Genomic DNA, 50,059 nt, shown 5'->3' with positions numbered 1-50,059 from the left:
TTATAGGTGAACCGTTTGTGCCGTAAAGCGATTAAAATCAACCGCACACCGAATTTCTGATGCATTTACAGAAACCAAACGTTTAGTAGCGCCCGTCTTACAACCAGTTTGGCCTTTGGATATGTGATGGGGCGATCGGTCTGCGGGCGCGCGGTGTGGCGTTTCGGTGGGGTCGAGTTGGCCGAGGGGAGGCAGGACGTGAGCGTACGCTTTGGCGACCTCTATGAGAAGCTTCGGAGCGAGCAGATTGGGCTCGTTGCGGGCGCCGGTGGCCTGGACCGACCGGTAAGTTGGATCCATATGGTCGAGAGTGCCGAGATTGCCACCTTCCTGGAGGGCGGCGAGGTGGCTATCATCACCGGCGTGGGGCTTGCAGACCCCAGCGGGTTGCTCGACCTCGTGCAGCTTGTCGACCGCTACGGGGCGAGCGCCGTCGTGGTAAACGTGGGCCCCTACATTGCCGACATCGGCCCCGAGGTCATTGCGTACTGCGATGCGAACGACCTGCCGCTGCTCAAAGCGCCGTGGTCGGTCCACATGGCGCGCATCATGCGCATCATCGAGAGCGAGATTGCCCGGTCGGACCGCGCCGGCATGGAGCTTGCGGCCGCGCTCGAGAACGCCATCCGGTCGCCAGAACAGCCCGGCATCTATCTGCCTTACTTGGAGCGAAACGGCTTCTCGCGCACCTGGCGCTACTGCGTGGCCGTCATCGAGCCGGCGCCGCTGTCCCAAGAGGCGGCGGAGACGCGCCGGACAGCCGACGAGGCGCTGCTGCAGGCGGCCCGCGGCTTTGTCACGTTTCGCGGGTGGGCCTGCGCCACGCTGCTGCTGGACGGCCGCCTGGTCGCGGTGTTTGCCGAGGTCGACGACGCTGCCGCCGAGCAGCGCACCACCGAGCTCGTGGAGCATCTGCGCACGTCGGGCCGCGGGCACGCGCTCTGGGCCGGCCTGGGAGGCGTGACCAAGAACGCGCGCTGCATCGGGTCGAGCTATGTGCAGGCCCTTCGCCTGGAGCAGCTTGAGCGTGCGGCAGACCGGACCGATACGCTACCCGTATACGCGCGCCTGGGCGTGTTCAAGGTCTTGCTCGCCGTCGACGATCAACGTGTGCTTCGCGAGTATGTGGAGGGCACCATCGGTCGGCTGGTAGCCTATGACGCCGCAAACGACACGGACCTCTTGCTTACCCTCAAGCTCTATCTCGAGCTCAACGGCCGGGTGAAAGATGTCGCCGAGCGCCTGTTTGTGCACCGCAACACGGTGAACTACAAGGTGGCGAAGGCGGCCGAGATCCTGGGTGCAGACCTGTCGAGCGGCCGCGTGCGCGAGGAGCTGCTGCTGGCCATCCAGGCAAAGCCGCTTGTCGACGCCTCGTAAGGGCCGCTCGTGCGGCGCGGCCCAATCCGTCATATTTCGGGGCGGTTTCCCGTTGTTTGCCAAACGCCATCGAGCGTGTTGCCAGCAGTTCGAAGGTTCGTTTCAACCCGTTGACATCGCCGCTGCCGCATAGGCCGATACCTGCGGATTGTGCTCCAGCCTAAAAATGTCGGTGCTTCCTGAGGAACCGTTGAGGCGCTTGCGGTTCCTACCATGTTCGCCATCGCGTCGCCGGCGACGGGCGTCTGCCTCTCAGAAGGGGTCGGGCCCGTGCGGGCGAGACGCATCGGACTCGAACAGGGAGGGTCGAACATGGGAAGGCTGAAATTCATCGGCAAGCGCATCGTTCTCATGGTGCCCGTGTTTCTCATCATCACGTTCGTGGTGTATGCGCTGATCAACGCTGCCCCGGGCTCCGTGGTGGACAATATCATCGCTCAGCAGCCCGATATCACGCAGGAGCAGATCGATCAGATCTACCACGAGTACGGACTCGACCAGCCCATGGTCGTGCGCTACGTCTCGTGGCTCGGCGGGCTGCTCCACGGTGACCTGGGCACGTCGTACCGCACGAACGAAGGCGTGGCCGGCATGGTGATCGAGCGCTTGGGCCCCACGCTGATCCTAACAGGAACAGCGCTGGTCATCGCCGTGCTCATCGGCGTGACGCTTGGCATCTTGGCGGCGCTCAAGCCGGGCGGCGTGTGGGACAAGGTCTCGTCGGTCTACACCTTTGCCGGCACCTCGTTTCCCAACTTCTTTATGGCGCTCGTGCTCATCTCGCTTTTGTCGGTCCAGCTGCGCCTGCTCCCGTCGATGGGCATGTTTACGAGCGGCGAGCCCCAGACGCCCGCTGCCCTCGCGTGGCACCTCGTGCTGCCGGCGTTCGTGCTGAGCTTCAGCATCACGGGCAACTTCATCAAGCAGACGCGCAGCGCCATGCTCGAGGTGCTCGGGTCGGACTTCATCAAGGTAGCGCGTTCGAAGGGCATCTCTAAGACGGCGGTCTATCTGCGCCACGCCTTCCGCAACGCACTGCTGCCCATCGTGACGCAGATCGGGCTCATGGTGCCCTTCCTGGTGGGCGGCGCGGTGGTTATGGAGCAGATCTTCAGCTGGCCCGGGCTGGGGTCGTTGATGAACACCTCCATCTCGGCGCGCGACTATCCGGCGGTCATGGGCATCACGGTCGTCATCGCGCTTGTGGTGCTCGTCGCAAACGTGGTCATGGACATCGTCTACACGCTCATCGACCACCGCATCGAGCTGAACTAGCAGCCGAGCGAGCGCCAGCACATCCCAGAAAACCCTTAAGACATCCCCGTTGGAAACGTGAGGTGAACCGTCATGCCGAACCACACCGCATCCGCCGGCCAGACGACCTTCCTAAAACGCCTGCTCAAGCGGCGCAAGGCCGTCGTGGGCCTGGTGATTTTGGCCGTCGAGGTTGCGCTTGTCATCGTGCTGCCCATCGTCATGAACCTGGACCCCTACACCTCGGATACCGCGGCATTCAATGCCGCGCCGAGCGCCGCGCATCTGCTTGGCACCGATGACGTGGGCCGCGACATCTTCGCACGCCTGCTCTACGGCGGCCGCGTGTCGCTTATCGTGGGCGTCTCGTCCATGTGCATCAGCATTGCGGTCGGCGTGCCGCTGGGGCTGATCGCGGGCTACTTCCGCGGGGCGTGGGAAGCGGTCATCATGCGCGCGGCGGACATCTTCATGTCGTTCCCGTCGCTCGTGCTCATTCTGGTGATCGTGGCCGTGTTTGGAAGCTCGCTTCCCATCATCGTGTGCGTCATCGGCCTTTTGGGCTGGACGCAGCCGGCAAAGCTCGTCTACAGCAACGTGTTGTCGGTCACGCGGCAGGAATACGTGGAGAGCGCGCTCGGGTTGGGCTTGGGCGACGCGCAGATCATCTTCAAGTACGTGCTGCCCAACGTCATTTCGCCGGTGTGGGCAAGCATGGCCTTCAACATCTCGTCCGCCATCACCACCGAAGCATCGCTGAGCTTTCTGGGCATGGGCATTCAGGCGCCCGAGGCCTCGTGGGGCAACATGGTCAACAGCGCTCAGCAGTACGTGACCATGATTGCCCGGCAGTGGATGTGGCTTCCCGCAGGCATCTGCCTGGTGGTGACGATTATCGCCGTCAACCTCGTGGGCGAGAGCATCCGCGATGTGTACGACCCTCGTTCGATGTAGCGAATAAGGAGGAACACCATGTCTTACATGCTCACGCGCCGGTCGCTTCTCGCTGCGGCCGCGGCAGGCCTGGGTGCGCTCGCGCTGTCCGGATGCGAGGCCGCCAAGGGCGAGCAGCGGATCGCCCTTACCTTCGCGTTGGCGTCGCCCTGGGATACGCTCAACCCCTATACGAGCAACGCCGGCAGCTTCGCCGCGCTCGTGCAGGACAAGATCTTCGACAAGATCGGCTATATCAACGAGGACTTCAAGGTGGAGCCCCGCGCGGCTTCCTCGTGGGAGCTTTCGGACGACGGCATGTCGATCACCTTCCACCTGGATCGCGACGCGACCTTCCACGACGGCGTGCCCGTGACGGCCGACGACTGGCTCTTCACCATGGGCTATGTCACCTCTGCCGACGTCACCCTTACCTCGCACTCCTTCGCGCGCTACCTCGAGGGCACCACCGACGCGGGCATCGAGACCTCGGCGGGCTCTGCCGCCATCGAGAAGCTGGATGACTATACGGTGGTCTGCCATCTCAAGCGCCCCTATGCGCTGCAGTCGCTCATGGAGTCTGCGGCCAAGACGTTTCATATCCTGCCGGCGCACTGCTTCGAGGGCATGACGTATCCCGAGGTCACCGACGCGCCGTATTGGTCGGCGCCTGTGGGGTCGGGTCCCTGCAGCTTCTCGTCCATGGTGAGCGGCACATCTATCACCCTGGACGCATACGCGGACTACCACCTGGGTCCGCTCGCCTTCGACGAGTTCACCTTCCAGGTCATGGCGCAGTCCAACTTCGTGAACTCCATCATGGCGGGCGACGCGGACCTCACCTACACGGCCATTCCCACCGAGGACGCGCTCGTGCTGAAAGACGAGCCGGCCATCTCCATCACGCGGCAGGAGCATCCCACGTTTTTGCAGGTGCTTGCCTGGAACAACGAGGCGACCTCGGCCAACATTCGGCGCGCCGTCAACTTTGGCATCGACAAGCAGCTCATCTTGGACGAGTACTACGAGGGCGAGGGAAAGCTCACCGAGAGCGTGATTCTGCCCGACTCGCCCTACTTCAAGGGCAACGAGGCACCGCGCGACGTCGACCAGGCGCGATCCTACTTCGAGGCTGCCATCGCGGCGGGCGAGTGGCAGGAGGGCGCGCCCATCATCATCGGCGTCAACACCACGAGCCGCCAGAGCCAGGGAGCGGTGATCCAGCAGAACCTCGCCGAAATCGGCCTGGACTGCCAGATCCAGATGTACGACTCGGCCACCATGTGGGCCTATCTGCGCGACGGCACCATCCATGGATGCCTCATGGGCCTCATGCCCACGAACGACCCCATGAGCCTGTACAGCTACTTCGATTCCTCGTATGCGCAGTCCACGTGGTTCCACGTGAACGACGAGCGCTTCGACGACATCATCAACAAGCTGGAGGTGGAAAACGACGAGGACGCCAAGCGCGAGCTGTGCTACCAGTTCCAGGACGTCGAATCCGACATCGTGCCCTTCAGCTGGATTTGTGCGCAGTATTCCTTCGCGGCCACCTCGCCGCGTCTGGGCAACGCGGACCCGTTCGCGTCGGATCAGTTCAACAACGCGGTGTGGAAATGGACGGTTGCGGCGTGACCGCGTGAAAGGAGGGGATGACCATGGCACAGACCGTATTGGACGTGCAAGACCTGGCGGTCGAGTTCACCATCGCGGGCACTCCCACGACGGTGGTGCGCGACATCTCGTTTTCGATCGAGGCAGGCAAGGTCCTCGGCGTGGTGGGCGAGTCGGGCTGCGGCAAGAGCGTCACGGCAACCGCCATCATGGGGCTGCTGCCCGAAGGGCTGGGGCGCGTGTCGCGGGGAAGCATCAAGCTCATGAGCGAAGAGCTCGTGGGCAAGAGCGACCGCGAGATGCGCGCGATTCGCGGCAACCAGGTGGCGATGATCTTCCAGGACCCCATGACGTCGCTCGACCCCATGTATACCATCGGCGCCCAGATGGTCGAGCAGATTCGCGCCCACGAGAAGCGCTCGCGCTCCGACGCGTGGGAGTACGCGCGCCACATGCTCGAACAGGTGGGAATCCCCTCGCCGGGACAGCGCCTGCGCGAATACCCCCACCAGCTTTCCGGCGGCATGCGCCAGCGCGTGATGATCGCTATGGCGCTGTCGTGCAAGCCGGCGCTGCTCATTGCCGATGAGCCCACGACGGCGCTCGACGTGACCATCCAGGCCGAGATCCTGGACCTCATCAAGAGCTTGCAGCGCGACTTCGACACCGCGGTGCTCATGATCACCCACGATATGGGCGTGGTGGCGCAGACGGCCGACGACGTCATGGTGATGTACGCCGGCGACGTGGTGGAGAAGAGTTCGGCGGCCGAGCTGTTCCACCATCCCAAGCATCCCTACACGCGCGGCCTCATCGCGTCGATACCGCCCCTGCGCCAAAACGTCGACCGGCTGCACACCATTCCCGGCACGGTGCCAGCGCTATCCGAGATGCCCGACGGGTGCCGTTTCTGCGACCGATGCGCGCGGCGCGCCCCTTCCTGCGAGCAGGCACATCCGCGCCTGCGCGGCGTGGGCAGCGCCCTGGTGCGCTGCGACCAGTATGAGCGGATCGAGAGGGAGGTGGCCTCATGCCGGTAAACGATTATGCCGCCCTCCTGCGGGCGGAAGACATCCATAAGACCTTTCCCGTCTCCCACGGGCGGCAGCTCAAGGCGGTCGATGGGGTAGACGTGACGATCTTCGAGGACGAGGTCGTGGGCCTTGTCGGCGAGTCGGGCTGCGGCAAGTCGACGCTCGGGCGCACGCTCCTCAAGCTCCATGAGCCCACGAGCGGGAAGATCATCTTCGACGGCGAGGACATCACCGACTATTCGCGCAAGCAGATGCGCCCGGTCCGGCAGAAGATGCAGATGGTCTTTCAGGATCCGTTTGCATCGCTCAATCCGCGCATGCGCATCCGCGATTCGGTGCGCGCGCCGCTTGACGCCTTTGGCATCGGCACGCGCGAGGAGCGCGACGAGCGCGTGCGAGCCCTGCTGGAATACGTGGGGCTGGGCGCCAACCATATCGACAAGTACCCGCACGAGCTTTCGGGCGGCCAGCGCCAGCGCGTGGTGATTGCCCGGGCGGTCATTCTGGGACCCAAGCTCGTGGTGTGCGACGAGGCGGTCTCGGCGCTCGACGTGTCCATTCGCGCCCAGGTGCTCAACCTCATGAAGGACCTGCAGTATCAGCAGCACCTCTCGTACCTGTTCATCTCGCACGACATGAGCGTCATCCGCTTTATCTGCGACCGCATCATGGTGATGTATCTGGGCCAGGTGGTAGAGGTCGCGGGGCGCGACGAGCTGTTCGAGAACCCGGCCCACCCCTATACGCAGGCCCTTATGTCGGCCATCCCCGTGCCCGACGTCGACCATCACACCATGAAGATCGAGCTGTCAGGCGACGTTCCGAGTCCTTTGGACCCGCCGCAGGGTTGCCGGTTCCATACCCGGTGCCCCTATGCCAAGCCGGAGTGCTCAAAGACCCAGCCGATTCCCGTGGAGATCGAACCGGGGCATGCGGTCTCCTGCCTGAAATACGCCTAGCCGTGCAGACGACCGCGCGGACTCGTGCTGTTCGCGGTCGCGCGGCGTGTCGTTTGACAGCTGGGGCGCGCCGCCTGTGCCGGGGCTCCCCGCACGGCGCTGCTGCAGGTGCGAGCGACCTGCGCCTGCAACAGCCCCTTGTCTTGCCAAAAGAAAGGAACCAACCGATGGAAAAGCTGTACCTAAACGGGCCCGTCGTCACCATGGAGGCGCCGGACGCCGTGGCCGAGGCCCTGCTTGTGCGCGACGGAAAGATCGCCTTCGTGGGGCGCGCGTCCGAGGCTCGTGTCATCGCGCACGACGCGCAGGTGGTCGACCTTATGGGCCACACCCTCATGCCCGGGTTCATCGACGGGCATAGTCATATCACCGAGGCCATGGAGATGAGTGACTTCGTCGACCTGGGCGAGTGCACCACCTTTGACCAGATCGTCGAGACCATGCGCCGCGGGCTTGCGGAGCGCAACCTGGCGCCCGGGCAGCCCCTTGTGGGCCATAACTACGACCACAACCTGTTGGGCGGCGAGCATCCGGACCGCACGGTGCTCGACCGTGTTGCGACGGACCGGCCGGTGGTGGCCATTCAGGTCTCTGCCCACATGGGCACCATGAACAGCGCCGCCCTTGCCGCAGCCGGCCTTACGCGCGACACCCCCGACCCCGACGGCGGCCGTTTGGGCCGCGACCCCAAGACGGGTGAGCTTACCGGCTACGTCGAGGAGACGGCCATGAACGCCGTCTATGCCCTGCGCACTCAGGCGGCCATCTCCACGCCCGAGGAGAAGCTGGCGCGCGCCCAGGAGCTCTATATGAAAAACGGCATCACGACCGCACAGGACGGCGCCTCGTCGCGCACGGGACTCGAGATGCTCTCCCGCCTGGGGGCGGAAGGCAAGCTCAAGCTCGACGTGGTTGCCTACCCTGTAGCGGGCGACGACGTCGAGGAGACCTTTGCCATGTTCGGTGAGCGCGACGGGGTCTACAAGGACCATCTCAAGCTCGGCGGATATAAGACCTTCCTCGACGGCTCGCCGCAGGGGCGGTCGGCGTGGCTCACGAAGCCCTATGTGGGCATGGGTGGCTACTGCGGGTACCCGCGCTTCACCGACGAGGTCGTCGACCACGTCATGGAGATGGCGGTGCGCAACAACAGACAGATTCTTGTTCACTGCAACGGCGATGCCGCGAGCGACCAGTTCTTGCGTTCCTACGAGAAGGCGCTCGCCGCATCCGACAACCCCAAGAAGGGGGAGCTTCGCCCGGTGATGATTCACTGCCAGACGGTGCGCGACGACCAGCTGGACCGCATGGCTGCCATCGACATGATCGCGTCGATCTTCGTGGGACACGTGTGGTATTGGGGCGACGTACACATGGCCAACCTGGGCGAAGAGCGCGGACGCCGCGTGAGCCCCGTGGCCTCTGCGCTCGAGCGCGGGCTGCATGTGGACTTTCATCAGGACACCCCGGTCACCCCGCCGCGCCCGCTTTTCAGCGCCTGGTGCGCGACGCAGCGCGTGACGCGCAGCGGTCGCGTGATCGGCCCCGAGCAGCGCTGCTCGGTCTTCGACGCGCTGCGCGCCATCACCATCGAGGGGGCCTACGCCTACTTCGAGGAGAACGAGAAAGGCACGCTCACCGCAGGCAAACGCGCCGACATGGTCGTGCTCGACCACAACCCGCTGGCTGCCGGCGCCGACACGCTGCGCGACATCAAGGTGCTCGAGACGATCAAGGACGGCGAGACGATCTATACGGCCTAGGCGGGCGGTCTAGGGAGGCGGCCTGGGGAGATTGGGCCGCTGGAGCCTGCGCGGTGCTGGCTGCCGCGCGGGGCAGACGAGGGGAGGTGCCAGGGGTGGACGCATTTGCATACGCGCTCTATATCGCGGTGCTCTTTGTGGCGAACGCGCTGCAGGCGATCACCGGGTTCGCGGGAACCGCGCTCGCTATGCCCGCCGTGGCGCTTCTGGTGGGTGCGGACACCGCCCGGGTGGTGCTGAACGTCGTCATGCTCGTCTCGTCCGCATGGATCGCCTGGACGTCGCGGGAGCACCTGAACCGCCCCGCCTTCTGCCGCATCGTCGTCTTCATGCTGGTCGGCATGGCAGCAGGCATGGCGCTCTACCGCTTCGTGTCCTCCGATGCCCTGCTGCGCGTCTATGGCGCTGCGATCGTGGTCATTGCGCTGTGGGGTCTTGTCCGAGGTATTGCGACCGAGGGGGAGCTCTCCCGGGCGGCGCAGGCGGCGATTCTGTTTGTAGCGGGCGTGATTCAGGGGGCATTCGTCTCGGGTGGGGCGCTGCTCGTGCTCTTCGCGGTGCGCGTGCTGCCTTCCAAGGAGGAGTTTCGCGCCACGCTCGCTCCGGTTTGGGTGGTGCTCGGCGTCATCATGTGCGCGGAGCAGGCCTGGGAGGGCGCCTATACGCCCCAGGCGCTTGGCCTGCTGGCGCTTGCCGTGGTGCCCGTCGCCGTGGCGGTTGTCGTGGGGTCGCGGCTTCAGCGGCGGATCAGCCAGGCTCATTTCACTACGTTGACCTTTGCATTGCTTGCGGTCTCGGGACTCGTGGCAATGCTGTAGGGCATCCGGGCTGCATGCCCGGGGTCGGTTGGATACGAGGTGGGGCGCTGCGCCCCCAAGAAAGGATGTCATCATGGCACTTACAGACCAGCTTTCTGGCGAGGATGTCAAGCAGCTGCACGAGCAGTACGTCTTTCAGTCCTGGGGGCTTGCTGGCTCATCGGCGATTCCCGTCCAGCGCGCCGAGGGCATCTACTTCTGGGATTACGACGGCAAGCGCTACGCGGACATGTCTTCGCTGCTTGTGTGCTCCAACCTTGGCCACAACAACCCCGAGCTCGTCGCCGCTCTGAAGGAGCAGGCCGACAAGATGTGCTTCATGGCTCCCGCCTACGCGAGCGCTCCTAAGAGCCTGCTTGCCAAGATGCTCGTCGAGGTGGCCGGTGCGGACTTCTATCAGCGTGTGTTCTTCACCAACGCCGGCGCCGACGCGAACGAGAACGCCATCAAGATGGCGCGCATGGTAACCGGCCGCTCCAAGATCTTGAGCTGCTACCGCAGCTACCATGGCGCGACCTTGGGCGCATCGTTCGCTTCGGGCGACTGGCGCCGCTTCGCCTCCGAGATGGGCGGCGAGGCCCCGAGCTTCGTGCACTTCATGAACCCCAACATGTACGAGGACGGCTACACGCGCGGCGTCGACGACGAGGCCGTGACCGCGATGTGCCTGCATCGCCTGGAAGAGCAGATCTGCTACGAGAACCCCGACAACATCGCTGCGATCCTCATGGAGAGCATCGTCGGCGCCAACGGCGTGATCCTGCCGCCCGCCGGCTACATGGAGGGCGTCCGCGCTCTGTGCGACAAGTACGGCATCCTTATGATCTGCGACGAGGTCATGGCGGGGTTCGGGCGCACGGGCAAGATGTTCGCGTGGCAAAACTTCGACATCAAGCCCGACCTCATCACCTTCGCCAAGGGCGTTACCTGCGGCTATGTTCCGCTGGGCGGCGTGATTGCCTCCAAGGCCGTGTCCGCCTACTTCGAGGACCACGTCCTGCAGTGCGGCCTTACCTACTCCGGCCACACGCTTGCCTGCGCGGTGGGTGTGGCGGCGCTCACCTATTACCGCGAGCACAAGGTGTGCGAGCACGTGAAGGAGATGGAGGGAATCCTGAAGCCCTTCCTCGAGAAGATGGTCGAGAAGCACGACTGCGTGGGTGAGGCCCGCTGCATCGGACTGTTCGCGGCGCTCACAATCGTGAAGGACAAGAAGACTCGCGAGCTCATGGCGCCTTATCATGCCCGCGAGAGCGTCATGCCCCAGATCATCGGTGAGCTCAAGCGCCGCGGCTTCTCCACGTTTGGACGCGAGACGAACATCAACGTCTGCCCGCCGCTCACCATCACCGCCGACGAGCTCAATGAGTGGCTTCCTGTGCTCGACGACGTTCTGGGCTGGGCCGACGAGAAGTTCTGCCACTAGACAGGAGGGGAGACGCCATGCGCTGGGACTACACGCAGCCGGTCGAGATTCGCTTTGGAGAGGGCCGTGTCGACGAGCTCCCCGCTCTCGCATCTGAGCGGGGCTGGAAGCGCGGCCTGCTGGTCGCCGCTCCCCATGTGGTGAAAAGCGGCCTTGCGGCCAAGCTCGAGGCGTCGGGATGTGTCGCCGGCACATATGCGAACATCTCGCCCAATCCCGATGTGTCCGAGGTCGATGCCTGTGCGAACCAGCTCGCACAGGGGGATTTCAACTTTGTGGTCGCAATCGGCGGCGGCAGCGCGATCGACCTTGCCAAGGCCGCCTCGGCCACCTGTGGCGTCGAGGGCTCGGTGCGGGATTACCTGGGCACGGGACGCCCGCTGCCCGATACCCGCCTGTCGCTCGTCGCCGTGCCCACCACGGCGGGGACCGGCAGCGAGGTCACCAGCGTCGCGGTGATCTCTGACCGCGAGCGGGGCACCAAGGCGCCCATCGTCGCCGACTCGCTCTTTCCCGAGGTGGCTGTCGTCGACCCACAGCTTACCTGGTCGGTCCCGCCGCAGGTGACGGCCTCCACAGGCATCGACGTCCTGTGCCATGCAATCGAGGGGTACTGGAGCCTGGGGCACCAGCCTATCTGCGACGCCCTGGCCGTGCACGCCGCGCGGATCGTCTTTACCTATCTGCCGCGCGCCGTGCGCGACGGGACCGACCACGAGGCGCGCGAGCGTCTCTGTGAGGCGTCGGTGATTGCCGGCCTCGCCTTTGCGCTCCCCAAGACGACCTCGTCGCATGCCTGTTCGTTTCCGCTCACCCGGAGGTACGGCATCCCTCACGGCGAGGCGTGCGGCCTCACCCTCGACTATTTCTGCCGCCTTAATGCAAGCGCCGACGACGGTCGCGTGAAGGACCTGGCCCACGCGCTCGGCTTCACCTCGCCCAAGGTGCTCGCGGACGGCATCGCGTGGCTTCGGACGGCGGTGGGGCTGCGAGGTGACCTCACGTCGCTCAACCTCACCTCGGAGGACATCGACTGGCTCGTCCAGGAGAGCCATCATCCCAACCTACTCAACAATCCCGTGCCGGTGACCGACGAGGCGCTCTACCGCCTGTATCGGGGCCTGGCTTCGGGGTCGACCTGTTCGGATTTATAACGGGCCTGCGGCCCTCGACGGAAAAGGTGGTGCATCATGAAGATGATCGAGGCGATCGTGCGTCCCGAGCGGACCGATGCCGTGCTGCGCGCCCTGCGTGAAAAGGGCTTTGCGGCGGTGACGCGCATGGATGTCTATGGACGTGGCAAGCAGCAGGGTCTGCGGATAGGCGAGTCGTTCTATGACGAGCTGCCAAAGAACATGCTGCTCATGGTAATCGATGATGCGAGTGAGGAGGCCGTGGTCTCGACCATTATGGAGACGGCGCGCACGGGCGAGGCGGGCGTGTTCGGCGATGGCCGCATCTTCGTCACGCCGGTGCTTGACGCCTATACCATCTCGTCCAAGACGAGAGGGCTCTAGGAGGGGTCGCTATGAAGAAGATCCTGCTCTTTGTGCGACCGACCAAGGTCGATACGGTCAAACAGACGCTCTCGGAGGTGGGGCACCCCGGCTTCACCTGCCGGCGCGTCATGGGGCGCGGCAAGCGCGTGGCGGGAAACGGCAACGAGCGCATGGACCTGCTGCCCAAGCGCATGTTTGTGATCGTGGTGCCCGATGAGGCGGTCGATGACGTGGTGAAGCGGCTCATGGATGCCGTGAGCGAGGGGCATCCAGGCGATGGCCGTGTCTTTGTAATTCCGGTCGAGCGCTCGTACAACATCCATCTGGCTCGCGAGCTGTGAGTTCCGGGGAGTGCGGCGGGCAACGGCCCTCGCCCGTGGCAGACGTCTGGCAGCTGCCGGACGGTAGGCCGCGACGGTGGCCTTCGCCCGTGGCTTTCCGCCCTCGGCGGGAGCTGGCGGCTGGCAACGGCCTCCGCCTGAGTCGACTGTCTGTCAGCGGCTCACGTCCGTAACAGCCGGCCGGCCGCGCCCGCAGCCTCTAGCAGCGGCCCTCATCCGGGGCCACCGGTCGGCCTCACCCGTAACCGCCTACAGCCACTTATATATATGGGGTATATTGTGGCAATCCACACGCACGGCTCGTATATTGGGGCAATTCACACGCTCGGGGTAGGTTTTTAGGCCCTTGAGCGTGTGGATTGCGTAAGGATAGACACAACGCGTGTGGATTGCCACAGAACTGAACAAGATTGTCGTACGTTGCCTACAGGGTCACAAAACACCGCCGTACGTTCGGCACAAAGCCGCGCCGCACGTTACCTGCAGAACCGCAAAAGCCGCGCCGCACGTTACAGATTTCGTCTACGGCCTGTGGCGCGGACGGTTTCCGGATTGGTTTCCGTGCGCGAGATATGGGAGATACGCCCCGCGTCCTGCATGAACCGGGCGAGATGGGGTATCATGGTTTGCTATTGTCAGCTGCCTCTCGGCATGGCAGCCTTGACGAGCCCTTGCCCCGACCCCTGGGGAATTATGATCGGGCGTCAATCTGCCGAGCGGCTTGATGCAACCCAGGAGGGGTCTTACACATGGCAAAGGAATACCTGGCTTCGGCCGAGGACGTGCTCCAAAAGGAGTCCTCGAGCGCCGAGACCGGCCTGACTGCGGCCGAGGCGTCGTCGCGTCTCGCCAAGTTCGGGCCAAACAAGCTCAAGGAAGAGGCGAAGACTCCGCTATGGATTCGCTTCTTCCAGCAGATGGCCGACCCGATGGTCATCATGCTCATCGTGGCGGCCGTGATCTCGGCCGTGACCGGCATGATCCAGGGCGAGTCCGAGTGGGCCGACGTCGTCATCATCATGGCGGTCGTCATCATCAACTCGGCCCTCGGCGTCATCCAGGAAGCCAAGAGCGAGGAGGCGCTCGCCGCGCTGCAGGAGATGAGCGCCGCGCAGTCCAAGGTCATCCGTGACGGCAAGCTCACCTCGCTGCATTCCAGCGAGCTCGTGCCCGGCGACGTGGTGCTGCTCGAGGCGGGCGACGCCGTGCCGGCGGACTGCCGCATCCTCGAGAGCGCATCAATGAAGATTGAAGAGGCCGCGCTCACCGGTGAGTCCGTCCCGGTCGAGAAGCATGCGCGCGCCATCACGCTTGACGAGGGCGTTGACGACGTGCCGCTCGGCGACCGCAAGAACATGTGCTACATGGGCTCCACCGTGGTCTATGGCCGTGGCAAGGCCGTCGTCGTCGACACCGGCATGGACACCGAGATGGGCAAGATCGCCGGTGCCCTGAACGACGCCAAGGAAGAGCTCACCCCGCTTCAGGTCAAGCTTGCCGAGCTTTCCCGCATCCTTACCATCATGGTGATTGTGATCTGCGTGGTCATCTTTGCCGTTGACCTGCTGCGTACCGGCATCGGCAATGTGGCCGAGGAGCCGCAGATGCTGCTCGACACCTTCATGGTCGCCGTGTCGCTTGCCGTGGCCGCCATCCCCGAGGGCCTCGTGGCCGTGGTGACCATCGTGCTGTCGCTCGGCGTGACCAAGATGGCCAAGCGCCAGGCCATCATCCGCAACCTCAGCGCGGTCGAGACCCTGGGCTGCACGCAGGTGATCTGCTCCGACAAGACGGGCACCCTCACCCAGAACAAGATGACCGTGGTGAACCACGAGCTCGCCGCGCCCGAGGAGAAGCTTCTGGCCGGCATGGCCCTGTGCTCCGACGCCAAGTGGGACGATGAGGCAGGCGAGGCCGTGGGCGAGCCCACCGAGTGCGCGCTTGTGAACGACGCCGCCAAGGCCGGCATGAAGGGCCTGGACGAAGAGCATCCGCGCGTGGGCGAGGCGCCGTTTGACTCGGGCCGCAAGATGATGTCCGTGGTGGTCGAGGAGGCCGACGGCAACTTCGAGCAGTACACCAAGGGCGCGCCCGACGTGGTCGTGGGGCTGTGCACCAAGGTGTACGACGGCGACCAGGTCGTTCCCATGACCGACGAGCGTCGCGAGCAGATCCTGGCCGCCAACAAGGACATGGCCGACCAGGCGCTTCGCGTGCTTGCCCTTGCCAGCCGCACCTACACCGAGAAGCCGGCTGATTGCTCGGCCGAGGCGCTTGAGCACGACCTCACCTTCTGCGGTCTGTCCGGCATGATCGACCCCGAGCGCCCCGAGGTTGCCCCGGCCATCGCCGAGGCCCACGGCGCCGGCATCCGCACCGTCATGATCACGGGCGACCATATTGACACCGCCGTGGCCATCGCCAAGAACCTGGGTATCGTGAAGGATCGCAGCGAGGCCATTACCGGCGCCGAGATCGACAAGATGTCCGACGAAGAGCTCGACCGGAACATCGAGAAGTATGGCGTGTACGCGCGCGTGCAGCCTGAGCACAAGACGCGCATCGTCGAGGCGTGGAAGTCCAAGAACAAGATCGTCGCCATGACCGGCGACGGCGTGAACGACGCACCGTCCATCAAGCACGCCAACATTGGTATTGGCATGGGCATCACCGGCACCGACGTCACCAAGAACGTGGCCGACATGGTGCTCGCCGACGACAACTTCGCCACCATTATTAATGCATGCGAAGAGGGCCGCCGTATTTACGACAACATCCGCAAGGTCATTCAGTTCCTGCTGTCTGCAAACCTTGCCGAGGTGTTCTCGGTCTTTGCCGCGACGCTCGTCGGCTTTACGCTGTTCCAGCCTATCCAGCTGCTGTGGGTGAACCTCGTGACCGACTGCTTCCCGGCGCTCGCGCTTGGTATGGAAGATGCCGAGGGCGACGTGATGAAGCGCAAGCCGCGCAACGCCACCGACGGCGTGTTCGCGGGGCACATGGGCCTCGACACGGTGATCCAGGGTCTTATCATCACCGCGCTCGTGCTGGCAAGCTTCTTTGCCGGCGTGTACTTTGACCTGGGCTACATCAACGTGGCCGACATGATCGCCGGCTCTGCCGACGAAGAGGGCGTCATGATGGCGTTCATCACGCTCAACATGGTCGAGATCTTCCATTGCTTCAACATGCGTAGCCGTCGTGCTTCGATCTTCCACATGAAGAAGCAGAACAAGTGGCTGTGGGGTGCGGCGATCCTTGCGCTTATCCTCACGCTCATCGTGGTCGAGTTCGACCCGCTGGCCGAGATCTTCTTCGGCGTGACGGCGCTCGAGCCGCGCGGCATGATTACCGCGCTCGTGCTGGGCTTCCTGATCATCCCGCTCGTGGAGATCTACAAGGCCATCATGCGTGCGGTCGAGAAGGAGTAGACTGCTCGCCTGAGCTCACGTGAGACCCCGGTGGTTTTCGGATGTGTTCATGCCCGTGACGGCTACGGACGCGCCCCGAACCACCGGGGTCTTTTTTTGTTGGGCGCCTCTCGCGCTGGGCATTCTCTGAGCGGGACGCCTTTCTAGCGCGCGGGGTGTCCATCGCCGCGCGTCCTTCTCACTGGGCGTGTCCGGTTGTGACCGGGCGGGTTTGGCTGGCTGTCCGATGCGGCATCCGTGTCGAGTGCGGCGTCCGCATCGGCGGGCGTCGCTGGAAGTCCCGTTTTGGGGGTCGAACAGTGCCGGCACGGAAAACTCGTTTCGGTTTTATGCAGTTAGATTTTACGTTGCCGAGTAGACCCCGTTTTTCACTGCAATGTAGGCAACAAAATCCCAGTTGGACACTTTAGTACAGTAAAGTGTACTTTCCAACTTCGAGTTTAACTGCATAAAAACGAAACGAGTTTCTGCAGCATGCCCAAGAAAGCCGTTTTCGGAGGGGGATAGCCTGTTTTCGGAGGGAGCCGGACATGTGCAACAGCGCGCGGGGGTCGTCGCGGGCTTAGACACGGACGGGTTTCGGCTTTGGTGACGTGGAATCCACAAGAGGGGGTTGTTCGTGGCGGTTACCCCACCGTTCACAGAATAGGACCCCCCAACTTCTCGCGGGGGCTTACCGAACCGGCCGCGAATGGGTAAGATGAAAACTGTTAACGATATTATCTATTGTTCGGCTGCCCCACGGGGTGCGGGCAGGGCGGCCCCGCAATGGCGAGGACGTTGAGAGAGGCGACATGGACTACGAGGCAGCAGCTCGAAAACTGATTGTGTACTCGCAGGGCCTGGCGAAAGGCTCGCTGGGTACGGCGCGCTCGCTCGCGGTGGGGGAGGCCCCTGTCCTGCAGTATCTTTCGGACAAGGGCACCGAGATGAACCCGTCTGTCCTTGCCGATACCCTGGGGTATACGCGTCCACGCATGACGCGCATTCTGGATTCGCTCGTCTCGAAGGGCTATGTGGAGCGCAAAAACGACGAAAACGACCGCCGCAAGGTGCTGGTCCGCGCCACGCCAGAGGGGGTTGAGTATGCGCACAAGCAGGGTGAAAGCAGCGTGAACGCTGTGGCGAACCAGCTGAGCTCCCTTGGCGACAAGAGCGCCCAGGAGCTGCTCAACGTCCTGGAGAAGGCCTACAGCATCACCTACGATCGCGAGCCATTCGAAAAGCCCAAGAAGCGCCGTGCGCGTGACCGCTCGTAGCTGTCCTTCGCGCGTGTGCCGCATGTCTTCGGGGCTGCGGCAGCTCCCGTGTAGCTGATTTCTTTTCCATACAGATATAGATATATGCGCGACCCTTGGTCGCGCCATCCGCCCATATCCGTCCCGCCTGGCAGCAAAACGTCAGGCGGGACGGCTGCTTCAGGGCCGCATTCATTTCAAAGAGTCCAACAAATTACCGTTCACCGACGGTTTCCTACCGTTTAGTTGTTATTGCGGAATAGTTGCTACCGTTAACGGAATTTCGGCAACCGTTTATCGGTCGAAATCAATCGCTGAAGTAATTAACGCTAATAATTATTTCAGCAACCAACACATCGCGGAGGAGTCCGCTCGAGAGAAGGGAGAGGAGCGATGCGGTATCTAGTTCTCGTGAGCCACGGGACCCTGGCGCAGGGTGTCCACAGCGTGCTCAAGATGCTCATGGGCGAGCGTGAGGACGTGGTGAGCACGAGCCTCGAGGACGGCATGGGAGCCGACGAGTATATGGCCAACCTCAAGGACGTGCTGCAGCCGGTGAAGCCTGAGGACGAGGTCCTGCTGCTGGGCGACATCATCGGAGGCTCTCCGCTCACGAACGCGCTCAACGTGCTGTCCGAGCTCGGTATGCTCTCTCACACGGTGGCTATCGGCGGCATGAACCTGCCCATGGCCATGACGGCGCTCATGGGCCTGCAGACCCAGGACCTGAACGAGCTCGCAGAGAGCATGGTCAACGAGGCGCACGAGGGTGCGCATCGTATCGATATCGCCTCGGATTCCGACGAGGACGAGGACGACATCTAAACGGGAGCGCGGCCGCCCGCCTGCTGGAAGGCACAGGGAACAGCCGGGCGGCCTCTCCATACCTTGCACGACAGCTGGAACTTCATCGGTAATCGCATCCGAGGATGCGCGAGGGGAAGGATCAACCATGATCTCATTTGTCCGTATCGACGACCGCATGATCCACGGTCAGACGGTCACCCGCTGGGCCGTCGAGTATCCGTGCGATGGCATCATCGCCGTGAACGACGCCGCTGCGTCCAACCCGGTCCTCAAGAGCGCCTACAAGAGCGCCGCGCCCGACAAGAAGACCTTCGTGTGGACCATGGACCACTTCAAGGAGAAGGCGCAGACGGTGCTGGATAGCAAGTCGCGTTACTTCCTCATCACCAAGAACCCCGTCGACATGGCCGAGATCCTCGTGAACTTCGGCTTTGTGCCCGACGACGTGAAGACCGTCATCGTGGGTCCGTGCAACGACCGTCCGGGCACCAAGAAGATCGGCAACAACCAGTCCATCACGCAGGAAGAGGCCCAGGCGCTCGAGGACATCTCCAACAAGGGCTACACCGTCGAGTTCCGCCTCATCCCCGACAAACCGGTCGGAACCTGGGACAAGTTCCGCGGCATGTTCGGCTTCTAATCCGGTGCGTCTCCGCTGCTTCGGGAACAAGCTGCGCCCGGTGGCAGCGGTGCCGATATACATGATCGTTTCGAAGGACGGGACGATCAGCACATGGAAAGGTGGTAGGTATGACAGTCAATATCTTCCAAGCGGCGTTGCTGGGACTCTTCGCCTGCTTGGCCTCGATGCCCGGCATGGGAGGCACGTCCGTCGGTAACTACACCCTGGGACGCCCGCTTGTCGCCGGCCTCGTCGTGGGCCTCATCCTGGGCGACGTAACCCTCGGCATCATCGTGGGCATGGCCATCCAGGTGGTCTACATCGCGCTCGTGACCCCTGGCGGAACCGTTTCTGCCGACGTCCGCGCCGCATGCTACATCGGCATCCCTCTGGCCATGATGGCCATTCGCGCCCAGGGGCTTGACGCCTCGAGCTCCGAGGCCGCTGCTCTCGCCACGACCCTCGGCGCCACCTGCGGCACCATCGGCGCCATCCTCTTCTATGGCACCGCCACCATCAACCTGGTGTGGCAGGGCATTGGCTGGAAGGCTCTTGAGAAGGGCGAAACCCACAAGCTCTATGTCGTCGACATGGTGCTCCCCTGGATCTCGCACATCATCTGCTCCTTCCTCCCCACGTTCGTAATCGTCTACTTCGGTCAGGGCATGGTCGACGTGATCATGAACGCGCTGCCCATGGACGGTCTGCCCATGAAGACCCTCTTCGCCGTCGGCTCGCTGCTTCCCTGCGTCGGTATCGCTATCCTGCTTAAGCAGGTCATCTCCAAGCCCACCGACTTCCTGACGTTCTTCTTTGGCTTCACGCTGGCCGCGGTCATGGGCTGCAACCTCATCGCCTGCTCCGCCATCGCCTGCTTCTTCGCGCTGATCAACTTCCAGATCTCCACGATGAAGAGCAAGCTTGACCACGTGAGCACCGCCGGCGCTATTTCTGCCGCAGATGATGACGATGAGGAGGACATCTAATCATGGCTGAGTACAGCAAGAAAGTTTCCAAGAAGGCTCTTGCCAAGTCCTTCCGCAATTGGTACTACGGCAACCTGACCTGCTTCTCGCAGGAGCACATGCAGACGTTCGGCTATCTGGTCTCCATGCTCCCGATTGTCGAGGATCTGTATGACAAGAAGGAGGACCAGACCAAGGCCCTCCAGACCTACTCCGCGTTCTTCAACACCGAGCCGCAGATCGGCTCCATGATCGTGGGCGTCACGGTCGGTCTTGAGGAGGCCCGCGCTAACGGCGAGGCCATCGACGACGAGACCATCAACGGCATCCGCGCCGGCCTCATGGGCCCGCTCGCCGGCATCGGCGACTCGCTCATCGTCGGTACGCTCATCCCGATCCTGCTCGGCATCGCCATGGGCCTTGCCGAGGGTGGCTCGGTGCTTGGCCCGATCTTCTACATCGTGGTCTGGAACCTGCTCGCCTACTTCGGCATGCGTTTCGCTTACTACCGTGGCTATGACCTGGGCGGCGCTGCAGTCGAGGCCCTCGTTGGCCCGAACGCGACGGCCCTGCGTGACTCCATCGTCATGGTGGGCACCATGGTCATCGGCGCGGTCGCCGCGACCTGGGTCTCCATCTCCACGGCGCTCACGCTGCCTGGCGGCGGTACCCTGCAGGGCACGCTTGACGGCATCTACCCCAAGCTGCTGCCCCTGATCTTCACGATCTTCTGCTGGTGGCTCATGTCCAAGAAGAAGATCAGCCCGATCGTTACCATGCTCATCCTGCTGGTGATTGCATTCGTCGGCGCTGCCGTTGGTTTCTTCGGCGCTGCCACCATCGCCGCGCCCACCGCGTAGGCGTACCATCTCAAGAAGCGCGCCCGATGCCTCATCGGTGCTGCACCGCTTGACAGCCCGGGCCGCAAGACATGATTGCTTGCGGCCCGTTTTTTCATTCCGAACATGGCTTGGAGCGGGGTTCACGAGGCATACGGCGTGCAGTGCGCCGCGACGCCGGGTGAAAGTAGTCTTCCGTGCGAAAAGGGTTCGCGGCGCCACCGTGAAGTGTTTTGTACATCGTGCGAGGAGTTGTCGCCATGCTCAAGCCCATCGATACATCGAAGTGGAATCGTCAGGACATCATCCGCGAGGCCAAGATGCAAACCGATGTCATCTCACGCCTGGACGTGTGGAAGCGTCTGGCGTACTCGCTGGTGGCTATCGGCTTTGTGCTGGGGCTTTGGGGCACGAACGTCTCCAACATGATCGCCATCATCGCCGGCGTGGTGTGCCTGGTGGTGGGAATCCCCGCCTCGATCGTGCTCACGGTGGGCGTATCGCGTGGACGCCGCAACGTGGAGCATATGCTCGAGGCGGCCGGCGTCGACGTTAAGGAGCTGCTGCGTCCGCGCGGCAAGGGCGACGTGGCGAAGCGTCATGCCGCCGACGACGCCAAGGCCGCGCAGGCGCAGGACAACTAGACCCGAAGGCGGCGTCCGTGCGCTGCCTGCTGCGGACACGCCGATATCATGATTGGATGGGATAGCACTATGGCATTCAAGATTGTTTTCACCGATGTTGACGGCACGCTGCTCGACCACGAGCATCGTGTCGTGCCCGAATCTGCCCGTGCGGTGCGCATGCTGCAGGAGCGTGGCATCCCCTTCGTGCTGGTGTCGGCGCGCATGCCCGAGGGCCTTACGACCATTCAGCGCGAGCTGGGCTTTACCGGTCCGCTCGTTTGCTACAGCGGGGCCTATGTGCTCGATGAGCAGGGTCGCGAGCTACTGAGCCGTCCCATCGACATGGCCGTGGCGCGCCGTCTCAAGGCGTTTCTGGACGCGGAACTTCCCCAGGTCTGCTGCTCGGAGTACGGCTATCACACCTGGGCGTGCGACGACGACACCGACCCGCGCATCCAAAACGAGGAGCGCATCACGACGCTCAAGGCCCTGCGCGCGCCCATGGATGCGACCTTCGACGCCCGCGGCGTGCACAAGTTTTTGGTGATGGGCGAGCCCGATCAGATTGAGCTGGCCGAGCGTACGGTTGCCGATGCGTTCCCCGAGCTGGTGGCCGTGCGCTCCTCTCCGATTCTCTGCGAGATCATGAGCGGTGAGGTGTCCAAGGCCGAGGGCGTACAGGTTATGTGCGAGCACTTTGGCATCACGCCCGCCGACGCCATTGCGTTTGGCGACGGCCATAACGATATCGACATGCTGCGCGTCGTCCCCGAAAGCTACGCGGTGGCAAACGCCGTCGACGAGGTGAAGAAGGCCGCAGCGCATGTGTGCGCGTGGTCGAACGACGAGAACGGTCTGGGTCGCACCGTCGAAGAGCTGCTTAAGAAACACTGATTAAAGGTTTTCGCGCCCGGCACGGTGGGACCGGGCGCGAAATGGTTTAATCGGTGATTCCCTCAGAGCATTGCGGCCGGCTCGGCCGGCGTCCGCCGTGGCCCCGGGCCGTTTGCGCGGCGCGATGCGGTACCATGGCGAAGGATCGTCGAGCAGAAAGGCGGGCGCATGGGCAAGCGGACGCGCGGACATGGTGGGGCGAAAACAGGGGGACGCAGGCATCGCGCCGCGCGGACATCTGGTGCCGGCGCGGCGAGTGCGGCCGCGCTTCCCGCCATCGAGGCGCTGAGCGACGTGCCGGCGTTTACCGATTTTCGCCTGGACGACGCGCAGCTCGAGGCGTTCGAGGCCTACCGCACCTCATCCGAGACGCCTGACGAGCTGCAGATAGGCTGCGTTGTCCGCCTGGATCGCGGATTTCCCCTGGTGGTGACTGCGGACGCTCTGTTTCGCGCCGAGCACGCCGTGGGGTTTGCCAAGCAGAACAAGGAGAAGGGCGACGGCGTGCTGCCCGCGGTGGGTGACCGCGTGGCGGTTCGCCGTGCTCCGGGGCACGACATGGGCGTCATAGAGTGCGTGTTGCCGCGGCGCACCGCGTTTGAACGCTGGCGCGGCAAGAACCGCGGCGAGCGCCAGGTGCTTTGCGCAAACGTGGATACGATTCTGATCGTGCAGGCGCTGGGTGCCGGCGAGGTGCTGTTGGGGCGTATCGCTCGCTCCCTGGTGCTGGCGCGCGACTGCGGGGCGTCTCCGGTGGTGGTGCTCACGAAGGCGGACCGCTGCGACGCCGAGGAACTTGCGCGAGAGCGGGACCGCGTCGAGCGCTTGGTGGGGGAGGGCGTGCCCATCATCGTGACGTCCTCTGCCGAGGGAATCGGTCTGGACGGGGTGCGCGCAGCGGTGCCTGCGGGCACGTGCGCCATGATTCTTGGAGAGTCGGGCGCGGGGAAGTCGACGCTGCTCAACGCCTTGTTGGGACACGATGCGCTGGCGACGGGCGCCGTGCGCGAGCGGGACGATGCCGGCAGGCATACGACGGTGGCCCGCGTCATGGTGGCGCTTCCGGGCGATGCCGGCGTCATCGCGGATGCGCCGGGCCTGCGCAGCCTCCCGCTTGTGGGGCATGAGCGCGGGCTGGCCCGTTCATTCCCTGAGATCGTTCGTGCGGCACATGGCTGCTATTTCTCGGACTGCACCCATACGCACGAGCCTGGCTGCGCCGTGCGTGAAGCGGTTCAGGAGGGCGAGATCGACCAGGTTCGGCTCGACGCGTTTCTGGCACTCGCCGAGGAGATGCGCGTAAGCGCCCAGAGCCTCGACCCAGACGTACATCTTTAGCGGGGCTGCGCGCCCGCGAAAAAATCTTCTTGAATATGAGAGCTACAAAGCGCACATTATCGTGGTGCGTATAATAAACGACACCCTAATGCTCACAATGAAATACCGAAAAGATACCGCCTGCTACCTGCATGGTTGATGTTCGTATGACAGCGGGGCGGGTTGGTGGACGCCTGGCACGGGGCCGGCCCGATGAGGCGCCGTGTGAGATTGCGACCAGATTCCTGTAAGGTCGCTTGGTTTTTCTTCGCGATGAGAGCCTGCGCGGATCTGCTCCTCGGGACAATGGGCTCAGTCGACGCCGCGTATGCAAGATGGCATCGACGAGGCCAGAGAGGGGGCAGGGTGATGAAGCGCGGCACAAGGGTACTCATCAGCCTGGCATGCGGCGTACTCGCTGCAGCATGTGCCTTTCTCTATGCCTCGGACGTGCGTGCGGAGGCGGAGCGTGCCCATGAGGAGACGCTTGCTCGCTATGGGGGCGATACGGTTTCGGTGTGCGTGGCAACGCGCGAGATCGAGCCGGGAGAGACCCTGATGGAGGGCGACGTGAGCCTGGAGGAATGGGTTTCAAGCATGCTTCCCCGGGACGCGGAAACCTCCGTGCGCGACGTCGCGGGCAAGACGGCGACCTCCCATATTCCCGAAGGGGCGGTGATCTGCTCGGCATACTTCAAACGCGACGCGGACGCGCTCGACGTGCCGTCGGGCATGGTCGCGGTGTCGGTGCCCGCAGATGAAGAGCATGCGGTGGGCGGGGCAATTCTGCCCGGCGACCGAGTCGATGTGTACGTCTCGAAGGACGGCATTGCGGACCGGCTGTGCGACGCCCAGGTAATCGACACGAGCGCACACATGGCGGGGACGGAAGGGACGGATATCACCTGGGTGACGCTTGCCCTGGAGCCCGAGCGGGTGGCGGAGGTGCTTGCGGCGACGGCCCGCGGTTCGATCAGCCTTACGCTTCCAGGCTCAGGTTTGGAGGTCCAAGACGGAGGTGACGTGCAATGAGGTCGGTCTGGTTTGTCTGCTGTGCCCTTGAGGACTACGAGTTCGTGCGGCACGAGGTGATGGATAGGGACCCATCGGCGCAGCTGCTGCGCGTCGGCCACCTCGATTCGCTTCTTGCGATGGTGGGCGCTCTGCCGCGCCTGAACGGTGGCGTCATGTTGTGGCTGAGGGGCATTGACGGGGGCCTGCTGTCCCAGGTGGTGCGAACCCTTGTCGAGGGGGCTGCCAAGCGAGTTGTCGTCGGGATCGAGGTGCTCGATCCTTCGAATATCGTCCGCTGTCTTGAAGCAGGGGCGACCGAGGTGGTCGTCATGCAGGATGCGGAGCCGGAATCGGGGCGCGCGATGTGGGCTTGCATGGATGAGGAGCCGCCGACGATGCGCGCCGCAGCATCCGGTCCCGGCGACGAGGTGGGGGCGACGTCAGCGTCGAAGCGGCGCGGCCGCCGGTCGGGGGACGAGGCTGTCGTGCGCGAGGCGTGGGCGTCTGTCGAGGACGAGCCTCCCTGGGATGAATATATCGAGGTGTTGGAGAAGCAGGATAGCGATGGCGCGGCGGCTCGCGCACCGGAGACGTCGGAGGTGCTGGGAGCAGAAGGGCGCTTTGAGGGGGTCGCTCGCCCTGAGGTCGATGCCGAGCGACGCTGCGAGGAGGCGCCCGGCGGACATGATGAGCGGACGGCGGCTGGGGAGTCCGAGGAGCGTGGAATCCAGGCTGAGGAGTCGGCTTTGGGCGAGGGTTCGACGCGGACCGAAGAGTCGGCGCGAGTTGAGGCCCCAGCAAGGACCGAGGGGCCGGCGCGAGGCGAAGGGTTGGCGCGGCCTGCGGAAGCGACGAGGACTGGGACCACGATATGCGACAGGGCTTCGGCGCGTGGCGAGGGGACGGTACCGGGAGCTCCTGTGATCGCGTGCCTTTCGGGGCGCGGCGGCTGCGGCCTCACCACGATCGTGGCGTCGCTGGCGCTCGTCGCCTCGCACCTGGGGTTGCGCACCGCCGTGCTGGATTTGGACCTCATGTTCGGCAACCTATACACGATGCTCGGCGCCGACGGCCTGCACGATCTGGGGCTGCTCGCAGCCGGCAAGCAGGGCGAGCTCACCGAAGAGGATATCGTTCGGACTTCGATGCGCATCGGCCCCAACCTGACCGTCTGGGGTCCGGTGTCGTTGCCCGAACAGGCGGAAGTCATGGGCCCCGCGGTGGAGGAGCTGCTGGATGTGCTGCGCGAGGAGGCCGATGTCATCTTCGTGGACACCTCGACGCACTGGAGCGACCCGGTTGCTGCCGCGGTGTCGCAGGCAGACCGATGCCTCTTGGTGGGGGATACCTCGGTGGCAACGGCTTCATCGCTTGCGCGCGTCATCGAGCTTGCGGGGCGTGTGGGGGTGCCCCGAACGCGCATGACGAGCGTGTTCAATCGATTCGGCGCGCCGGGGTGCGGGGAGGATGCCGCCATGCGATTCGAGGTCTCAGTCGCGTTGAGCTCGCGGGCGCGTATCGCCGACGGCGGGGCCGATGTGCGTGAGCTGGCGTCCTTTGGACGCGTGGACGAGCTCATTGCCAAGCCGGGGGCGTTTTCGGAAAGCGTGCAGGCGCTTGCATGCGATGTGTTGCGCGAGCTGGGATGTCCGGTCCAAGGGCAGCCGGCCGCCTCCGCCGTGCCCGAGCGGCACCAGAGGCTTCGGCTGCCATGGCACAAGGTTGCAGGTGAGAAGCGATGAGCGTTCGAGAGCGCGTGGAGCGCGCGCAACGCCGGGCGGCTGGCGACCAGGGGCGAGCCGCGTCGGGACATCGCGAGGTTGTTCGGGCGGCAAAGCGCGGCATGCTCGACCGCATCGGCTATGCCGAAGCGGCCAGGATCGTTTCGAGCACGGATGTCGTGCAGTCGCGCGAAGAGCTGCGCCCTGCCGTCGAGGCGGTGCTCAACGCCGGCTCCGCGGGGGAGATGGCGGCGCATCTTGCAGCCTCCGAGCGCGAGGAGGTCATTGCCGAGGTTCTGGACGACGTGGCCGGCCTTGGGCCGCTTCAGCCCCTGCTGGAAGACGATTCGGTAAGCGAGATCATGGTAAACGGCTGCACCTCGACGTTTTTCGAACGCGCGGGCGTCCTGTACCCGCTTGGCGAGGTCTTCGAGAACGAGGAGCAGATCAGGATTCTCATCGACCGCATCATCTCGCCGCTGGGGCGTCGCGTCGATGAGCGAAGCCCGATCGTGAACGCACGTCTGGCAAGCGGGTATCGCGTGAACGCGGTCATCCCGCCCGTTGCCATCGACGGGCCGGTGCTCACCATCCGAAAGTTCTCCGACCGCATCAGTTCGCTTGCCGAGCTCGTGGCGTTGGGGTCGCTGCCCCGGTGGTATGCGCGCCTGCTCTCGTGGGCGGTGCGCCTGCGGCAGGACCTGGCGGTTGCGGGAGGCACGGGGTCGGGCAAGACGACGCTGCTCAACGCGCTGTCCTGCGAGATTCCCACAAGCGAGCGCATCGTGACGATTGAAGACTCGGCCGAGCTCAAGTTCGCGCGGCATCCCCATGTCGTGCGACTCGAGGCCCGCGAGGCGTCCATCGAGGGAGAGGGCGCGGTGACCATTCGCGACCTGGTCACGAATGCGCTGCGCATGCGTCCCGATCGCATCGTGGTGGGAGAGGTGCGCGGAGCCGAGTGCATCGACATGCTCCAGGCCATGAACACGGGCCACGACGGGTCGCTCACGACGCTGCACGCTGGCACCGAGGAGGAGACGGTGGTGCGCCTGACGTTGCTTGCGCGCTATGGCATCAACCTGCCTTCGGAGCTCATCGAGGAGCAGATCGCCATGGCGCTCGACGGAATCGTCATGTCGGAGCGCCGCGCCGACGGGCGGCGGTTCGTGTCCTCCTATTCGGGCGTTGCCCGCGGGGCGCGCGGGGGTGTTGAGCTGGAACGGTATGTGTCGTTTGACAGCACGCGTGGACGGTGGCGGCTGGAACGCGAGCCGCCGTTCGTGGACGCTGCCGTGCGGTCAGGCATGCTCGCAGGCGAGGAGGTGGAGCGGTGGAGATCATCATGCCCGCAGCCGTCGGCCTGTTGACGTGTCTTTGCGTGGGCGGAATGTTGCCGCGTGGCGCTGTGGAGGGCGCCCGCCGTACCGGTGCAGGTCGTGTCGGGTTTGCAGAAACGCTGGCCCTTTGGGCGCGCTCGATTGGGAGCCATCTGCCCGTGGACCTTGTGCAATCGCATGGAATCGCGCCGCTCGGGGACGAGGCGATTCGAGTGGTAGGGCCGGAGTATGCAGAGGACCTGCTTCCCGTCGAGCGCGCCCAAACAGGCGCGGGGCTCGTGCTGCTTGCCTGTGGGGCTGGCTGTGCTGTTGGGGCCGTGGTGGCGCTCTCGGCTTGGGGCGCTGTGGTTGGAGCGGCGGCCCCCATCGCGCTCTGCGGCGCCGCGGCGGCGCGTCGACGGCGGGATGATGCCCGGCGCATCGAGGCCGCCATGCCCGAGGCGTTCGGGGCACTGGCGATATCGCTGGGGTCCGGTCACTCGCTCGGGCAAGCCATGCGTTTTGTGGGCAGCCACGCCGAGGAGCCCGTGCGTACGGAGTTTCTGCGCGTCTCAAGCTCCATGGTGTGCGGCATCCCGGCGTCTGAGGCGCTCGACGACATGCTGCGTCGTCTTCCTGCGCCGGGGCTCGAGTTGGTGTCGCTTGCCCTCAAGGTTTCCCAGCGCACCGGGGCGCCGCTCAAGGGGTTGCTCGAAGACGCTGCGAACACCGTGGGCGAGCGCATGGAGCTCGCGCGCCGTCTGGACGTGAAGACCTCTCAGGCGCGGATGTCCGCCCGTCTGGTGGCGCTCATGCCCGTGGCCATGATTGCGCTGCTCACGCTCTTTTCGAGCGACTTTCGTCAAGGGCTGGGAACGGTGACGGGCATGGTGTCGGTGGCAGTTGCCGCTGCGCTCAACCTATGCGCCTGGATGATCATTCGCAAGATCATGGAGGTGAGGATCTAGTGGGAGTGCAGGAGGTCGTGGCGCGGCTCATGCCGGTTGCGCCTTGGGCAGCGATCGCGGTGCTGATCTTTGCCGCTGCCCTGGTGGCCCCGGTCTGGACGGCCGGCGATGCGCGCTGGCTTATGGAGTGCGCACAGCGGGTGGTCGTGCGCTTAGGAGGCATGCTGTCGGCGCCTGTCCGGCGCTGTTCGCGCGCACTTGGCGCGTTGGGTCATCGGTTTGCCGGAGATGCACCGCAGGCGACGCTGGGCGAGGCGTCCGAGATGGTCGACATCGTGCGCCTGGGGCTTTCGGCTGGACTGTCGTTCGACGCGTCGCTCGAACTCTATTGCGCCGGACGGACCGGCGCGCTGGCGGCAAGCATGTCGCGCGCGATGCTCTCATGGCGCGTGGGCTTAGCGACGCGTGAGGCCGCCCTCCAAGGTGTCGCCGCCGAGGTGGGGCTTCGCGCCTTGGAATCGTTTGCGACGGTGTCTGCCCAAGCGATCGAGCTCGGCGCTCCGCTGGCGCAGACGCTTGCCGGCCAAAGCCGCGAGATGCGCTCGGCACACCGGGCGGCCGTCGAGCGCGAGATCGAACGCGTCCCGGTAAAGCTGCTCATTCCCACGGGGACGCTCATCTTGCCGGCGTTGCTTCTGTCCATAATCGGCCCGCTGCTCGCTGCCAGCGGGATGATGTGAGGGAGGTCATCATGAGAAAACACACGACGGGTCGTCTGACGGTCGCACGGGGCGTGGAAGGGCTGCGCCTGCGCGCATCCCGCGCCGTGCGCAGCATCGCCTGCGAGCTGCAGGGATTGAAGTGTGAAGAGCGTGCCCAGGGAACCACGGAATACGCAATCCTGGTGGGAGTTTTAGTAGTCATTGCGATCCTAGCCATCATTGCGTTTCGCGACAAGGTGAGCGAGCTTTGGGACGCTATTTCGTCAGGCATCAACAGCCTCTAGCGCAGGAAGGGACGGCGCATGGCGCGGCGTGGCGTGACGCGTCTGCTATGGGCGCTGCCGTTTGTGGCTTGCCTGGCGGCGGCGCTCCTGGCTTGGCAGGTTGCTGGCAGGATGGGTGCCACGTCTGAGGCTCCGTTGGCTACCGGCGAGGGTGGCCTGGCGGATGCGGATGTGCTTGAGCTCGCCGAGCGGGTCGAGGCTGCGGCTGACGCCGCCCAGGCATCGTCGGAGCGGACGTTTTTGGATGATTTGCAAGAGGGCACAGACGGTGCCTCGCAGGGCACCGATGGCAGCTCGGAGCCTGTGCCCGCGAATGGTGATGAATCTGCCGACATCGCGGTCTCTTGGAGCGACGAGGTGGGGCTCGTCCATCAGGCGACATGCATCGTGGAAGCATATCGCGACCATACAGACGCCCGGATTGCAACAAGCGGCTACCTCGACATGAAAGGCAACGTATGGGGAGCGGTGATGCGCGACATCGCATGGGTCGACGTGGTCGTAGTGCGGGCGAACGCGGACGGGGCCTCCTCGACGGCTCAGGTCGTGAGGCTGCGCCCCGTTGAGGTGGAGGGCGGCTGATTGCAGGCGGAGGCACGGGGCGAATGCGCCCCGTGCCCGCCCGCTTGGTCGCGCAGTCGAGGAGCGCGCCGCCGGCAGGGCATGTGACGAATGCGAGGAGGGGACGATGAAATGGCCAAAACGCTGGCATCGTTGGCGGGAGGACGCAGGGCCAAAGGGCGGATCGGTTGGCTTGTACGCGAGGCTCGGGCGCAGGGCACGGTCGAATACGCGCTCACGCTTGTTGCGCTTATGGCGATGGTCAGCGCGCTGGCGTTGCTATGGCGCGCAGGCGAGGACGGCGTCTTTGCCCGCCTGGCCGAAGAGGCGGCATCGCATGCGCTGGGTGGAACGGGTCCCATCGACATCGCGCTGTTTTAGGCTGGCGCGCGAGGCGGCGGCTCAGGCGACGGTCGAGGCGGCTATGCTGCTTCCCTGCTTTCTGACCCTGTTGCTGGTGGCACTGCAGCCGGTGTGTCTGCTGTATACCCGCGGCGTGATGGAGTCGGCCGCATCCCAGACGGCCCGTTTGTTGGTCACATCGGAGGGCGAGCTTGAGGCGTGCAAGGCCTTTGCGCTGCGTCGCCTTGCGGCCGTGCCCGACGTCGACATCTTTCATGCCGGCGGTCCTCTGTCGTGGGAGGTCGAGCTTTCACCGGCTTCCGATACGGGCGGGGAGGTGTCGGTTTCGATCGCGGGATATGTAAGGCCGCTTCCCGTCCTCGGTGCGTTTGTGGGGGCCTTCGGCACGCGTAACGCCCAGGGCGATGTGGAGCTTCGGGTCGAGGTGTCCTACGAGGGAAGGCCTGAGTGGTTGGAGGGGAGCTATGAGACGTGGATTCAGGCATGGGATTGACCTGTTTATCGAGGACGGTGCCTACACCACCTTGGCCGCGGCGGTGTCCATCTTAGTGGTGCTCGCGCTTGTGTTCTCGGCTTCGACGGCCATGTGGAGCATGTCGCGCGCGGGAGACACGCAGGTTGTGGCAGATACCACGGCACTTGCCGGCGCAAATGTGGTCTCGTCGTATCACACGACGGCGACCGTGGTCGACGCCGCTGTGCTGAGCATGGGACTTGCCGGTCTCTGTGTGACCGGGGCTGGTCTGGTCGGCCTGCTCGTTCCGGGAGCCAACGCACTTGCGGCCGAGACGGTCCAGGCGGGTATCCGCATGATCGACGCGCGCAACTCGTTTGCGACCTCCGCCTCGCGCGGCCTCAAGACGCTCGAGGAGTCCCTGCCCTATCTGGTGGCGGCAAACGGAACGCGAACCTGCACGGCGCAGGAGACCGAGAACCTCTCGTTCGTCGGAACGGCGCTCGCCGTGCCGCGCGAGTCGGCGTCGGAGTTCCCGGCTCTTGAGGGCGACCAGGTGCCGACCGAGCGCCTGGAGCAAGAGGCGTGGGCGCTCGACGAGGTAGCACAAGAACTTGCCGAGGCATCTGAGGACACGGCGCGCTCGAAGGAGGCGGCGTGGCTTGCCGACTGCGGTCGCGATGGCCGGAATATGCAGGAACGCGCGGCGCAGCTGTCGGGCCTGTCGGGGGCCGAGAATCCCGACTACGCCTCGAGCATCACCTGGGAGCCGACGGTAGGGCTCGACCGCGCTCGCGCGTATTACCGCTGGCGCCTGGACAACGAGGCTCCCGAAGGGTCGGGCGTCGAGGCACAGGCGGATTCGGCGGCGCGGCGGGCGTTCTACCGCTTTGCGCTCGAGCAGATGGAGCGTGCTTCCATCGTCGAGGAGGGCGGCCGGGTGGTCTCGACGGTTCCCTTGTTGCCGCGCAACACCGACGAGGTGCGCGCCACGGAGCTCTACACAGAGGCGGTTTGGCCATCGAGTGTAGAGGACGACGGTTTGACGCTGCATTACGCATCGTCCTGTCCCGGGGCAAGCGGCGCCGCAGGTCCTGCAATCGCGCTGTCGGCCATCGATGCCGGAGCTGCCCGGGAGTGTGAGGTGTGTCGGTTCAGCGTGGGCGACCTGGGCAAGACGCCAGCCGCCTCGACCTCCATCGACAACGGGTTTGAATATCACCTGCGCGAGTTCACGCAGGCCCTCGACGAATATGTTGACTGCAGGAATCGGGAGCTCGAGCTGGAGCGTGCCGCGCTCGGCCAGGCGGAGGATGCGGGAGACTCCTTCGAGGAGGCGCTTTCGGTGCTCGCGGGGAAGCGTCCGCGCATCGCGCCGCCTGGTCGCGAGGGATGTCTAGCACTCGTGTCATCAGGCGAGATCTCGTCGCCCGCGGAGCTCGAGAGCTCGTTTGCCGCCGGCACCGAGCTGGGGCGCCGCGGCGCCATTGCCGCCGCGGTGCTTGCTCCCGATGCCGCGACATCCGAGAACAACGTGCTCTCACAGTTCTTCTCGTCGCTGAAGGCCCGCACGGGAGGTGGTGGCGCGGTGGGGCTCATCGACGACGTCATGGGCTTGTGGGGAGAGCTTCTGCTTGGGTACGGAGACCTGGCGGCGGGTCTTTCGTCGCTCATGGACGACCTGGTGGGCGGTCTTTCGACTTTTGGTATGGGGCCGATCGCTTCATGGCTGGGGGAGCGCGTCGAAGGTGCGGTGCGTGGGCTTGGGTTCGAGCCGGTCGATTTGAGCGTGCGAAAGCCCGTGCTCACCGACTCGGGCAACGTGCTTGCCCGCGCTGGGCTGCCGGGAGCATCAGCGGCGCAAGATTTGCTGCGGTCCCTGACGATCGGCACGACAGACCCGGCGGCGATCGCGCGGGCAATCGGCTACGAGCTGGGTGAGTACGTCGCGTCGGCAACCATCACGCTGGCAGAGATTCCCCTGCCGGGCGGTGGTTCGCTTCCGCTGACCGTGCGGTTGCGCGATGTAATAGCGCCCCTGACGGGAGGGTGATGGCGATGGAGGAGTTTCGGGTGTTGCTACGTCGCATGGGTGAGGAGCGCGCCCAGGCCGTCGTGGAGATGGCCGTCGTGACGCCGGTGCTCATCGTGCTCGCGCTCATCGTCTACAACGTCATGCTCTTCTCGTCTGCGGTTGCCCGCTTCGACCGCGTAGCACCCGATATCGTGGTGGCGCATGCGGTGTCGCCTGCAGGATCGGTCGGTGCGGACGGCGGCTCGTCGGCGGGCGAGGTTGCCTCGCAGCTCGAGCATGCCATGGAGGGCTACGAAGTCGAGGTCGAGGTGTCCGTGGAGGGGGCCGGCGAAGCCGAGGATGAGAGTCTGCTGTCACTTGTGGGGTCGCTCCATACCTATCGATGCACCATGCGCATGCACCCGTGGCCAAGCGGACTGAGCATAGCGGGAGTGAACCTGGGGGCGCCTGCCGTCCTTGCCCATGAGCGGACGGTGACGGTCGATCCCTGGCGACCGGGGGTGATTGTATGAGACAGATAGATTGTGCGCACGATAGGGCGTACGACGAGAAGAGGCAGGCCGACTTTTATCGAGCGATGACCTTGCTGGGCTGGGAGCGCGCCGAGCTTGTGGTCGCAGATAGGTTTTTCCAGCGGCTGCTCGGCATGGGGGCGCCCGTGCTTCGGGCCAAGGACGTTCCGTTCGTCTTGGGCTTTCCGGGTTGCCGTGCAGTGCACACGATGCTTATGGGCCGGCGAATCGACGTCGTCTTCATCGACGCGTCGGGCGGTCTCATCGAGGTGCATGAGGGCGTTGGCGGAGGAAGGTTACTTTCCTGCCCTGGTGCCACGGCGGTGCTGGAGCGGTGGACGCCGCAACAGCACCGAGATCAGCCGGGGGCGCCCGTACGCCCCGCGGTGGGACGGGGTGCGCGGGGCGGCCTCTATATCCGCGTCTGAGAAGGTTGAGCGGGCAGCTATGGTGGGGCGGCAACTATGGTTGGACGGATATGGTCGGACCGACGGCTACGGTTGGGCCGGCGGCTATGGTTGAATCGGCGTCTATGGTTGGACGGGCGGCGTTGTCAGGCGTCGGCCCTGTCGGTCTGTAGGGCAATGACAAGGTTATATACGTCGCGCCGGCGCCGCGAGTACCGCTGCGAGAGACGCTTGGCGATCCCCGATGCTGCCTCTCCGGCGTCGAGCGCAGAGACGATGTCGCGCCGCAGCGCTTCTTCGGGATCTTCGTTGGAGGGCTGCGATACGACAGCCGCCTGCATTTCGTCCTCGGCGGGCGGGGCTACCACCACGACCATCTCGCCGCGCAACTCGCCGCGTTCTTGGACCTGTTCGAGCAGATCGGGAGCAGGCGCACGAAGCACCTCTTCATGGAGCTTCGTGAGCTCGCGGCAGAGGGCGACCATGCGTGTGGGGAAAGCCTTCGCAAGCGATGCCAGTGTCGCCTCGATACGATGCGGAGACTCGTAGAACACGAGCGCGCCCGGAACGGCGGCGAGGCGTGCAAGGCGCCGCGCCCGTTCGCCCTCTTTGCGGGGAAGAAAGCCTTCGAAGAAGAAGTGCTCGCAGGCGATGCCCGACGAGACGAGCGCCGTCACGCACGCGGACGGTCCGGGGATGACCTCGACGGGTACCCCGGCATCGCGGGCGGCGTCCACGAGCACCTGCCCGGGGTCGGAGATCGCGGGCATGCCCGCGTCGGAGGCAAAGGCAAGGCGCTCGCCGCCAGCCATGCGCTCCACCAGGTGCGGGGTGCGCGCAGCGATGACGTTCTCGTCGCAGCGTATGAGCGGCTTCGATATGCCGGCGTGAGCGAGCAGCTTGCCCGTGACGCGGGTGTCTTCGCAACAGACGGCGTCGGCGGCCGCAAGGGCATCGACAGCGCGCGGGGAGAGGTCTCCCAGGTTGCCGATGGGGGTTCCTACGACGGAAAGTCCGCCCGCGGCAGGCTCATGCGTCCGCACGCGGCAGTCGTCGGTGCGGCGTTCTGCAGCATGCGCAGGTGCGTCGGGGTGCGCTGCCGGGTCGTGTTCGGCGAGGGTGTCGAGGTGCTCGGAAGACATCACGGCTCCCGTCAGTCGAGCATGGCTCGCTCGAGCGTGCCGAGGGCGACGCGGGCGTCCCAGGCGGCGATGCGGCGCTCGGTCTTCCAGGTCTGGAAGAACCATCCACGCGCGTCGCCAAACGACGCCAGCTGGTTGGAGATGAAGACGCGCTCGTAGGCGGTGCGTCCTTCAGGCGTCACCGAGGCGTTGGCAAAGACCGCCGCTCCCGACCACTCGCCCACGATTACCGGGAAGCCGGCTTGGTGCGCCTCGTGAATGAGGCGGCGGTTGCGGGCGATGGCGGAAGAGAGGCCCCGCGGGCTCGTGATGTCCTGGGCGTTCTCGTCGCGATAGTGGTACAGATGCACGTCCATGCAGACGTTTACGTACTGCGAGCCGCGCATGAAGTGCTTCCATGCCGAGGGGTGCCCGGAGGCCGAGAACACTACCATTTTGTCCTCGGGCATGTTCAGGCGCACGAGCTCGTAGGCGTCGCGGTAGAAGTTGCGCAGGTAGTGACTGGGGATGCCCTCCGTCATGGTGAAGATGTTCTTGCGCACGCTCATGATGGGGGAGTCCAAAAGCTCGATGCCCATGAGGCTGTCTCTGGTGCCGTAGCGCGTCGAGAGGCGCTCGAGCACGTTGAGCGCGATGTGGCGGCCGTTGGCGGAGGAGTGCCAATCGGCCGTGGAGCGCGGCGTCGAGGCGACGTCGTTTGAGTCTCCCTGGCCACCCGGCACGGTTGCCAGGTCAAGCAGCACGCCCATGCCGTATTTCTCGGACCACTCGAAGGCGCGGTCGATATAGTCCACTACGGGGATATAAATCTCGGACTCTCCCTGCGAGCCAAAGGCATACCAGGGAATCTGCAGGCGAATCGCGTTGAGGCCGATCGCCGACATGCGGCTGAAGTCCGCCTCGGTGATGAAGGTCTCGTAGTGCTGACGAATATGCTCGTTGTAGGTGGTCGCACCAAGCGCCGCCTGCAGCTCGGCCTCGTTTGAGGCACCGGTGGCTGCGAACAGCGACGGAGTGACCCAGGGTTCGGGGATGAACCATCCAGACAGGTTGACGCCGCGAATCCTTTCCGCCATGTCAGCTCCTTTCTGAGCGAGTCATCGCGAAACAAAAAGAGCGCCTGCTGATGACGGCGGGCGCTCTTAACAATCTATGGTGGTCAGAGAGGGAGTCGAACCCCCGACACGAGGATTTTCAGTCCTCTGCTCTACCAACTGAGCTATCTGACCAATAGGCGGCCGTCGAACGGCAGCTAGGCTAGTTTACCAAACCACTCGCTGGGGTCAAGCGGGAATTGGAAACTTTTTTGGTAAGCCGTCTTACCCCCCCCTGTGCCTCGCCCCGTTCTCCCGACTTCGCTGCAGCATGTCGCCTGCGGTATCATGTCCTCTATATGCGTCGCCGGCCGCAGGCCCACCGCACGCAAGGCCCGTCATGAGGGAGAGGATTGCACGACATGGAGCATACGAAGCCTTCGTATTACATCACCACGCCCATCTACTACGTGAACGCGAAGCCCCACCTGGGCACCGCCTACTGCACCGTCATGACCGACGTGCAGGCGCGCTTCCGCCGCGCGTGCGGGTACGACGTCAAGTTCCTCACCGGCATGGACGAGCACGGCGAGAAGGTGGCCGAGGCTGCCGAGAAGAACGGGTTCGACTCCCCGCAGGCTTGGTGCGACTCCATGGAGCCGGCCTTCGCCGACCTGTGGCGTACTCTCAACATCTCCAACGACGACTTCATTCGCACGACGCAACCCCGTCACATCGCCGGTGTGCAGAAGTTCCTCAAGGTGCTCCTCGACCGCGGCTACATCTACAAGGGCGCCTACGACGGTTGGTACTGCCGTCCGGACGAGACCTATTTCACCGAGACCCAGGTACGCCATCACGAGGAAGAGCGTCAGGCTGCGGGCGAATCCCCGGTCGACCCCGAGCATCCGCTCTGCCCCGATTGCGACCGTCCGCTCGAGCGCATCCAGGAGGAGAGCTGGTTCTTCAAGCTCTCCGAGTTCCAGCAGCCGCTGCTTGATTTCTATGAGGCGCATCCCGACTTCATCCAGCCCGAAACGCGCCGAAACGAGGTTGTCTCCTTCGTGTCCGGCGGCCTCAAGGACCTCTCCATCAGCCGCTCCACCTTCGACTGGGGCGTGCCGTTCCCCTTTGACGAGGATCACGTGGCCTACGTGTGGGTGGACGCGCTGCTGAACTACATCACCGCGCTCGGCTACGGCTCCGACGACGAGTCCGACTACGAGCGCCGCTGGCCGGCGCAGGTCCACATCGTGGGCAAGGACATCATCCGCTTCCACTGCGTCATCTGGCCGGCGCTGCTCATGGCCGCAGGCCTGCCGCTGCCCGAGAAGGTCTTCGCGCACGGGTTCCTCACCGTCCGCAACGAAGAGACCGGCAAGGTCGAGAAGATGAGCAAGAGCCGCGGCAACGTCATCGCGCCCCAGGAGGTCATCGACCTTTTGGGTGTGGACGCCTACCGCTATTACTTCATGAGCGACGTGGTGCACGGCACCGATGCGCCCATCAGCTGGGGACGCATGCGCCAGGTGTACAACGCCGACCTTGCCAACAGCTGGGGCAACCTCGTTTCCCGCACGCTCAACATGAGCATGAAGTACTTCGATGGCTGCGCACCGGCCCGTCCTACAGCCTACGATGAGCCCTCGCCGCTGCGCGACGCCTGCGAGGGAATCTTCGACCGCTATGCCGCCTGCATGGAGACCATGGATTACGGCGGAGCGGCGGCCGAGGTGCTTTCCATCGTGTCTGCTGCGAACCACTACATCGAGGATATGGCGCCGTGGGCGCTGGCGAAAGATCCCGAGAAGGCCGACGAGCTGGCGCTTGTGATCTGGAGCCTGCTCGAGGTCATTCGCATCGCCTCCGAGCTGTACGACCCCTTCATGCCGAGCATCTCCGCCGAGGTTCGTCGTCGTCTCTCGCTTCCCGTGGAGCCCACCGCGGACCTTGCCGCGGCGTGCGTGTGGGGCGGCCTGGCCGGCGGTGAGCCGGTGGAGAAGGGGGAGCCCCTCTTCCCGCGCCTGACCGACTAGGCGCGGCTTACCGTAGCGCCCGACCTTGGCCTTCAATCGTCGGTCGGCGCACACTAGGCGTCCTCCCTCCTCTTTCAGGCCAATCTCGGGCGCTACGGCAACCCGCGTGGACTTTCTGGCCGCGCATCTCGGGGCTTGGACGGCCCGCGCGCCGGCGTCTGCGCGCTTTGCCGGCTCAACCGTTGGGGGAGCACATAACAGATAGGAGCCCTCTTGACCACATCGCCGCTTGCCAACCTCTCCGCCACGCGCGACCTGCTGGATGAGTTCGGTTTGGCCACCAAGCATCGCTTGGGGCAGAACTTCCTCATCGACAACCACGTGATCGAGCACATCTGCGAGCTTGCAGAGCTCACGGGCTCGGAGCGCGTGCTCGAGGTCGGCCCCGGCATCGGCACCCTTACCTTGGCGCTCGTGCAGGAGGCGGCGCGCGTGGTCTCCATCGAGATGGATGCGACGCTCGAGCCAGTGCTCGATGCGCATGCCGCCGACCACCCCAACTTTCGCTACATCATGGGCGATGCTCTCAAGGTGTCGCCCGCAACGATCGCCGAAGTCGCGGGCGGCGAGCCGACGGTTCTGGTGGCAAACCTGCCCTACAACGTTGCCGCGACGATCATCCTACAGTACTTCGAGACCATGCCTTCGCTGCGACGCGCCGTGGTCATGGTGCAGAAGGAGGTTGCCGACCGCATCGCCGCGGTGCCGGGGACCAAGGCATATGGCGCCTACACGGTGAAGCTTGGGCTGTACGGCGCGGTGACGGGGCGCTTCGAGGTGCCTCCGCGCTGTTTCATGCCCGCTCCTCATGTGGACTCGGCCGTGGTGCGCATCGATCGGCGCGAGGTGCTAGACGCCGGTACAAACGCGCCGGGCGAGGGGGCTGCCGCCACGCCGCTCGACGCGGAGCGGGTAACGCACGTGGTGGATGCCGCCTTCGCGCAGCGCCGCAAGACCATCCGCAACTCCATGGGGTCGAACGGTTTTGACAAGGCGCTGCTCGACCAAGCGTTTGCTGCTGCCAACATCGCTCCCGGCGCCCGCGCCGAAACGCTGTCGCTGACCGATTTCGTGCGCTTGGCGCGCGCCTATGACGAGGCGGCGTCGGGCCTGGCCGATACCCCGGCGGGGGACACCGACCCCAGCGCGCAAGCATCGGCCTGCGGTCTTCGCTCCGCGGAGGACGGCCGATGACTGGGTACACCAACGTCCCCGGCGTCGCGTTTGTAAAGGCCGCCAAGCGCAAGAAGCCGCGGGTCTACAGGACTCCCCGGCCGCTGGCGCCGCTTTTCGATACCCATGCCCATCTCACCTGCTTTTGGAATGCTCAGCCCGCCGAGGTGCTCGTGCGCGCGGGGTGCGCCGGCGTTCGTCGCCTGGTGACGCTGTTTGACCCTCTGTCGGACGACTTTGACGATGCGGTGGCGTTTCACCAGCAGCTGGATGCTTGGCAAGATCGTGCTCGCGACCTCGCGCCGTCGATGGCGCTCTTGGCCGAGGAGGCGGTGACAGGTGAGCCGGCCGATGTGGCCGACGCCGCCGACTTCGCGCTCGCTGCCGCCTCCGTGCCGCACGATGCTGCCGGCCGCCTCGAAGGTGTCCGTGAGGGCCTGGAAGAGCTGGTCGATACGCTGCGCTACCTGGTGGGCGTGCATCCGTATGGTGCGCCGTCCTACACCGACGAGGTTCACGCGAAGCTGCTGGCCGCCCTCGAGGACCCGCGCTGCGTCGGCGTGGGAGAGATCGGGCTGGACTACCACTTCGACGCCGTCGACAACATAGAGGCCGCCCCGCACGACGTGCAGATGTCCTGTATGGCCCGCCAGCTGGAGCTTGCCGTCGAACGCGACGTTCCCGTGGAGCTTCATCTGCGCAACGATGGTGACGACGAGGCTCGCGAGGCCCATGCTGACGCCTATCGCGTGCTGAAGGACGTGGGGATTCCAAGCGCCGGCTGCGTGTTGCACTGCTTTGGCGAGGACCGCGCCACCATGGAACGGTTCGTGGAGCTGGGCTGCCACATCGCTTACGGCGGCGCGGCCACGTTCAAGCGCAACGAGCATATTCGCGAAGCATTTGCGGCGACGCCGCTCGACCGCATTCTGTTCGAGACCGACTGCCCTTACATGGCGCCCGAGCCTATCCGTGGCTTGGAATGCGAGCCGGCCATGATCGCGTTTACCGCAGACGCCCTCGCGCGCGACCGCGCTGCCCGCACCGGCGAGGATCCTGCCGAGGTTGCGCGTGCTGCCTGGACAAACGCCCTGAGACTCTTCGACTAAGGGCGGAACTCATGTCCCGGTCGCGCCGTGGTCCATGTAGGTTCCCGTCGGGATGGCAGGGGAGGCATATGATGTGCGAACGATCGTCGGTTGGTGCATACGACCTGCATAACCATTCGGTGTTCTCGGATGGCTCCTGCACGGTGGACGAGCTGATAGCACAGGCGCGGTCCGCGGGGCTGGCTGGCGTCGCCGTGACCGACCACGATAGCCTCTCGCAGCTTTCGGCGGTGCGTGCGTGCGCCTGCGCAGCCGGCTACCCGGTACTTGCCGGCGTCGAGGTCTCGGCCGTCTGCGCGGCGACGGGTCGCAAGGTGCACATTTTGGGGTTCGGCCTCGAGGCGACGCCCGATGGGTCCGGCCCGCTTGAGCGCATGGTCGCGTCAACGCTTCATGCCCGTGCTGCAAATACGCTCTGGCAGGCGTGGACCATCAAGCACGCCATGGATGCCGGCGCAGACCCGCTTGAGGGCCTCGCGACGGTAGGCGTCGCCGAGGTCGACCGGTGCGACCCCGACTTTTCGCTCGATGCCGTAGCGAGGGCGTGCGCCGCGGGAACGGCGCCCTACAAGCAGCACATCATGGAGGCGCTGACCCATCTTACCTACACCGATACCGCCTACCAGCCGATTTATCGGAGCCTCTTCAGGGGACGGGGAATTGCGGTAAGCGATATCAGCTATCCCGAGGCGACCGACGCGGTGCGTGCCATTCGCGAGCAGGGCGGGGTGCCCGTGCTCGCGCATCCCGGGCAGATGGATTCATGGTCAATCGTGCCCGACCTCGTGACGGCAGGCCTCATGGGTATCGAGGCCTTTCATCCAGATCACGGTCCTGCAGAGGAGCGTCGCGCACGCGAGCTTGCCACTGAGTACGGGCTCTTTGTGACCGGCGGCAGCGACTACCATGGACGCAACGGTGCTTCCCCCAAGGTGGGGGAGCGCTTCGTGTACCCCGATGAGGCCGGGGAGCGTGTGGCCGAGCTCTTCGCCCGGGAGGCAGCGCTCGCCTAAAACCCGCTCGTCTAGGTCTGGGGGCGGGGCCGGCGATCCCTCAGAACCGCGGCAGGCACCAGATGCGCACGGGCGTCTCGCAGGACTACACCTCCGGGGCCACGGCGAATTCCTCTTCGGGGGCCGTGGTCGGCATACCGGTGATGGTGCGCACGAGGCGGTCAAACTGGACAAGCAGCCATTCGAGCGGTCCCGGAGCGGCAACCTCTTCTGCTGCCACCAGGTCGACCTCTGCGACCACTTCGCCGTCCTGGCTGAGCGTGAGCGTGCCCGCCGGGTCGCCCGCATGCACGTCGCCGGTAAAGGAGACAAGGTCGCAGCTGGCCTCGACGTCGTTGCCCAGGCTGAACAGCTTGACGGTCTGCTCGGGGTCGGCCGCGACGACGTCGACGGTCTTGTCGGTCCAATCGGCATGTGTGGCGCGCGCGACGAGCGTTGCCCCCTCCAACGTGGTGCGGGTGCTTTGTACGGCAGGGACGTCCACCTCGTGGTTGTAATACCAGGTCGCGAGCGTCATGGTGTCCTTGAAACGCTCGTCATCCTCCCACGATTCGGGCTTCGAGGTCATGGGGTCTCCAAGAACCACGGTATAGACCTCGTCGTCATCGCGCACGAACGCGCCGGCAAAGCAGGCGCCGGCGTTATCGGTCGTGCCGGTCTTGACCCCGATGTTGCCGTCGATGCCCAGCAGCATGTTGGTCTCCGTCAAATCGATGGTGCGCGGCGTGCCGTCCGCCGAGGTCACCGTGATGCTCGTGCTGCCTTCGGACACCGTCGAACGAAACGTATCGTTGCGCATGGCGTAGGCGACCATGACTGCGACGTCACGGGCGGTCGAATGCAGATCGCCCGCCCAGTCGTCGAAGTCAAGCCCATGGGGGTTGGTGAAGACGGTGTCGGTGCATCCAAGCTCCTGTGCCTTGACGTTCATCGCGGCGATGAAGGTGGCTAGGGGGTCGGTCGACGAGGGGTCCATCGACGCTCCGACCGAGCTGGCGATGGCCATGGCCGCATCGTTGCCCGAGGGGATCAGGAGGGCTCGCAGCGCATCCTCCAGCGAAAGGGTGTCGCCCTCCTTGAGGTTTGCCGAGGACTCGCCCACGGTAGCGGCGGCCTCATCGACGGTGACCACGTCGGTCAGGTTTGCGTTTTCAAGCGCGACGATAGCCGTCATGACCTTCGTGATCGAGGCGATGGCGCGCTGTGTATCGACGTCGCGCGCATACAGCAGACGGCCGTCTTTGGTGAGCACTAGGGCGCTCGGCGCTGCGATATCGGGCAAGTCTGCGTCGGCGATGCCGCGGTCGGAGGCCGCCTCGCCGCACACAAGGTCGGCCCGCTGCACGACGGCCCATGCGGGGCACGGCGCGCCCAGGGCGACAACGCAGGCGATCGCCGCGCCGATGAGGGGGCGTGCCCACCGACACCCGACCGGACGCCGGGCCGTGCGGGGACTGCAGGGGGTCGAATCATTCGATGCGTGCGTGCAAGCGAGGCGTTGGGATGCTGCGTGATCGTGGTACCGGGTCATGGCCGCCGAGCTTTCTTATGAGTGTGAATGTCTTGCAATGGTGCGCTCCAGGGCATCAAGTGGCCTGCTTGGAAGCGCAGTGGCACGAGTATACCGAGGTTGTGGATGCTTTGCGAGCACCTTCGGACAGGCTTAAAGTAGCCTTAAGGACTTCGGCTCCTTGCGGTTCCGCCACATCTTGTCGGGCATAATGGGGAGCTGGAAGGGGGCATGCTGTGGAAACGCGCATCTTGGTCGTTGACGACGAGAAGACCATCACCGATCTTGTGGGGATCTACCTGAGAAATGAGGGGTACGAGGTCACCCTGGCCTACAACGGCGCCGATGCGGCGCGCGCCATTCTCTCCCAGGAATTCGATTTGGCCATCTTGGACATCATGCTGCCCGACATCGATGGCTACGAGTTGCTGCGCACCATTCGAGCCGACCATACCTATCCGGTGATCATGCTCACCGCGCGTGACTCGCAGACCGATAAGATCGAGGGCCTCACCTTGGGCGCCGACGATTACGTGGTCAAGCCGTTCCGTCCCCTCGAGCTTGTGGCGCGCGTCAAGGCCCAGCTGCGTCGGTACACGAGCTACGGCAGCCGTGCCAAGGCCGAAGACTCCCACCTGCTTTCGGTGAACGGCCTTACCATCAATCGCGATGCGCGCTCGGTAACCGTCGACGAGAAGCCGGTGCGGTGCACGCCGCTCGAGTATTCGATCCTGCTGTACCTCGTGGAGCACCGCGGCAAGGTGGTGCCCGTCGAGGAGCTGTTCCGAGCGGTGTGGGGCGAAGAGTTCATGTCGACGTCCAACAACACGGTCATGGTGCACATTCGTCACCTTCGCGAGAAGATCGGCGATGACGCTGCCAACCCGCGCTTCATTAAGAATATCTGGGGCGTAGGCTATACCATCGAGTAGGTGTGCCGGCGGTACGCATCGGCCCGTTTGCCTGTCCGTTTAAGCCTGGGCATCGTGTATGAACAGAGGTTAAGCAAGTCTTCCGTTTTTATTGCGGGTGTCCTCCATATACTGGACAGCAAACAAGGCAATCAAGCGTGAGGCATGGACGCCGGCAGCGATTTCACGAAGGCCTCGACCATACGGGTCCTGGCAATACGACAGCGTTCCAGCCTCATGGGAATCGAGTGAGGGCACGCGTGAAGTTTTCTAACGGTTCTACGGGCCAGGGCAAGCAGGCCCACGCTCCGGTCAATCCCGTTACCGGTCGTCCCAACGTGGCGGGCGCGGGACAACCTACGGCACCCGCTGGGCGAAACGACGCCTCCGTCTCATCCAAGCAGGAGCGCGTCGCCGCGACTCCGGGTGCCGCTGAGGCGAGCGGTACAACGACCGCAGGGAGTGCTCCGTCGACAGCGCCGTCCTCCCAGACGGGCCACGCGGCGTCGGATGCGTCGGCGGTATCGGGCGGGGACGCTTCTTCGGTCATCGCGGCGGCGGAAGCTGATGTCGACGATGTCGATAGCCGCATGTCGGCCGATGCCCAGCAGCTGCAGGACCTGGTGCAGACCGCGCCCGATGCGGCGGAATCCAATGCCGAGCTCCTAGAGCGCGTCCGGCGCATCGTGGACAACCGCATCGTGTCGATCGTGATGCTCTTCGTGCTGCTGGTCGCGGTTGTGGGTGCCGAGAACCTGCTCATGTTCTTGATACTCATGCTGGTCGGCTACATCCTCATCGACCGTTTCGTCAACGTGCGCCGCTGCATCGTGATGGGCGGCCTCGCCTGGCTGTTGGTGATCTTCGTGGGGCGCATGATCGCCGACAGCGCCCAGGGACCCATCGTATTTGGCATCGACTACCTCTTCATGTTCTGCGGCTTTCTGCTGGCCCTTGCGGTCTGCGCAGCGTTCTTCGCTGGCCGCTACATGTACTACCGCGGGTTCGATTCTGGGCAGGCGCAGGCCGACCACGACATTGCCCAGCATATGGTCGATCGCCTCATTGAGCGGCCCGACGACTGGAGCGGCCTGGACGGCGACTACCTGGAGGTCGAATCGGCCCTTAACCGCGTTCGGGAGCGCGAACGCATGGCGCAGCAGGCCCTGCGCGACGAGGCCCGCCGCAAGGACGACCTGGTCACCTACCTTGCCCACGACCTCAAGACCCCGCTCGCATCGGTCGTTGGCTACCTGTCGCTTCTCGAGGAGGCCCCCGACCTTCCGGTCGAGCAGCGCGCCCACTTCACGGGCATCGCGCTCGAGAAGGCCCATCGCTTGGATACGCTGATCGAGGAGTTTTTCGACATCACGAGGTTCGACTTCCACGACATCGTGCTCACGCGCGGCTACGTCGACCTCAACCTCTTGCTCTCGCAGGTGGCAGAAGAGTTTTACCCCACGCTGGCCGAGCAACACAAAGAGGCCCTGATCGACGTTCCGGTTGGCCTGACCGTGCTCGTGGACGGCGACAAGATGGCGCGCGTGTTCAACAACGTCATGAAGAACGCCATCGCGTACAGCTACGAGGGCTCGACGATTCGCGTGTCGGCACGGCGCAACGACAACACGGTCTGCATCAAGTTCGAAAACCAGGGCGACCCCATCCCCGCGCCGAAGCTCAAGGTCATCTTCGAGAAGTTCTATCGCTTGGACGCCGCCCGTGCGACGAACCGCGGCGGGGCGGGCCTTGGTCTTGCCATCGCGAAGGAGATCGTGACGGCGCACAACGGCACGATCGAGTGCTCGTCCACGCCGGAGGCGACGGTTTTCACCATCACGCTGCCGGTCTAGCGAGTCTTCTCGGCTGACCTTACATGCTCCTGACAATGTGTTTTCAGCCGCATGAAACGCACCACGTACCATCAACAAGGCTATATGACGTTTCATGCGAGGAGGCACTCAGATTGTCTACAGCAGATAACAAGGAATGGATGGACGCGGTAGAGGCCGCGCATGCGGCCGAAATGGGCCAGGCCGTTCCGCAGGCTGCGACGCAAGCCGAGCATCCGGTGTGCCTGTCGGTGGAGCATCTCAACCTGTACTACGGCGACCATCATGCGCTGAAGGACGTCAACATTGACATCCGCGAGCGCGAGGTCACCTCGTTCATCGGTCCGTCCGGCTGCGGCAAGTCTACGCTGCTGCGCTGCTTCGACCGCATGAACGACATGGTGAAAGACTGCCGCATCGAGGGCAGGATCACGCTGGACGGCGAGGACATCTACCAGGACTACAACGTCACGCGCCTGCGCCAGCAGGTGGGCATGGTGTTCCAGCGCCCCAACCCGTTCCCCATGAGCATCTACGACAACGTGGCCTACGGTCCGCGCGGCCTTGGCATCAAGAGCCGCTCCGAGCTTGACGACATCGTCGAGGAGTCGCTTCGTCGCGCCGCTCTGTGGGACGAGGTCAAAGACAAGCTCAAGCAGTCCGGCCTGGGTCTTTCGGGCGGCCAGCAGCAGCGCATGTGCATCGCCCGCGCCATTGCGGTGAAGCCGAAGGTCCTGCTTATGGACGAGCCCACTTCGGCGCTTGACCCGGTGTCCACCCTTATGGTCGAGCAGCTCGCCATGGAGCTCAAGGAAAACTACACCCTCGTTGTGGTGACCCACAACATGCAGCAGGCCTCGCGCATCTCCGATTCGGTGGCGTTCTTCCTGCTGGGCGAGCTGGTGGAGCATGCTCCCACCCAGGAGCTCTTCAGCGCGCCGAAGGACAAGAGGACGGCGGATTATCTCACTGGCCGCTTCGGCTAAACCCCCGGCTTCCCCAGGCGCCCGATCTTGCCCCTCAATCGTCGGGCGCCGCACGCGAGGCGTGCGCCCTCCTCTTTCGGGACAACCTCAGGCGCCTGGGAAACCCGGGGGCATCTGCGGCCGGCATCTTGCCGCTCAAGCCTTCGAGGCATGGCACAAAGGCCTATGCCCTCGGCTTTCGCGGCAACCTGCGGCATGCGGGGCGCCCGGACCTCCGCTGCCCGATTTGCCCCTCGATCGTCGGGCGCCGCGCGCGAGGTGCTGCGGGCGCATAACATACGGTATCGGCATGCCCGGGTCGCGAAGGCGTCCGGGCATGCGGTGTATGATGGGCTATGGAATGCCTCCATAGAGACTTCTGTGGTTTGGAGTGACAGATTCGATGATCTACTACGTCGAGGACGATGACAACATCCGCGGGCTCACCCTGTACGCCCTGCACCAGCAAGGCATCGAGGCCGAAGGGTTCTCATGCGACAGCGAGTTCAAGGCCGCCGTTGCCCGACGGGTTCCCGACGCGGTGCTGTTGGATATCATGCTGCCCGACACGGACGGCCTCGAGATCCTGCGCCGCCTGCGCGCCGACCAGGAGACCGCGACCGTGCCCATCATGATGCTCACCGCCAAGGACACCGAGCTCGACAAGGTAGTCGCGCTCGACGGCGGCGCCGACGACTATCTCGCCAAACCCTTCTCGCTCATGGAACTCACAAGCCGCTGCCGCGCGCTGCTGCGCCGCGGCGGCATGACCAAGAAGCCAACCGACGTGCTCTCCAACAGCGGCATCGTGCTGTCGCCGAGCCATCGCGAGGTGACGGTCGACGGACAGCCGGTCAAGCTCACCCTGCGCGAGTTCGACCTGCTTGAGTTCCTCATGCGCAAGCCGGGCGTGGTGTTCACGCGCGAGGCCTTGCTGCAAAGCGTGTGGGGCTGGGACTTTGACGGCGGCTCGCGCACGGTCGACGTGCACGTTCAGACGCTCCGCCAGAAGCTGGGCGACCGCTCCACCTGCATTGAGACGGTGCGTGGCGTGGGTTATCGCTTCGCCGACCGCTCGGCGTGATGACCGTGAGCGCACTGGCAGCCAAACATTCGCTTTCCCGCCGTGTCTTTGGCACGGTGTTCTCGGTTGCGTTCATCGGCATCGCGGTCTTTGCCATTGCGGGCACGGTGTTTTTGCACGGCAACCTGGCGCGCTCCACAAAAAACGAGCTCTACGACGAGGCCGAGATCGTCGCCACGGCCCTCGACAGCGCCGATGACGACGTGGAGATGCTCGAGCGCATGACCTTCGACTCGAAGCGCGTGACGCTCATCGATGTCGACGGCGACGTGATCTACGACAGCGAAGAGCCCGAGTCCCTGATGGAAAACCACGAGGGACGCCCCGAGGTCGAAGAGGCGCGTGCCACCGGCCACGGCTCTGCGGAACGCTCGTCCTCCACGCTGGGCGAGGTCATGCTCTACGAGGCCGTCGCGCTTGAGAACGGCCAGGTGATTCGACTCGCCGAGGCGCAGGAGGGGCTGCTTGCGATTCTCGCATCGTTCGTGGCGCCGCTCGTCGTGATCGCGGTCATCGTGCTCGTGGTGTCGTTTTTCGCCGCACGCCGGGAGTCCCGCGTCATCATCGCGCCGTTGCTCGACGTGGACCTGGACCATCCCAAACGCAACATGGACAACGCCTATTCCGAGATGGTTCCCATGCTGGAGCGCATCGAGAGCCAGCGTAAAGAGCTCAAGCGGCAGATGCGCGTTCTTGCCGACAACGACCGCATGCGTCGAGAGTTCACCGCCAACATCACCCACGAGCTCAAGACGCCGCTCACGACTATTTCGGGTTACGCTGAGCTCATCGCCGGCGGCATGGTGGCCGATGACGCAGACCTGCGCGATTTCGGCAGCCGCATCTATCGGGAGGCCGGCCGCCTGACCGCGCTCGTCAACGACATCCTCACGCTCTCCAACCTCGACGAGGCTGAGCGCTCCGAGAGCAGCGATTCCACAAGCATCCTGGGTTCCATGGAGCCGGTCGATCTGCCTCGCATGCTCGACTCGGTGATGCAGCGGCTGGAGCAGGTGGCCAAAAAGGGCGAGGTCAGCATTGTGTGCGACCTGCACCCGGCGCTTGTGGTGGGCGTGCCGCGCCTGCTGGACGAGCTGGCGTACAACCTGGCAAGCAACGCCATCCGCTACAACCTTCCGGGTGGCACTGTGACCCTTGCATGCGGTATGGACGAGGGCAAGCGCCCCTTCATCCAGGTGATCGACACGGGTATTGGTATCGCGCCCGAAGAGCAGGAAAAGGTCTTCGAGCGCTTCTATCGTGTGGACAAGAGCCGGTCGAAAGCGCGCGGAGGCACCGGGCTGGGCCTTGCGATCGTAAAGCACGCCGCGTCGTTCCATGGGGCGAGCATCGATCTGGCAAGCGAGCTGGGCCAGGGCACGTGCATCACGGTGACCTTCCCGGTGCAGGTGTGGCCGGAGGGCGCGATTTAGGGCTCGGGGCTTCAACCGTGTGCAGCGGCCCTCCTTGGGGACGGGCCGTTTCGCGCGTTCGTGCGTGACGCGTGGTGTGACCAGCTGGTTTTCGCGTGGTGCGCCATGGCGGGCTCCCGCGCTTACAGCATGCAGACACAATGCAAACGAAATGTTCCGTACGTTTGGGGTGCGCGTCTGTTAAGCTGTTCGGTGGGAGCCTTATCTCTGCCTAGGTACGGTCTTTTCCCGCGTGTTCCAGTTGGTATGCAAGTGAAAGGTCGTTCAACATGAAGTTCTTCATCGACACCGCCGACCTCGACGAGATCGCCGAGGCCAAGAGCTGGGGCTGCCTTGCCGGCGTCACCACCAACCCGAGCCTGTACGCCCGCACGGGCGGCAAGCTCGCCGACTTCGAGCCGCATATGTTGAAGATCGCCGAGCTCTGCGAGGGCCTGCCGGTCTCTGCTGAGTCCACCGCCACCACCGCCGAGGGCATGATCGAGGAGGGCAAGCGCCTCGCTGCGCTCGCTCCGAACATCGTGGTGAAGCTCCCGGTGTGCGAGGCTGGCCTCGCCGCCTGCCGCGCGCTCGCCGACGCAGGTGTCCGCGTGAACATGACGCTCGTGTTCTCCGCCCCGCAGGCGCTGCTGGCCGCCAACGCCGGCGCCCGCTACATCAGCCCGTTCGTGGGCCGCTTCGACGACATCGCCGAGGACGGCATCGAGCAGCTCGCCAACGTCGTGACCTGCGTCAAGAACTACGACTGGACGGG

At 64.6% G+C, this 50,059-nt stretch carries 46 protein-coding genes and 1 tRNA gene; 43 read left to right on the top strand and 4 right to left on the bottom strand.

Annotated features, from left to right (window positions below; all coding sequences use genetic code 11):
• Positions 1-198: 198 nt before the first annotated feature.
• From B5F33_RS08940 to B5F33_RS08780, 33 genes are all read left to right on the top strand, one after another.
• Entirely contained in the window at positions 199-1,380 is a 1,182-nt protein-coding gene (locus B5F33_RS08940; protein WP_158095346.1) for a PucR family transcriptional regulator, read from the top strand.
• 312 nt (positions 1,381-1,692) lie between these two features.
• Positions 1,693-2,655: an ABC transporter permease gene (locus B5F33_RS08935; RefSeq protein ID WP_087411461.1), complete on the top strand. Its 963-nt coding sequence runs from the start codon at positions 1,693-1,695 to the stop codon at positions 2,653-2,655.
• 72 nt (positions 2,656-2,727) lie between these two features.
• Entirely contained in the window at positions 2,728-3,588 is an 861-nt protein-coding gene (locus B5F33_RS08930; protein WP_087411460.1) for an ABC transporter permease, read from the top strand.
• 18 nt (positions 3,589-3,606) lie between these two features.
• Positions 3,607-5,205 carry an ABC transporter substrate-binding protein gene (locus tag B5F33_RS08925; RefSeq protein ID WP_087411459.1) on the top strand — a complete coding sequence of 533 codons (1,599 nt, stop codon included), beginning with the start codon at positions 3,607-3,609 and terminating at the stop codon, positions 5,203-5,205.
• Positions 5,206-5,228: 23 nt separating this feature from the next.
• The gene (locus B5F33_RS08920) at positions 5,229-6,224 is read left to right on the top strand and encodes an ABC transporter ATP-binding protein (protein ID WP_087411468.1); all 996 of its coding nucleotides are present in this window, start codon (positions 5,229-5,231) and stop codon (positions 6,222-6,224) included.
• Positions 6,215-7,177, top strand: coding sequence for an oligopeptide/dipeptide ABC transporter ATP-binding protein (locus B5F33_RS08915; RefSeq protein WP_087411458.1), 963 nt, complete (start codon positions 6,215-6,217; stop codon positions 7,175-7,177). The genes B5F33_RS08920 and B5F33_RS08915 overlap by 10 nt, the downstream gene beginning before the upstream one ends.
• A gap of 167 nt (positions 7,178-7,344) precedes the next feature.
• Positions 7,345-8,940: an amidohydrolase gene (locus B5F33_RS08910; protein WP_087411457.1), complete on the top strand. Its 1,596-nt coding sequence runs from the start codon at positions 7,345-7,347 to the stop codon at positions 8,938-8,940.
• A gap of 95 nt (positions 8,941-9,035) precedes the next feature.
• A complete protein-coding gene (locus B5F33_RS08905; RefSeq protein WP_087411456.1) occupies positions 9,036-9,758 on the top strand; it encodes a sulfite exporter TauE/SafE family protein in 723 nt (240 codons plus the stop codon).
• Between the two features lie 73 nt (positions 9,759-9,831).
• On the top strand, positions 9,832-11,184 hold the full coding sequence (locus tag B5F33_RS08900) for an aminotransferase class III-fold pyridoxal phosphate-dependent enzyme (protein WP_087411455.1): 1,353 nt from the start codon (positions 9,832-9,834) through the stop codon (positions 11,182-11,184).
• A 17-nt stretch (positions 11,185-11,201) separates the two neighbouring features.
• Entirely contained in the window at positions 11,202-12,338 is a 1,137-nt protein-coding gene (locus tag B5F33_RS08895) for an iron-containing alcohol dehydrogenase family protein (RefSeq protein ID WP_087411454.1), read from the top strand.
• 36 nt (positions 12,339-12,374) lie between these two features.
• Positions 12,375-12,701 (top strand): P-II family nitrogen regulator, encoded by a 327-nt coding sequence (locus B5F33_RS08890; RefSeq protein ID WP_087411453.1) that lies wholly within the window; start codon positions 12,375-12,377, stop codon positions 12,699-12,701.
• 11 nt (positions 12,702-12,712) lie between these two features.
• Positions 12,713-13,024: a P-II family nitrogen regulator gene (locus B5F33_RS08885; protein ID WP_087411452.1), complete on the top strand. Its 312-nt coding sequence runs from the start codon at positions 12,713-12,715 to the stop codon at positions 13,022-13,024.
• Positions 13,025-13,773: 749 nt separating this feature from the next.
• Entirely contained in the window at positions 13,774-16,455 is a 2,682-nt protein-coding gene (locus B5F33_RS08880; protein ID WP_087411451.1) for a cation-translocating P-type ATPase, read from the top strand.
• 794 nt (positions 16,456-17,249) lie between these two features.
• Positions 17,250-17,714, top strand: coding sequence for a MarR family winged helix-turn-helix transcriptional regulator (locus B5F33_RS08875; RefSeq protein ID WP_087411450.1), 465 nt, complete (start codon positions 17,250-17,252; stop codon positions 17,712-17,714).
• A 372-nt stretch (positions 17,715-18,086) separates the two neighbouring features.
• Positions 18,087-18,518 (top strand): PTS fructose transporter subunit IIA, encoded by a 432-nt coding sequence (locus tag B5F33_RS08870; protein WP_087411449.1) that lies wholly within the window; start codon positions 18,087-18,089, stop codon positions 18,516-18,518.
• A 127-nt stretch (positions 18,519-18,645) separates the two neighbouring features.
• A complete protein-coding gene (locus B5F33_RS08865) occupies positions 18,646-19,140 on the top strand; it encodes a PTS sugar transporter subunit IIB (RefSeq protein ID WP_087411448.1) in 495 nt (164 codons plus the stop codon).
• A 110-nt stretch (positions 19,141-19,250) separates the two neighbouring features.
• Complete coding sequence (locus B5F33_RS08860; RefSeq protein ID WP_087411447.1) at positions 19,251-20,108, top strand: PTS sugar transporter subunit IIC; 858 nt, start codon at positions 19,251-19,253, stop codon at positions 20,106-20,108.
• 2 nt (positions 20,109-20,110) lie between these two features.
• Positions 20,111-20,947, top strand: coding sequence for a PTS system mannose/fructose/sorbose family transporter subunit IID (locus B5F33_RS08855; protein ID WP_087411446.1), 837 nt, complete (start codon positions 20,111-20,113; stop codon positions 20,945-20,947).
• A 239-nt stretch (positions 20,948-21,186) separates the two neighbouring features.
• Positions 21,187-21,570, top strand: a complete 384-nt coding sequence (locus B5F33_RS08850; RefSeq protein WP_087411445.1) for a hypothetical protein — start codon at positions 21,187-21,189, stop codon at positions 21,568-21,570.
• Between the two features lie 69 nt (positions 21,571-21,639).
• Positions 21,640-22,446, top strand: a complete 807-nt coding sequence (locus B5F33_RS08845) for a Cof-type HAD-IIB family hydrolase (protein ID WP_158095345.1) — start codon at positions 21,640-21,642, stop codon at positions 22,444-22,446.
• Positions 22,447-22,614: 168 nt separating this feature from the next.
• On the top strand, positions 22,615-23,784 hold the full coding sequence (rsgA, locus tag B5F33_RS08840) for a ribosome small subunit-dependent GTPase A (RefSeq protein WP_087411443.1): 1,170 nt from the start codon (positions 22,615-22,617) through the stop codon (positions 23,782-23,784).
• Between the two features lie 348 nt (positions 23,785-24,132).
• Complete coding sequence (cpaB, locus tag B5F33_RS08835; RefSeq protein WP_087411442.1) at positions 24,133-24,795, top strand: Flp pilus assembly protein CpaB; 663 nt, start codon at positions 24,133-24,135, stop codon at positions 24,793-24,795.
• Entirely contained in the window at positions 24,792-26,519 is a 1,728-nt protein-coding gene (locus tag B5F33_RS08830; RefSeq protein WP_087411441.1) for a hypothetical protein, read from the top strand. Before cpaB ends, B5F33_RS08830 begins: the two co-directional genes overlap by 4 nt.
• Positions 26,516-27,868 carry a CpaF family protein gene (locus B5F33_RS08825; RefSeq protein WP_087411440.1) on the top strand — a complete coding sequence of 451 codons (1,353 nt, stop codon included), beginning with the start codon at positions 26,516-26,518 and terminating at the stop codon, positions 27,866-27,868. Before B5F33_RS08830 ends, B5F33_RS08825 begins: the two co-directional genes overlap by 4 nt.
• 128 nt (positions 27,869-27,996) lie before the next feature.
• The gene (locus tag B5F33_RS08820; RefSeq protein ID WP_239285002.1) at positions 27,997-28,785 is read left to right on the top strand and encodes a type II secretion system F family protein; all 789 of its coding nucleotides are present in this window, start codon (positions 27,997-27,999) and stop codon (positions 28,783-28,785) included.
• On the top strand, positions 28,785-29,465 hold the full coding sequence (locus B5F33_RS08815; RefSeq protein WP_239285000.1) for a type II secretion system F family protein: 681 nt from the start codon (positions 28,785-28,787) through the stop codon (positions 29,463-29,465). Before B5F33_RS08820 ends, B5F33_RS08815 begins: the two co-directional genes overlap by 1 nt.
• A gap of 86 nt (positions 29,466-29,551) precedes the next feature.
• Positions 29,552-29,731, top strand: a complete 180-nt coding sequence (locus B5F33_RS08810; RefSeq protein ID WP_087411465.1) for a class III signal peptide-containing protein — start codon at positions 29,552-29,554, stop codon at positions 29,729-29,731.
• An 18-nt stretch (positions 29,732-29,749) separates the two neighbouring features.
• Positions 29,750-30,313 carry a hypothetical protein gene (locus B5F33_RS08805; RefSeq protein WP_087411439.1) on the top strand — a complete coding sequence of 188 codons (564 nt, stop codon included), beginning with the start codon at positions 29,750-29,752 and terminating at the stop codon, positions 30,311-30,313.
• 111 nt (positions 30,314-30,424) lie between these two features.
• Positions 30,425-30,673, top strand: coding sequence for a hypothetical protein (locus B5F33_RS08800; protein WP_087411438.1), 249 nt, complete (start codon positions 30,425-30,427; stop codon positions 30,671-30,673).
• Positions 30,630-31,148 carry a TadE/TadG family type IV pilus assembly protein gene (locus B5F33_RS08795; RefSeq protein WP_087411437.1) on the top strand — a complete coding sequence of 173 codons (519 nt, stop codon included), beginning with the start codon at positions 30,630-30,632 and terminating at the stop codon, positions 31,146-31,148. The genes B5F33_RS08800 and B5F33_RS08795 overlap by 44 nt, the downstream gene beginning before the upstream one ends.
• Positions 31,120-33,162 (top strand): hypothetical protein, encoded by a 2,043-nt coding sequence (locus B5F33_RS08790; protein ID WP_087411436.1) that lies wholly within the window; start codon positions 31,120-31,122, stop codon positions 33,160-33,162. The genes B5F33_RS08795 and B5F33_RS08790 overlap by 29 nt, the downstream gene beginning before the upstream one ends.
• A 5-nt stretch (positions 33,163-33,167) precedes the next feature.
• A complete protein-coding gene (locus B5F33_RS08785; RefSeq protein ID WP_087411435.1) occupies positions 33,168-33,656 on the top strand; it encodes a hypothetical protein in 489 nt (162 codons plus the stop codon).
• Complete coding sequence (locus tag B5F33_RS08780) at positions 33,653-34,084, top strand: hypothetical protein (RefSeq protein WP_087411434.1); 432 nt, start codon at positions 33,653-33,655, stop codon at positions 34,082-34,084. Before B5F33_RS08785 ends, B5F33_RS08780 begins: the two co-directional genes overlap by 4 nt.
• Before the next feature lie 125 nt (positions 34,085-34,209).
• Here B5F33_RS08780 and rsmI read toward each other — a convergent pair whose 3' ends face one another.
• The 3 genes from rsmI to B5F33_RS08765 form a co-directional block, all read right to left on the bottom strand.
• Positions 34,210-35,205, bottom strand: a complete 996-nt coding sequence (gene rsmI, locus B5F33_RS08775) for a 16S rRNA (cytidine(1402)-2'-O)-methyltransferase (protein ID WP_087411433.1) — start codon at positions 35,203-35,205, stop codon at positions 34,210-34,212.
• Between the two features lie 11 nt (positions 35,206-35,216).
• On the bottom strand, positions 35,217-36,281 hold the full coding sequence (locus tag B5F33_RS08770) for a cellulase family glycosylhydrolase (protein WP_087411432.1): 1,065 nt from the start codon (positions 36,279-36,281) through the stop codon (positions 35,217-35,219).
• Positions 36,282-36,358: 77 nt separating this feature from the next.
• A tRNA-Phe gene (locus B5F33_RS08765) sits at positions 36,359-36,434 on the bottom strand.
• Positions 36,435-36,661: 227 nt separating this feature from the next.
• On the opposite strand from B5F33_RS08765, the gene metG reads away from it, so the two are divergent.
• The 4 genes from metG to B5F33_RS08745 all read left to right on the top strand — a co-directional run bounded on the left by metG (position 36,662) and on the right by B5F33_RS08745 (position 41,570).
• Positions 36,662-38,275, top strand: a complete 1,614-nt coding sequence (metG, locus tag B5F33_RS08760; protein WP_087411431.1) for a methionine--tRNA ligase — start codon at positions 36,662-36,664, stop codon at positions 38,273-38,275.
• Positions 38,276-38,488: 213 nt separating this feature from the next.
• On the top strand, positions 38,489-39,469 hold the full coding sequence (gene rsmA, locus B5F33_RS08755) for a 16S rRNA (adenine(1518)-N(6)/adenine(1519)-N(6))-dimethyltransferase RsmA (RefSeq protein ID WP_087411430.1): 981 nt from the start codon (positions 38,489-38,491) through the stop codon (positions 39,467-39,469).
• Entirely contained in the window at positions 39,466-40,557 is a 1,092-nt protein-coding gene (locus B5F33_RS08750) for a TatD family hydrolase (protein ID WP_087411429.1), read from the top strand. Before rsmA ends, B5F33_RS08750 begins: the two co-directional genes overlap by 4 nt.
• A 68-nt stretch (positions 40,558-40,625) precedes the next feature.
• A complete protein-coding gene (locus B5F33_RS08745; RefSeq protein ID WP_239284998.1) occupies positions 40,626-41,570 on the top strand; it encodes a PHP domain-containing protein in 945 nt (314 codons plus the stop codon).
• Positions 41,571-41,655: 85 nt separating this feature from the next.
• Here B5F33_RS08745 and B5F33_RS08740 read toward each other — a convergent pair whose 3' ends face one another.
• Positions 41,656-42,915, bottom strand: coding sequence for a D-alanyl-D-alanine carboxypeptidase family protein (locus B5F33_RS08740; RefSeq protein ID WP_239284996.1), 1,260 nt, complete (start codon positions 42,913-42,915; stop codon positions 41,656-41,658).
• 401 nt (positions 42,916-43,316) lie between these two features.
• Between B5F33_RS08740 and B5F33_RS08735 the strand changes: the two genes are divergently transcribed.
• The 6 genes from B5F33_RS08735 to B5F33_RS08710 form a co-directional block, all read left to right on the top strand.
• Positions 43,317-44,012 carry a response regulator transcription factor gene (locus B5F33_RS08735; protein WP_087411426.1) on the top strand — a complete coding sequence of 232 codons (696 nt, stop codon included), beginning with the start codon at positions 43,317-43,319 and terminating at the stop codon, positions 44,010-44,012.
• A 239-nt stretch (positions 44,013-44,251) separates the two neighbouring features.
• Entirely contained in the window at positions 44,252-45,844 is a 1,593-nt protein-coding gene (locus B5F33_RS08730) for a HAMP domain-containing sensor histidine kinase (protein WP_239284994.1), read from the top strand.
• Positions 45,845-46,017: 173 nt separating this feature from the next.
• Positions 46,018-46,809 carry a phosphate ABC transporter ATP-binding protein PstB gene (gene pstB, locus B5F33_RS08725; RefSeq protein ID WP_143757968.1) on the top strand — a complete coding sequence of 264 codons (792 nt, stop codon included), beginning with the start codon at positions 46,018-46,020 and terminating at the stop codon, positions 46,807-46,809.
• Positions 46,810-47,191: 382 nt separating this feature from the next.
• A complete protein-coding gene (locus B5F33_RS08720; RefSeq protein ID WP_087411424.1) occupies positions 47,192-47,872 on the top strand; it encodes a response regulator transcription factor in 681 nt (226 codons plus the stop codon).
• A gap of 5 nt (positions 47,873-47,877) precedes the next feature.
• Positions 47,878-49,305, top strand: coding sequence for an ATP-binding protein (locus B5F33_RS08715; protein ID WP_087411463.1), 1,428 nt, complete (start codon positions 47,878-47,880; stop codon positions 49,303-49,305).
• A gap of 269 nt (positions 49,306-49,574) precedes the next feature.
• On the top strand, positions 49,575-50,059 hold a 485-nt coding region (locus tag B5F33_RS08710), incomplete at its 3' end, for a transaldolase family protein (protein ID WP_087411423.1).

This window comes from Collinsella sp. An2, assembly GCF_002160065.1.
Taxonomy (GTDB): domain Bacteria; phylum Actinomycetota; class Coriobacteriia; order Coriobacteriales; family Coriobacteriaceae; genus Limicola.
This window is presented reverse-complemented; position numbering and strand designations above follow the sequence as displayed.

Excerpts from the sequence above, each read along its gene's own strand:
- B5F33_RS08935 (WP_087411461.1), top strand. The coding sequence starts at position 1,693 with ATGGGAAGGCTGAAATTCATCGGCAAGCGCATCGTTCTCATGGTGCCC.
- B5F33_RS08930 (WP_087411460.1), top strand. The coding sequence starts at position 2,728 with ATGCCGAACCACACCGCATCCGCCGGCCAGACGACCTTCCTAAAACGC.
- B5F33_RS08925 (WP_087411459.1), top strand. The coding sequence starts at position 3,607 with ATGTCTTACATGCTCACGCGCCGGTCGCTTCTCGCTGCGGCCGCGGCA.
- B5F33_RS08920 (WP_087411468.1), top strand. The coding sequence starts at position 5,229 with ATGGCACAGACCGTATTGGACGTGCAAGACCTGGCGGTCGAGTTCACC.
- B5F33_RS08915 (WP_087411458.1), top strand. The coding sequence starts at position 6,215 with ATGCCGGTAAACGATTATGCCGCCCTCCTGCGGGCGGAAGACATCCAT.
- B5F33_RS08910 (WP_087411457.1), top strand. The coding sequence starts at position 7,345 with ATGGAAAAGCTGTACCTAAACGGGCCCGTCGTCACCATGGAGGCGCCG.
- B5F33_RS08900 (WP_087411455.1), top strand. The coding sequence starts at position 9,832 with ATGGCACTTACAGACCAGCTTTCTGGCGAGGATGTCAAGCAGCTGCAC.
- B5F33_RS08895 (WP_087411454.1), top strand. The coding sequence starts at position 11,202 with ATGCGCTGGGACTACACGCAGCCGGTCGAGATTCGCTTTGGAGAGGGC.
- B5F33_RS08890 (WP_087411453.1), top strand. The coding sequence starts at position 12,375 with ATGAAGATGATCGAGGCGATCGTGCGTCCCGAGCGGACCGATGCCGTG.
- B5F33_RS08885 (WP_087411452.1), top strand. The coding sequence starts at position 12,713 with ATGAAGAAGATCCTGCTCTTTGTGCGACCGACCAAGGTCGATACGGTC.
- B5F33_RS08880 (WP_087411451.1), top strand. The coding sequence starts at position 13,774 with ATGGCAAAGGAATACCTGGCTTCGGCCGAGGACGTGCTCCAAAAGGAG.
- B5F33_RS08875 (WP_087411450.1), top strand. The coding sequence starts at position 17,250 with ATGGACTACGAGGCAGCAGCTCGAAAACTGATTGTGTACTCGCAGGGC.
- B5F33_RS08870 (WP_087411449.1), top strand. The coding sequence starts at position 18,087 with ATGCGGTATCTAGTTCTCGTGAGCCACGGGACCCTGGCGCAGGGTGTC.
- B5F33_RS08865 (WP_087411448.1), top strand. The coding sequence starts at position 18,646 with ATGATCTCATTTGTCCGTATCGACGACCGCATGATCCACGGTCAGACG.
- B5F33_RS08860 (WP_087411447.1), top strand. The coding sequence starts at position 19,251 with ATGACAGTCAATATCTTCCAAGCGGCGTTGCTGGGACTCTTCGCCTGC.
- B5F33_RS08855 (WP_087411446.1), top strand. The coding sequence starts at position 20,111 with ATGGCTGAGTACAGCAAGAAAGTTTCCAAGAAGGCTCTTGCCAAGTCC.
- B5F33_RS08850 (WP_087411445.1), top strand. The coding sequence starts at position 21,187 with ATGCTCAAGCCCATCGATACATCGAAGTGGAATCGTCAGGACATCATC.
- B5F33_RS08845 (WP_158095345.1), top strand. The coding sequence starts at position 21,640 with ATGGCATTCAAGATTGTTTTCACCGATGTTGACGGCACGCTGCTCGAC.
- rsgA (WP_087411443.1), top strand. The coding sequence starts at position 22,615 with ATGGGCAAGCGGACGCGCGGACATGGTGGGGCGAAAACAGGGGGACGC.
- cpaB (WP_087411442.1), top strand. The coding sequence starts at position 24,133 with ATGAAGCGCGGCACAAGGGTACTCATCAGCCTGGCATGCGGCGTACTC.
- B5F33_RS08830 (WP_087411441.1), top strand. The coding sequence starts at position 24,792 with ATGAGGTCGGTCTGGTTTGTCTGCTGTGCCCTTGAGGACTACGAGTTC.
- B5F33_RS08825 (WP_087411440.1), top strand. The coding sequence starts at position 26,516 with ATGAGCGTTCGAGAGCGCGTGGAGCGCGCGCAACGCCGGGCGGCTGGC.
- B5F33_RS08805 (WP_087411439.1), top strand. The coding sequence starts at position 29,750 with ATGGCGCGGCGTGGCGTGACGCGTCTGCTATGGGCGCTGCCGTTTGTG.
- B5F33_RS08800 (WP_087411438.1), top strand. The coding sequence starts at position 30,425 with ATGGCCAAAACGCTGGCATCGTTGGCGGGAGGACGCAGGGCCAAAGGG.
- B5F33_RS08795 (WP_087411437.1), top strand. The coding sequence starts at position 30,630 with ATGCGCTGGGTGGAACGGGTCCCATCGACATCGCGCTGTTTTAGGCTG.
- B5F33_RS08790 (WP_087411436.1), top strand. The coding sequence starts at position 31,120 with ATGAGACGTGGATTCAGGCATGGGATTGACCTGTTTATCGAGGACGGT.
- B5F33_RS08785 (WP_087411435.1), top strand. The coding sequence starts at position 33,168 with ATGGAGGAGTTTCGGGTGTTGCTACGTCGCATGGGTGAGGAGCGCGCC.
- B5F33_RS08780 (WP_087411434.1), top strand. The coding sequence starts at position 33,653 with ATGAGACAGATAGATTGTGCGCACGATAGGGCGTACGACGAGAAGAGG.
- rsmI (WP_087411433.1), bottom strand. The coding sequence starts at position 35,205 with ATGTCTTCCGAGCACCTCGACACCCTCGCCGAACACGACCCGGCAGCG.
- B5F33_RS08770 (WP_087411432.1), bottom strand. The coding sequence starts at position 36,281 with ATGGCGGAAAGGATTCGCGGCGTCAACCTGTCTGGATGGTTCATCCCC.
- metG (WP_087411431.1), top strand. The coding sequence starts at position 36,662 with ATGGAGCATACGAAGCCTTCGTATTACATCACCACGCCCATCTACTAC.
- B5F33_RS08750 (WP_087411429.1), top strand. The coding sequence starts at position 39,466 with ATGACTGGGTACACCAACGTCCCCGGCGTCGCGTTTGTAAAGGCCGCC.
- B5F33_RS08745 (WP_239284998.1), top strand. The coding sequence starts at position 40,626 with ATGATGTGCGAACGATCGTCGGTTGGTGCATACGACCTGCATAACCAT.
- pstB (WP_143757968.1), top strand. The coding sequence starts at position 46,018 with ATGGGCCAGGCCGTTCCGCAGGCTGCGACGCAAGCCGAGCATCCGGTG.
- B5F33_RS08720 (WP_087411424.1), top strand. The coding sequence starts at position 47,192 with ATGATCTACTACGTCGAGGACGATGACAACATCCGCGGGCTCACCCTG.